The organism is Metabacillus idriensis (genome assembly GCF_050483325.1).
Taxonomy (GTDB): Bacteria; Bacillota; Bacilli; order Bacillales; family Bacillaceae; genus Bacillus_P; species Bacillus_P idriensis_A.
In genome coordinates this window covers 57672-115342 of record NZ_JBCMYF010000024.1, presented here as the reverse complement: position 1 = coordinate 115342, position 57671 = coordinate 57672, and the positions used below count along the sequence as shown (strand labels likewise).

Annotated in this window: 61 protein-coding genes (2 of these 61 cut by a window edge); 49 read left to right on the top strand and 12 right to left on the bottom strand. The window is 42.1% G+C overall.

Annotated elements, in window-relative coordinates:
- Positions 1-48 carry the 5' end (the start) of a hypothetical protein gene (locus ABEQ24_RS14330; RefSeq protein ID WP_430007411.1) on the bottom strand. Its footprint begins 342 nt before the window's first position, so only the first 48 of its 390 coding nucleotides appear in the window; its start codon is at positions 46-48; the stop codon falls past the left edge of the window.
- Between the two features lie 238 nt (positions 49-286).
- Here ABEQ24_RS14330 and ABEQ24_RS14325 point away from each other — a divergent pair, with 238 nt between their 5' ends.
- On the top strand, positions 287-541 hold the full coding sequence (locus ABEQ24_RS14325; RefSeq protein WP_430007410.1) for a hypothetical protein: 255 nt from the start codon (positions 287-289) through the stop codon (positions 539-541).
- Positions 542-840: 299 nt separating this feature from the next.
- On the opposite strand, the gene ABEQ24_RS14320 is transcribed toward ABEQ24_RS14325, so the two are convergent.
- Entirely contained in the window at positions 841-2367 is a 1527-nt protein-coding gene (locus ABEQ24_RS14320) for a glycine betaine uptake BCCT transporter (protein WP_430007409.1), read from the bottom strand.
- Positions 2368-2488: 121 nt separating this feature from the next.
- Here ABEQ24_RS14320 and ABEQ24_RS14315 point away from each other — a divergent pair, with 121 nt between their 5' ends.
- Complete coding sequence (locus ABEQ24_RS14315; RefSeq protein ID WP_430007408.1) at positions 2489-3322, top strand: polysaccharide deacetylase family protein; 834 nt, start codon at positions 2489-2491, stop codon at positions 3320-3322.
- Positions 3323-3947: 625 nt separating this feature from the next.
- Here the strand turns inward: ABEQ24_RS14315 and ABEQ24_RS14310 are convergent.
- Positions 3948-4346 carry a DUF1885 family protein gene (locus ABEQ24_RS14310; RefSeq protein ID WP_430007407.1) on the bottom strand — a complete coding sequence of 133 codons (399 nt, stop codon included), beginning with the start codon at positions 4344-4346 and terminating at the stop codon, positions 3948-3950.
- A gap of 149 nt (positions 4347-4495) precedes the next feature.
- On the opposite strand from ABEQ24_RS14310, the gene ABEQ24_RS14305 reads away from it, so the two are divergent.
- Entirely contained in the window at positions 4496-4795 is a 300-nt protein-coding gene (locus ABEQ24_RS14305) for a DUF3055 domain-containing protein (RefSeq protein WP_133311333.1), read from the top strand.
- A 201-nt stretch (positions 4796-4996) separates the two neighbouring features.
- Positions 4997-5137: a GapA-binding peptide SR1P gene (locus tag ABEQ24_RS14300; protein WP_083328358.1), complete on the top strand. Its 141-nt coding sequence runs from the start codon at positions 4997-4999 to the stop codon at positions 5135-5137.
- Between the two features lie 130 nt (positions 5138-5267).
- On the opposite strand, the gene ABEQ24_RS14295 is transcribed toward ABEQ24_RS14300, so the two are convergent.
- Positions 5268-6740 carry an aminotransferase class I/II-fold pyridoxal phosphate-dependent enzyme gene (locus tag ABEQ24_RS14295; protein ID WP_430007406.1) on the bottom strand — a complete coding sequence of 491 codons (1473 nt, stop codon included), beginning with the start codon at positions 6738-6740 and terminating at the stop codon, positions 5268-5270.
- A 258-nt stretch (positions 6741-6998) separates the two neighbouring features.
- Between ABEQ24_RS14295 and ABEQ24_RS14290 the strand changes: the two genes are divergently transcribed.
- The 23 genes from ABEQ24_RS14290 (at position 6999) to ABEQ24_RS14180 (ending at position 28882) form a co-directional block, all read left to right on the top strand.
- On the top strand, positions 6999-8225 hold the full coding sequence (locus tag ABEQ24_RS14290) for an acyl-CoA dehydrogenase (RefSeq protein WP_430007405.1): 1227 nt from the start codon (positions 6999-7001) through the stop codon (positions 8223-8225).
- 11 nt (positions 8226-8236) lie between these two features.
- Complete coding sequence (locus tag ABEQ24_RS14285) at positions 8237-9013, top strand: SDR family oxidoreductase (protein WP_430007404.1); 777 nt, start codon at positions 8237-8239, stop codon at positions 9011-9013.
- Positions 9014-9029: 16 nt separating this feature from the next.
- Positions 9030-10205 (top strand): thiolase family protein, encoded by a 1176-nt coding sequence (locus tag ABEQ24_RS14280; RefSeq protein ID WP_430007403.1) that lies wholly within the window; start codon positions 9030-9032, stop codon positions 10203-10205.
- Entirely contained in the window at positions 10205-10957 is a 753-nt protein-coding gene (locus ABEQ24_RS14275) for an SDR family NAD(P)-dependent oxidoreductase (RefSeq protein ID WP_430007444.1), read from the top strand. Before ABEQ24_RS14280 ends, ABEQ24_RS14275 begins: the two co-directional genes overlap by 1 nt.
- Positions 10958-11026: 69 nt before the next feature.
- Positions 11027-12637, top strand: a complete 1611-nt coding sequence (locus ABEQ24_RS14270; RefSeq protein ID WP_430007443.1) for a long-chain-fatty-acid--CoA ligase — start codon at positions 11027-11029, stop codon at positions 12635-12637.
- A gap of 82 nt (positions 12638-12719) precedes the next feature.
- On the top strand, positions 12720-13283 hold the full coding sequence (locus tag ABEQ24_RS14265; RefSeq protein ID WP_430007402.1) for a TetR/AcrR family transcriptional regulator: 564 nt from the start codon (positions 12720-12722) through the stop codon (positions 13281-13283).
- Positions 13284-13359: 76 nt separating this feature from the next.
- Positions 13360-14244 (top strand): 3-hydroxyacyl-CoA dehydrogenase family protein, encoded by an 885-nt coding sequence (locus ABEQ24_RS14260; RefSeq protein ID WP_430007401.1) that lies wholly within the window; start codon positions 13360-13362, stop codon positions 14242-14244.
- Positions 14241-15023 carry an enoyl-CoA hydratase gene (locus ABEQ24_RS14255; RefSeq protein WP_430007400.1) on the top strand — a complete coding sequence of 261 codons (783 nt, stop codon included), beginning with the start codon at positions 14241-14243 and terminating at the stop codon, positions 15021-15023. Before ABEQ24_RS14260 ends, ABEQ24_RS14255 begins: the two co-directional genes overlap by 4 nt.
- Positions 15024-15038: 15 nt before the next feature.
- Entirely contained in the window at positions 15039-15446 is a 408-nt protein-coding gene (locus ABEQ24_RS14250; RefSeq protein ID WP_430007399.1) for an acyl-CoA thioesterase, read from the top strand.
- Between the two features lie 25 nt (positions 15447-15471).
- The gene (locus tag ABEQ24_RS14245) at positions 15472-16527 is read left to right on the top strand and encodes a phosphotransferase family protein (protein WP_430007398.1); all 1056 of its coding nucleotides are present in this window, start codon (positions 15472-15474) and stop codon (positions 16525-16527) included.
- Positions 16528-16529: 2 nt separating this feature from the next.
- Positions 16530-17273 carry a 2-phosphosulfolactate phosphatase gene (locus ABEQ24_RS14240; protein WP_430007397.1) on the top strand — a complete coding sequence of 248 codons (744 nt, stop codon included), beginning with the start codon at positions 16530-16532 and terminating at the stop codon, positions 17271-17273.
- 14 nt (positions 17274-17287) lie between these two features.
- Positions 17288-18052: an SDR family NAD(P)-dependent oxidoreductase gene (locus tag ABEQ24_RS14235; protein WP_430007396.1), complete on the top strand. Its 765-nt coding sequence runs from the start codon at positions 17288-17290 to the stop codon at positions 18050-18052.
- Positions 18053-18065: 13 nt separating this feature from the next.
- Positions 18066-18845: an enoyl-CoA hydratase/isomerase family protein gene (locus ABEQ24_RS14230; RefSeq protein WP_430007395.1), complete on the top strand. Its 780-nt coding sequence runs from the start codon at positions 18066-18068 to the stop codon at positions 18843-18845.
- A 5-nt stretch (positions 18846-18850) separates the two neighbouring features.
- The gene (locus tag ABEQ24_RS14225; RefSeq protein ID WP_430007442.1) at positions 18851-19834 is read left to right on the top strand and encodes a quinone oxidoreductase family protein; all 984 of its coding nucleotides are present in this window, start codon (positions 18851-18853) and stop codon (positions 19832-19834) included.
- Positions 19835-20132: 298 nt separating this feature from the next.
- Positions 20133-20999, top strand: a complete 867-nt coding sequence (locus ABEQ24_RS14220; protein ID WP_430007394.1) for a branched-chain amino acid ABC transporter permease — start codon at positions 20133-20135, stop codon at positions 20997-20999.
- A complete protein-coding gene (locus tag ABEQ24_RS14215) occupies positions 20996-21976 on the top strand; it encodes a branched-chain amino acid ABC transporter permease (protein ID WP_430007393.1) in 981 nt (326 codons plus the stop codon). Before ABEQ24_RS14220 ends, ABEQ24_RS14215 begins: the two co-directional genes overlap by 4 nt.
- Complete coding sequence (locus ABEQ24_RS14210; protein ID WP_430007392.1) at positions 21976-22755, top strand: ABC transporter ATP-binding protein; 780 nt, start codon at positions 21976-21978, stop codon at positions 22753-22755. Before ABEQ24_RS14215 ends, ABEQ24_RS14210 begins: the two co-directional genes overlap by 1 nt.
- The gene (locus ABEQ24_RS14205) at positions 22733-23440 is read left to right on the top strand and encodes an ABC transporter ATP-binding protein (protein ID WP_430007391.1); all 708 of its coding nucleotides are present in this window, start codon (positions 22733-22735) and stop codon (positions 23438-23440) included. Before ABEQ24_RS14210 ends, ABEQ24_RS14205 begins: the two co-directional genes overlap by 23 nt.
- Positions 23441-23513: 73 nt before the next feature.
- Positions 23514-24677: an ABC transporter substrate-binding protein gene (locus tag ABEQ24_RS14200; protein ID WP_430007441.1), complete on the top strand. Its 1164-nt coding sequence runs from the start codon at positions 23514-23516 to the stop codon at positions 24675-24677.
- Positions 24678-24830: 153 nt separating this feature from the next.
- Positions 24831-26498: a long-chain-fatty-acid--CoA ligase gene (locus ABEQ24_RS14195; RefSeq protein ID WP_430007390.1), complete on the top strand. Its 1668-nt coding sequence runs from the start codon at positions 24831-24833 to the stop codon at positions 26496-26498.
- A gap of 4 nt (positions 26499-26502) precedes the next feature.
- Complete coding sequence (locus ABEQ24_RS14190) at positions 26503-27504, top strand: phosphotriesterase family protein (protein ID WP_430007389.1); 1002 nt, start codon at positions 26503-26505, stop codon at positions 27502-27504.
- Between the two features lie 116 nt (positions 27505-27620).
- Positions 27621-28577, top strand: a complete 957-nt coding sequence (locus ABEQ24_RS14185) for an NAD(P)H-dependent flavin oxidoreductase (protein ID WP_430007388.1) — start codon at positions 27621-27623, stop codon at positions 28575-28577.
- Between the two features lie 35 nt (positions 28578-28612).
- The gene (locus ABEQ24_RS14180) at positions 28613-28882 is read left to right on the top strand and encodes a UPF0223 family protein (protein ID WP_430007387.1); all 270 of its coding nucleotides are present in this window, start codon (positions 28613-28615) and stop codon (positions 28880-28882) included.
- Between the two features lie 46 nt (positions 28883-28928).
- Here the strand turns inward: ABEQ24_RS14180 and ABEQ24_RS14175 are convergent, their stop codons facing one another.
- On the bottom strand, positions 28929-29567 hold the full coding sequence (locus ABEQ24_RS14175) for a YktB family protein (RefSeq protein WP_430007386.1): 639 nt from the start codon (positions 29565-29567) through the stop codon (positions 28929-28931).
- A 252-nt stretch (positions 29568-29819) separates the two neighbouring features.
- Here ABEQ24_RS14175 and ABEQ24_RS14170 point away from each other — a divergent pair, with 252 nt between their 5' ends.
- From ABEQ24_RS14170 to ABEQ24_RS14160, 3 genes are all read left to right on the top strand, one after another.
- Complete coding sequence (locus tag ABEQ24_RS14170) at positions 29820-30008, top strand: hypothetical protein (protein WP_070879022.1); 189 nt, start codon at positions 29820-29822, stop codon at positions 30006-30008.
- Between the two features lie 157 nt (positions 30009-30165).
- Positions 30166-30957 carry an inositol monophosphatase family protein gene (locus tag ABEQ24_RS14165; protein WP_430007385.1) on the top strand — a complete coding sequence of 264 codons (792 nt, stop codon included), beginning with the start codon at positions 30166-30168 and terminating at the stop codon, positions 30955-30957.
- Between the two features lie 42 nt (positions 30958-30999).
- Positions 31000-31413, top strand: coding sequence for a GNAT family N-acetyltransferase (locus ABEQ24_RS14160; protein ID WP_430007384.1), 414 nt, complete (start codon positions 31000-31002; stop codon positions 31411-31413).
- Between the two features lie 242 nt (positions 31414-31655).
- Here ABEQ24_RS14160 and ABEQ24_RS14155 read toward each other — a convergent pair whose 3' ends face one another.
- Positions 31656-31841 (bottom strand): YlaF family protein, encoded by a 186-nt coding sequence (locus ABEQ24_RS14155; RefSeq protein WP_430007383.1) that lies wholly within the window; start codon positions 31839-31841, stop codon positions 31656-31658.
- 140 nt (positions 31842-31981) lie between these two features.
- Between ABEQ24_RS14155 and typA the strand changes: the two genes are divergently transcribed.
- From typA to ABEQ24_RS14140, 3 genes are read left to right on the top strand one after another with little or no spacing between them, the layout of a single operon-like run.
- The gene (typA, locus tag ABEQ24_RS14150) at positions 31982-33826 is read left to right on the top strand and encodes a translational GTPase TypA (protein WP_070879026.1); all 1845 of its coding nucleotides are present in this window, start codon (positions 31982-31984) and stop codon (positions 33824-33826) included.
- A gap of 37 nt (positions 33827-33863) precedes the next feature.
- Entirely contained in the window at positions 33864-34187 is a 324-nt protein-coding gene (locus ABEQ24_RS14145) for a YlaH-like family protein (RefSeq protein ID WP_070879027.1), read from the top strand.
- Positions 34184-34468, top strand: a complete 285-nt coding sequence (locus tag ABEQ24_RS14140; RefSeq protein WP_430007382.1) for a hypothetical protein — start codon at positions 34184-34186, stop codon at positions 34466-34468. Before ABEQ24_RS14145 ends, ABEQ24_RS14140 begins: the two co-directional genes overlap by 4 nt.
- Before the next feature lie 8 nt (positions 34469-34476).
- Here ABEQ24_RS14140 and ABEQ24_RS14135 read toward each other — a convergent pair whose 3' ends face one another.
- Entirely contained in the window at positions 34477-34908 is a 432-nt protein-coding gene (locus ABEQ24_RS14135) for a hypothetical protein (RefSeq protein ID WP_430007381.1), read from the bottom strand.
- Positions 34908-35108, bottom strand: coding sequence for a YlaI family protein (locus ABEQ24_RS14130; protein WP_430007380.1), 201 nt, complete (start codon positions 35106-35108; stop codon positions 34908-34910). Before ABEQ24_RS14130 ends, ABEQ24_RS14135 begins: the two co-directional genes overlap by 1 nt.
- Before the next feature lie 179 nt (positions 35109-35287).
- Here ABEQ24_RS14130 and ABEQ24_RS14125 point away from each other — a divergent pair, with 179 nt between their 5' ends.
- On the top strand, positions 35288-35743 hold the full coding sequence (locus ABEQ24_RS14125; RefSeq protein ID WP_430007379.1) for a pyridoxamine 5'-phosphate oxidase family protein: 456 nt from the start codon (positions 35288-35290) through the stop codon (positions 35741-35743).
- A gap of 52 nt (positions 35744-35795) precedes the next feature.
- On the opposite strand, the gene ABEQ24_RS14120 is transcribed toward ABEQ24_RS14125, so the two are convergent.
- Positions 35796-36404, bottom strand: coding sequence for a YhcN/YlaJ family sporulation lipoprotein (locus tag ABEQ24_RS14120; protein WP_430007378.1), 609 nt, complete (start codon positions 36402-36404; stop codon positions 35796-35798).
- Between the two features lie 171 nt (positions 36405-36575).
- Between ABEQ24_RS14120 and ABEQ24_RS14115 the strand changes: the two genes are divergently transcribed.
- Positions 36576-37904 carry a PhoH family protein gene (locus ABEQ24_RS14115; RefSeq protein ID WP_430007377.1) on the top strand — a complete coding sequence of 443 codons (1329 nt, stop codon included), beginning with the start codon at positions 36576-36578 and terminating at the stop codon, positions 37902-37904.
- A gap of 35 nt (positions 37905-37939) precedes the next feature.
- Here ABEQ24_RS14115 and ABEQ24_RS14110 read toward each other — a convergent pair whose 3' ends face one another.
- Positions 37940-38434, bottom strand: a complete 495-nt coding sequence (locus ABEQ24_RS14110; protein WP_430007376.1) for a peptidyl-prolyl cis-trans isomerase — start codon at positions 38432-38434, stop codon at positions 37940-37942.
- Positions 38435-38553: 119 nt separating this feature from the next.
- On the opposite strand from ABEQ24_RS14110, the gene glsA reads away from it, so the two are divergent.
- From glsA to ABEQ24_RS14085, 5 genes are all read left to right on the top strand, one after another.
- Positions 38554-39483: a glutaminase A gene (gene glsA, locus ABEQ24_RS14105; RefSeq protein WP_430007375.1), complete on the top strand. Its 930-nt coding sequence runs from the start codon at positions 38554-38556 to the stop codon at positions 39481-39483.
- Positions 39484-39607: 124 nt separating this feature from the next.
- Positions 39608-39889: a YlaN family protein gene (locus ABEQ24_RS14100; protein WP_070879036.1), complete on the top strand. Its 282-nt coding sequence runs from the start codon at positions 39608-39610 to the stop codon at positions 39887-39889.
- 277 nt (positions 39890-40166) lie between these two features.
- Complete coding sequence (locus tag ABEQ24_RS14095; RefSeq protein WP_430007374.1) at positions 40167-41369, top strand: FtsW/RodA/SpoVE family cell cycle protein; 1203 nt, start codon at positions 40167-40169, stop codon at positions 41367-41369.
- 75 nt (positions 41370-41444) lie between these two features.
- Complete coding sequence (gene pyc / locus ABEQ24_RS14090) at positions 41445-44888, top strand: pyruvate carboxylase (RefSeq protein WP_430007373.1); 3444 nt, start codon at positions 41445-41447, stop codon at positions 44886-44888.
- Positions 44889-45006: 118 nt separating this feature from the next.
- Positions 45007-46428, top strand: coding sequence for a cryptochrome/photolyase family protein (locus ABEQ24_RS14085; RefSeq protein WP_430007372.1), 1422 nt, complete (start codon positions 45007-45009; stop codon positions 46426-46428).
- A gap of 295 nt (positions 46429-46723) precedes the next feature.
- Here the strand turns inward: ABEQ24_RS14085 and ABEQ24_RS14080 are convergent, their stop codons facing one another.
- The gene (locus ABEQ24_RS14080) at positions 46724-47665 is read right to left on the bottom strand and encodes a COX15/CtaA family protein (protein ID WP_430007371.1); all 942 of its coding nucleotides are present in this window, start codon (positions 47663-47665) and stop codon (positions 46724-46726) included.
- 571 nt (positions 47666-48236) lie between these two features.
- Between ABEQ24_RS14080 and cyoE the strand changes: the two genes are divergently transcribed.
- From cyoE to ABEQ24_RS14035, 9 genes are all read left to right on the top strand, one after another.
- On the top strand, positions 48237-49109 hold the full coding sequence (cyoE, locus tag ABEQ24_RS14075) for a heme o synthase (protein ID WP_430007440.1): 873 nt from the start codon (positions 48237-48239) through the stop codon (positions 49107-49109).
- A 97-nt stretch (positions 49110-49206) separates the two neighbouring features.
- The gene (gene coxB, locus ABEQ24_RS14070) at positions 49207-50286 is read left to right on the top strand and encodes a cytochrome c oxidase subunit II (RefSeq protein WP_430007370.1); all 1080 of its coding nucleotides are present in this window, start codon (positions 49207-49209) and stop codon (positions 50284-50286) included.
- Between the two features lie 33 nt (positions 50287-50319).
- Positions 50320-52191, top strand: a complete 1872-nt coding sequence (gene ctaD / locus ABEQ24_RS14065) for a cytochrome c oxidase subunit I (RefSeq protein WP_430007369.1) — start codon at positions 50320-50322, stop codon at positions 52189-52191.
- Complete coding sequence (ctaE, locus tag ABEQ24_RS14060; RefSeq protein ID WP_133311293.1) at positions 52191-52814, top strand: cytochrome c oxidase subunit III; 624 nt, start codon at positions 52191-52193, stop codon at positions 52812-52814. Before ctaD ends, ctaE begins: the two co-directional genes overlap by 1 nt.
- Before the next feature lie 4 nt (positions 52815-52818).
- Positions 52819-53151, top strand: a complete 333-nt coding sequence (ctaF, locus tag ABEQ24_RS14055) for a cytochrome c oxidase subunit IVB (protein ID WP_430007368.1) — start codon at positions 52819-52821, stop codon at positions 53149-53151.
- Between the two features lie 234 nt (positions 53152-53385).
- Entirely contained in the window at positions 53386-54276 is an 891-nt protein-coding gene (ctaG, locus tag ABEQ24_RS14050) for a cytochrome c oxidase assembly factor CtaG (RefSeq protein ID WP_430007439.1), read from the top strand.
- A 58-nt stretch (positions 54277-54334) separates the two neighbouring features.
- Positions 54335-54796, top strand: coding sequence for a DUF420 domain-containing protein (locus ABEQ24_RS14045; RefSeq protein ID WP_430007367.1), 462 nt, complete (start codon positions 54335-54337; stop codon positions 54794-54796).
- 137 nt (positions 54797-54933) lie between these two features.
- Entirely contained in the window at positions 54934-55443 is a 510-nt protein-coding gene (locus ABEQ24_RS14040) for a GNAT family N-acetyltransferase (RefSeq protein WP_430007366.1), read from the top strand.
- A gap of 16 nt (positions 55444-55459) precedes the next feature.
- Positions 55460-56620: a GNAT family N-acetyltransferase gene (locus tag ABEQ24_RS14035; RefSeq protein ID WP_430007365.1), complete on the top strand. Its 1161-nt coding sequence runs from the start codon at positions 55460-55462 to the stop codon at positions 56618-56620.
- 40 nt (positions 56621-56660) lie between these two features.
- On the opposite strand, the gene ytvI is transcribed toward ABEQ24_RS14035, so the two are convergent.
- Positions 56661-57671: the 3' portion of a sporulation integral membrane protein YtvI gene (ytvI, locus tag ABEQ24_RS14030; protein WP_430007364.1), read on the bottom strand. The gene runs 48 nt beyond the window's last position; only the last 1011 of its 1059 coding nucleotides appear in the window; the start codon falls outside the window, past its right edge; it ends in the stop codon at positions 56661-56663.

The following is a 57671-nucleotide window of genomic DNA, read 5'->3' as shown; positions in this document are numbered from 1 at the left end:
TAGAAGAAATACTGGCATGATGAAGGCGACAATAACCGACTTTGCCATATTGCCCACCTCTTTAAATTGAAATGGTCTTAACATATCGCTCTTTTTAGGATAAAAACCAATACTTACTACCTATTTTTATAATACCGTCATGCTAAATTAATGCTATTTTATCATGTTTTCCGAATATTCCCCTGAATGTTACCTATTTGTTACATAAATGAAAAATATACAGCATGTATGTCGCATAACTTAAATACAGGTGATATAACGAATAAGTTAAAGAAGGGGAGTAAAGATGAAATGGCCATTGATTATTTTTCTGCAATGTATGATTTGGGGCGGCTATTTGCTTGTGGAGCGTATTTCTGAAAAAGATTCTCTGCAGGCTAAAATGATCTTGCTCGGGGTCTTTTTGTATATAGCCTATATTATGGCAGCATCACTTTCACAAGCAAAAAAAACCTCTATAATTGTAACGGCAGCAACTGCCGCAGCGGCTTTTTTCTGCAAAGATGAATTTCTTCTTCTCATTAAGACGATTATCTATTAAAACTGACAGATAGCATAATAAAAAGAGGCTGGAAAAAAAGTTTTCAACCAAAGAAAAATCCGAACTATTTTGTGAAATTCCAACTTGAATTTCGTTTTAGTTCGGATTTTTTTCTTCAGCTCTTTCCATAAAGATTGTTGCTGCAGTACTAAATGTTAGAAAGATTAAGCGGATTGCTGCGGAAAGGAACGGACATTATTTATCAAAATATACGAAAATAGCCCTTTCTTTTAAGGGTCTTCGCCCTATTCAATGTTTGCCTTTAATTCAGGAGATAATCGTTACAGTCTTTTTTTTCATTATTTCTTTTGCGCAGGCTCATACATTGCAAGTCTTTCTTTACGCAAGGACTTTAATAGTGAAAAGACCATCAGGATCATGATGACGGCAAATGGAAGAGCTGCAATAATGGATGCTCTCTGCAATGCTTCAAGACCGCCAACCCATAGCAGAATGGCTGCTGCTGCTGACTGAATGATGCCCCAAATGAATTTCACCCTGCCGGACGGGTTTAAATCGCCATTCGTCGTCTGCATACCGAGCACAAACGTTGCGGAATCAGCTGACGTGATAAAAAAGGTGCTGATTAACAAGATGGCAAGCAAGGACATGAATGTACCGAGAGGAAATTGTTCCAGCACGGCAAACAGCGCTACTTCCATCCCTTTGTCATTAATGATATCCATAATCGGTTTCTTCATGAAGTGCTGAAGGTATAATGCAGAGCCGCCAAAGACAGAAAACCAAAGGGCGCCGAAGACAGTCGGAACAGCAAGCACACCAATCAAAAATTCTCTGATCGTCCGGCCTCTTGATATCCTTGCTATAAAGGTGCCGACAAATGGCGCCCAGGAGATCCACCATGCCCAGTAAAAAATGGTCCAGTCCTGTACCCAGGTGCTTCCCTCAGTAAATGGTGTAAGGCGAAAGCTCATATACGTCAGATTCTGAAGGTAGCCTCCGATGGTCGTTGTGAACAAATCCATGATGAAATTGGTTGGCCCTGTAAAAAGGAGAAAAATCAACAGTGATATTGCAATAATGATATTAGCGTTACTGAGAATTCTTATGCCCCTGTCTAACCCTGTCTGAGCGGAGAGCATAAAGAAAAAGGTAACAATAAAAATAATAATCAGTTGTGTGGTAAAGGAGTTGTTTATTCCGTCAAATAAATAGGAAAGGCCTCCTCCTATTTGAATCGCTCCAAGTCCTAGTGAAGTAGCAACACCGAAAACGGTAGCAAAAACAGCCAGAAAATCCACTAGGGTTCCAAGCTTTCCGTCGACCTTATCACCAAATAATGGTCTAAGAATGTTGCTGATGACTCCATTCTGCTCTTTTCTGAAAGTGAAATAGGCAAGAGCAAGGGCTATGACAGAATAGATTGCCCATGGATGCAGACCCCAATGAAAAAAAGAATAACGTAATGCAGCCCTGGCTGATTCATCGGTGAATCCTTCTCCAGATGGAGGTGCGCTGTAATGATTCATAGGCTCTGCAACTCCCCAAAAGACAAGCCCGATCCCCATCCCGGCACTGAATAACATGGCAAACCAGCTCAGATATGAATAACTTGGTTCGTCATCATCTTTTCCAAGTTTTATGTTTCCATATTTCGTGAAGATCAATCCTACAGCAAAAATTAAAAAGAAAGACGCTGTAAGCAGGTAAAACCAGCCAAACTTTTCAATGATAAATCCATGAATAAGCGTCGTAGCGTTAGATAAATTGGCATCTCCCATTAAACTATTAGGCAATGCGCCCCAGATAATAAAAAGAACAGAAACAATTACTGAAATGATGAAAACAGGTGTCATTCTTTTCATAAAAGAACTAGCTCCTTATACATAGTAAGTAGGTACCATTGTTAATTAATTCCTCCTTTTATATAGTGAAGCAATCAGCCTTATATTATACTAATAAAGGAGAAAGGACGGGGTATACATAATGAAGCATTTGTTTTTCATCCTTGCTGCAGGTTGTTTGCTTACGGCGTGCAGCTATAATCAGACCGGTAATGAAGCACCTGTCCCTGCTGAATCGGACAAGCAGAAGGAAGGTCAGGAAGTTGAAAAGCCGGCGGAAAAACCTGATGAGAAAGAAGCAAAAGAAACTGAGGAGGCAGCAGCTGAACCGGAAGCTCTGCCTAAATACAAAATAGATCCGGCGAATTGGAGCATTAAGCCCCTGAGCGCAGATATCAATTCAAAGGCTGTGTTAATTACAATTGATGATGCTCCTGATAAATACAGCCTTGAAATGGCCCGCACACTAAAAAACTTGGGAGCTGATGCCATCTTTTTTGTTAATGGCCACTTTTTGGATACGGACGAAGAAAAAAAGACGCTGAAAGACATTCATGACCTTGGATTTCCAATCGGCAACCATACAATGACACATGCAAATTTAAAAGATCTGACGGCAGAAGAGCAGGAACAAGAAATAGTTGAACTGAATAATCTTGTTGAATCAATTATTGGAGAAAGACCTCACTTTTTCAGAGCACCGTTCGGCAGCAACACAGATGAAAGCCGGCGAATTGCAGGAGAAGAAAAAATGGTTCTGATGAACTGGACATACGGGTATGATTGGGAGCAGGGCTATCAATCAAAAGATGCTCTTACAGACATTATGGTTAATTCGCCATTTCTCACAGATGGCGCCAACCTGTTAATGCATGACAGGGAATGGACAAATGAGGCACTTGGAGGAATTGTGGAAGGGCTGAAAGCAAAGGGATATGAAATAGCAGACCCAGATTCAATCGAAAAAATCTCATAAAGAGGCCGGGACAAAAGGTTTTCAGCCAACGAAAATCCGAACTATTATGTGAAATTCCAACTTGAATTTCGTTTTAGTTCGGATTTTTTCTTTGGTGAAATCAGCCGCATGTGATGATTCCACCATTTTGGTTTATGCAACGAAAAGTGGAAACAACCGCATGCTTTGATTCCACCATTTTGGTTTATGCAACGAAAAGTGGAATCAGCCGCATGCTTTGATTCCACGATTTTGGTTTATGCACGGAAGAGTGGAATCAGCCGGATGTGATGATTCCACCATTTTGGTTATTGCAACGAAAAGTGGAAACAACTGCATGCATTGATTCCACCATTTTGGTTTATGCAACGAAAAGTGGAATCAACCGACGCTATGATTCCACCATTTTGGTTTTTGCAACGAAAAGCGGAATCAACCTCACGCTATGATTCCCCCATTTAAGTTTTTGCACGGAAAAGTGGAATCAACCAATTCCCTCTATTCTCCAGAAGAAGTCAAATTCCTGGAACGGACATTTTTTATCTTGAAAAACAACAATATATGCTAAAATAGCCCTTTCTTTTAATGGTTTTCGCCTGATTCAATGTTCGGTTTTAATTCAGGAGAATATCGTTGTGTCTCAGTCTCATCTTTTATAAAAATACATTTTTCTGCCGTTGAATAAGGTTAATTCGCCTTTTAATTTTTTTGCAAGAAACTTGGAAAACTCATTTGCTTTATTCCTATCCCCGTATTTTGAATCAGAGGGGAGGGTGATTTGCAGAAAAGAAGGATGCTCATCTCCTGCTTCACCAATTCCAACATACATTTTTGCATATCCTCTTTCATCTGATGTTAAAGAAAGATACCCGTCCGTTTGTCTGCATTCATAAGGGAAAGCAGAACTTTCATATGCAAAATTTAATTGCTGGCCGGTTTTGTTCGTTATCTCCTTATAGTAGTGAAAAAGATTTTCTACTTCATCAACCGTAATGTGCTGCTGAATGGATCCGCCGACTAGTTTTATAAAGGCGTGAGAGGCCATCATGTCAACTCCTAAGTTTTCTGAATGATATTCTTAAATTTTACAAATATTTAAACAATCTGACAAGATAAAGGTTTAACGCATTGTGCTGTGTGGTAAATTAAGATATAATTAGTCTGAATAATCAGATAAAATTAAAGGAGGCCTTCATGAACGCTTTAGAAAAGTTTTATGATGACACCGAGCAGGCAAACGTCAGGTATGTTGGATTTGCTTCAAGTGATCTGAGGTATGATTTGGCCATAGTGTACTCAAGCATGTTTTTTGGGAAACCGCTCGTCGTATGTCTCCAAACAGGTAAAGCAGCTCTCCTTGACTCATTAGATATTGAAGACCTCGAACTCCTCAAGCAAACATTTCGCACGGATACCCTGCAGCAGGCATCCGAACTCTCTGAATTCTTCAAAGATGTGATCCCGGCCGTCCATTTGACAACACAATATGAATAAGGAAAAACTGGCGTATTTCAGCCAGTTTTTTAATATGCTTTAATAAGAATGAAAGGTAAATATATTAATAGAAAAAGATTAAATGTGTTATACAATTTAGGCTTGACGGATTAAATGTGTTATATTATTATAGAATTACAAAGTATTAAGCGCTTTCAATAATTTAAAAAGCGCTAATCCATTTAAAAAAGGGGTATGAAAATGGGAACAATCGTATGTCAAACATGCAATGGTACGATCGATCATTTTGAGGACGAAAAGGTCAGTGTTTTGTATGGGAAGTGCACAAGCTGCGATTGCCAGGTACTCGAAAGAGAAATCACAGTCATTCAAGGGGTTTAAATAGAGGATAGATAAGAGCATGCAGGAAATCCTGCATGCTTTTGCTTTCATTTTGTTGTCTGTTGAATACGATTCGCCACAGGCAAAGTATGCATAAAAAAAGACGATTCATAAATGAATCGCCTTTTTTTTATCTAATTGCTTTATGTTCTTTAATCACTCTCAAGTAATTAAGTTCAGGATCTTCTGGTCCTTGAACAGGGAGTCCTACCTCCAGATTTTTTCGCACATAAGCAAGATTTTCTTCTGAGATGATTTCTCCAGGGATGAAAATGGGAATTCCCGGCGGATATACCATGATAAACTCTGCAATGATCCGTCCTGCTGATTCACTGAACGGCACAACTTCTGTTTCTGCGTAAAATGCATCTCGGGGGGTAAGGGCTAAAACAGGAATATCAGGGAGCATGACGGCCGGTTTCACCAAGTCTGCCGATGCATTCATGAATTCTGAAGACAGCGCGTGCAGTGCTTCAACCAAAATGCCTGTTTCTCTTTCAGTATCCCCAGGTGTAATGATGCAGAGGATGTTATATAAATCTGACATTTCAACTTCAATATTATAGTTTTTACGCAGCCATTTTTCTACATCATAGCCATTTAAGCCGAGCTCTTTAATCGAAATGATCAGCTTCGTCGGATCATAATCAAATGCCGCTTTAGTTCCGACAATCTCCTCGCCGATGCACTCAATTTTATCGATTTCATTAATCTTCTTGCGTGTATCTTCTGCAAGACGGATTGCCCGTTCGACTAATTCGCGTCCTTCTGTAGCCAGACGTTTTCTGGCAACATCGAGAGAAGCTAATAGCAGGTATGAAGTGGATGTTGTCGTCAGCATGCTGAGGATGGTCTGAACTCTTTGAACAGATACCAATCCTTCGCGCACATTCAGCACAGAGCTTTGCGTCATTGAGCCTCCAAGTTTGTGAACACTTGTTGCTGCCATATCCGCTCCTGCCTGCATCGCAGACATCGGCAGGTCTTCGTGGAAATGAATATGCACACCGTGCGCCTCATCAACAAGAACAGGCACATTGTAAGAGTGGGCAATTTCAACAATTTTCTTTAAGTCAGCAGAGACGCCGAAATAAGTAGGGTTGATGACAAGCAGTCCTTTTGCATCAGGATGCTGTTCTAAAGCATGTTCAACAGAGTCCGTTGTGATTCCGTGTGAAATTCCGAGCTCTTTGTCAATTTCAGGGTGAATAAAGATTGGTGTAGCACCCGAGAAAACCACAGCTGACATCACCGATTTATGAACATTGCGGGGAACAAGGATTTTGTCTCCAGGGCCGCATACAGCCATCACCATTGTCATAATTGCACCGCTTGTTCCCTGCACGGAGAAAAACGTATAATCTGCTCCAAATGCTTCAGCTGCAAGGTCCTGAGCTTTTTTGATCATGCCTTTTGGAGAATGAAGATCGTCAAGGGGTCCGATGTTGATTAAATCTATTGAAAGTGCAGGATCTCCGATAAATGAACGGAATTCAGGATCGATGCCTGCGCCTTTTTTATGTCCTGGGATATGGAACTGAACAGGATCTTTTTTCGCGTGCTCTTTTAATCCTGTAAATAAGGGTGTTTCATATTGCGACAATTTATTTTCCCACCTTCTTTAATTAAAAATAGTATCTATTTTCATGGTTTCATTTTCGATATTTACACATAAAACAAATGAATTATATCACTTTCCTTTTAGATTGAAAAGGTATTTTTCAAAGGAGGAAAAAACGGTAAAAGATTTAATTTGGCAGAATTTTTAGAATAATAGTTGTCTTTTTTGGCAGTTACATATTATGATAGAAGTAGATTTACATACCAACCGGTTAGTAAGTTAAAAGAAAGGGTGATTTTGTTGAACTTTACTTACTCTAATAAGGTGATTGACTTACAAAAACAAGTGACAGCTTTTATGGAAGAATTCGTTTATCCGAATGAAAAGAAGTATGAAGAACAATTAAATGCGCAGGAATCCAGATGGTCTGAAATTCCATCTATTATGGAAGAGCTGAAAATGAAAGCAAGGGAAAAAGGATTATGGAATTTATTTTTGCCACAAAGCGAATACGGTGCAGGCCTGACAAATTTGGAATATGCGCCGCTTTGTGAGATTATGGGCCGCTCATTGCTGGCACCAGAAGTGTTTAACTGTGCAGCACCTGATACGGGAAACATGGAGGTCCTAGTCCGCTACGGCACAGATGAACAAAAAGACAAATGGCTGAAGCCGCTTCTTGCGGGAGAAATCCGATCATGTTTTTCAATGACTGAACCGGATGTCGCCTCAGCCGATGCAACGAATATCGGAGCAAGCATTATACGTGATGGGGATGAGTATGTTATTAACGGAAGAAAATGGTGGTCTTCAGGAGCGGGAGACCCGCGCTGCAAGATTGCTATTGTGATGGGGAAATCCGATTTTAACGCATCAAAGTATGAACAGCAGTCGATGATTTTAGTTCCTCTTGATGCTGAAGGGGTCAAGATTGAAAGAGTGCTGCCTGTTTTTGGCTATGATCACGCTCCGCACGGCCATGCTGAAATCACTTTTACTAATGTAAGGGTGCCTGTTTCAAATATGCTGCTTGGGGAAGGAAGAGGTTTCGAAATTGCACAGGGCCGCCTTGGACCGGGAAGAATTCATCACTGTATGAGATTGATCGGGGCAGCAGAACGTGCACTTGAAGAATTATGTAAGCGTGTTCAAACGAGAGAGGCGTTTGGCAAACCGATTTCAAGCCAGGGTGTCATCAGAGAATGGATTGCCGACTCACGCATTGAAATTGAGCAGGCGCGCTTACTTACATTAAAAGCGGCTTATATGATGGATACTGTCGGGAATAAAGCAGCTAAAACGGAAATCGCGATGATTAAAGTCATTGCGCCGAATATGGCTCTGAAAGTAATTGACCGGGCTATTCAGGCATTTGGTGCGGCTGGAGTCAGCGAGGACACACCGCTTGCCGCTCAGTGGGCAAGTGCCAGAACACTTAGAATTGCTGATGGTCCGGATGAAGTGCATCGCGCACAGCTTGCAAGGCTTGAGCTGAAAAAATACGACGTAAATCTTCAGACAGTATAAGGAGGGGCAGCATGCACATTAAAGAAATGTTTGATCTGACAGACAAAGTGGCCATTATCACCGGCGGAGGACGCGGGCTCGGCGAGCAGATGGCAGAAGGATTTGCACAGGCGGGTGCATCACTTGTCCTCTGTTCGAGAAAAGCAGCGGCATGTGAAGATGTAGCCTCGCGATTAAGGAGCGAATATGGAGTAAAAGCCATCGCATTATCTTGTGATGTGACAAATAGCGAAGATGTGAAAAATGCTGTAAAAACGGCACTTGAAGAGTTTGGGAAAATTGATATTTTAGTAAACAACAGCGGGGCAACATGGGGCGCTCCTGTTCAGGATATGCCGCTTGAAGCCTGGAATAAGGTTATGAATGTGAATGTGACCGGAACCTTCCTCATGTCACAGGAAGCAGGCAAACATATGATGAAACAAAAGAGCGGGAAAATCATTAATATCGCTTCTGTAGCAGGGCTTGGCGGAACAGACCCGCGTTATATGGATACGATTGCCTACAATACAAGTAAGGGTGCTGTCATTACTTTTACGAAAGATCTTGCCGTGAAATGGGGACAGTACAATATTAATGTAAATGCTATTGCACCAGGATTCTTCCCTACTAAAATGTCACAGGTGATCATTGAAAACGGGAAAGATCATTTCCTGAATATCACTCCTCTTAAACGTTTTGGAACGGATCAGGATTTAAAAGGCGCTGCCCTGTTTTTGGCGGCAAGGGCTTCTGATTTTATCACAGGTGATGTTCTCGTCGTAGACGGCGGAACACATGCCATGTAAGGAAGGGGAATGTTAAATGAACCGTGATCCAGTCATCGTGGCTGCTGTCAGAACTCCAATTGGAAGACAAGGCGGAGCACTTTCATCAATGGAAGCGAGTGAATTTGGAGCCATTGTAATAAAAGAAGCAATGAACAGAGCAAATGTATCTGCAGATATGATTGATGATGTCATTTTTGGTAATGTCCTCTCAGGCGGCGGAAATATTGCGAGGTTAACAGCCCTGTCTACCGGTCTTTCTCTTGATATACCTGGCCTTACTGTGGACCGTCAATGCGGATCAGGCATCAATGCTGTCAATCTTGCAGCGCAGGCGATTAAAGCGGGCGACGGAGACGTTTATATTGCAGGCGGCACAGAAAGCATGTCTCTTGCTCCTTATTTAATGGAGAAACCGAAAAAACCATTCAGTCCGGCACCGCCGAGATTTAAGTCAGCTGTGCTGTCGCCAAAAGAAATCGGCAATCCTCCTATGGGAATTACAGCTGAGAATCTGGTTTCCAAATATGAGATCAGCCGCGCGGAACAAGATGAATATGCTCTCCGCAGCCAGCAGAGAATGGCAGCTGCTGTATCAGAAGGAAGATTTGACGAGCAGATTGTTCCTGTAGAAATACGTCAGCGAAAAGGAGACCCTTTCTTGTTCAATGCGGATGAACATCCCCGTCCAAATACAACGCTCGAAGGTTTAAAAGCATTGGGTCCTGCTTTTAAAGAAGGAGGAACAGTAACCGCAGGAAGCAGTTCCGGGCTGAATGATGCTGCATCGGCAGTTGTGGTCATGTCACGTGAAAAAGCTTCGGAACTTGGCTTGACGCCGCTTTGCACAGTAAAACAGTATGCTGTTGCAGGTGTCGATCCGAATATTATGGGAATCGGTCCTGTTCCAGCAGTAATAAAAGTGCTTGAAAGAGCAAAGTTAACACTCGGCGACATGGACATCGTTGAGCTGAATGAAGCATTTGCCGCACAAGTCCTGGCTTGCGACCGGGAACTGAATTTTGATCACAGCAAGCTGAATGTAAACGGGGGTGCAATTGCCCACGGCCACCCGCTTGGAGCAACTGGAGCCATTTTGATGACTAAGGCAATCTATGAGCTGAAGCGCTCAGGCGGACGATATGCCTTGATCACGGCGTGTATTGGAGGCGGCCAGGGAATTGCGACGATTATAGAAAGAGAGATTGATTGATGAGACTTGCCGGAAAAGTTGCGGTTGTAACTGGGGGAGCGGGCGGCATTGGCAAAGCAACAGCCATGCTGTTTGCAGAACAGGGAGCAAAGGTAGTAATCGGCGATTCCAACTGCGAAGCAGGAGAAATAACGGCTCATGAAATCAGGGAGAAAAACTTGACATGCCTTTTTGTTAAAACGGATGTGACAGACTCTGATGATGTTCAGGCATTGCTGAAAACGGCTGAAGTGGAATATGGCGGACTTGATATTCTCTTTAACAATGCCGGTGTGTCTAATCAGAGCGTGAAAATCGGCGATATGGAAACAGAGGAATGGGACCGGGTCGTTGACATCAATTTAAAAGGTGTTTTCTTGGGAATCAAACATGCCGTCCCATACATGCGGCAAAGAGGCGGAGGTTCAATTATCAATACGTCAAGCGTCCTCGGAATGAAAGGGAAAAAGCGGATGGCTCCATATAATGCATCAAAAGCAGGTGTAATTGCTCTGACAAAGAATGCCGCTCTTGATTATGGCAAAGAAAATATCCGTGTAAATGCGATTGCTCCTGGAGTGATCGATACTTCTATCATCGATGAGTGGCGCAATGATGAAAGAAGATGGGAAATCTATACAAAATCGAATGCTCTTGCACGAATTGGACAGCCTGAGGAAATCGCAAAGGCCGTCTTGTTTCTGGCAAGTGATGATGCTTCTTATGTGACAGCAGCCACGCTGCTTGTAGATGGGGGAACAATTACCTTTTAATCATCGGCTCTTTTTCGCGAGAGCTGTATGAAATGACAGCAAAAAAGAGCCTAACCATAAAGGAGGAACCTGCAATTGGATAAATGGTTTGCAAAGTACCCGGAGCATGTGCATCATGATTTTGACATACCTTACAAGTCGATTCCCCAAATGTTTGAGGAAACCGTACATAAGTATGGTGAAAAAGAAGCAATTTCATTTTACGGGAAATCTATTTCTTATCAGCAAGCTGCTGGAATGGTTAATGCTTTTGCATCTGCCCTTCAGAAAAAAGGCATTCAAAAAGGCGACCGGGTGGCGATTATGCTTCCAAATTGCCCGCAGTATGTTGTTGCTTATTATGGTGCATTAAAAGCTGGGGCCATCATCACACAAGTAAATCCAATGCTTGTGGAAAGAGAACTGAACCATATCCTGAATGACTCTGGGGCAGAAACAATCGTCGTTTTTGATGCTCTTTATCCAAGGGTAAATGCAATTAGGGAAAATACTAAATTAAAGCAAGTGATAACAGTGAGTCTTCAGAAAGAATTCACACCAGATCCAGGTGATTATTCGTTTCAGCAGTTTTTGGGAATGAGTTCAGGAGAAGTGCTGCCAATTCAGATTGAACCGGAGCATGATATTGCGGTCCTGCAATATACAGGCGGAACGACCGGACGATCAAAAGGGGCCATGCTCACACACCGGAATTTAATGGCAAACATTTATCAGTCGTATGAATTTTTTAAAAATGAAGTGAAATCAGGCTCAGAGCGCTGCTTAACTGTTATTCCATTGTTTCATGTATTTGGGATGACATCCTGCATGAACTTAACGGTTCTTCGGGGCAACTCCATGATCATGCTGCCGCGTTTTGATCTTGAAGAAGTGATGCAGACGATTAAACGCGAGCAGCCGACGATTTTTCCGGGAGTTCCGACCATGTATGTAGCAATCACAAACCATCCAAAAGCAGAAGAATACGGAATCAGCAGCGTCCGTATTTGCAACAGCGGAAGCGCTCCAATGCCTGTTGAACTGATTAAAGAATTTGAACGGAAAACAGGTGCGAAAATTTTAGAAGGATACGGCTTATCCGAAGCAGCCCCTACGACACACTGCAATCCTCCGTTTGGAAAGCGGAAGCCGGGCAGTGTCGGCATCGGGGTGCCTGGAACAGCATATAAAATTGTCGATGTAGCAACCGGACTGGAAGAGACTGCAGCAGGGACTCTCGGAGAAGTGATTATAAAAGGTCCTCAGGTAATGAAAGGATACTGGAATATGCCCGAGGAAACAGCCAATACCATTCGGGATGGCTGGCTCTATACAGGGGATATCGCAAAAGTCGATGAGGATGGATATTTATATATTGTCGACAGGAAAAAAGATATGATCATTGCCAGCGGATACAATGTTTATCCCCGCGATATTGAAGAAGTTTTATATGAGCATGAAGCGATACAGGAAGCAGTAGTCATAGGCGTGCCTGATCCTTACCGCGGTGAGACAGTTAAAGCCTTTGCTGTATTAAAACCAGGGAAAACGGCAACAGAAGAAGAAATTATTTCATTTTGCCGCAGTCAATTGGCATCCTATAAAGTGCCTGCCATTATTGAGTTCCGCGAACAGCTGCCAAAGACAAGCGTCGGGAAAATATTGCGGAGGGCTCTCAGAGAAGAAGGTGTAAAAAGCTGAATAGAAAGCAGATAAACTATGAATCTCATGATAAGGCTTATGGTATAATCTCTTTAATCTAGGCTAGAGAGGATTAGGCATAATGAAAGAAAAAATCATCCAGCAAAGCATTCAGCTATTCGGAGAAAAAGGGTTTAAAGAAACATCAATCCAGGATATTGTAGACGCCCTGAGTGTCACAAAAGGCACGTTTTATTATTACTATAAAAGCAAAACTGAGCTGTTAATGGCCATACACTTAAAGTACATTGACGATCTTCTGCGCAAACAGGAAGAAATCATCCAGGATGATGAGAAAATGTACAAAGATAAATTGCATGAGATGGTTTATATGCTCATTCATGATATTGAAAAAGAGGGATTAAGCGCAAAGGTCTTCTTCAGGGAAATGAGAAATTTGAGTGAAGAAGATATGGCAGAGGTAGTTGCAAAAAGGGATCTATTCAGAGTGAAGATTCAGCAGGTGCTTGAAGCGGGAATTGCTGCAGGCGAATTCCGCTCAGATCTGCCGATGGATATTGTCACATTCGGGATTTTGGGCATGACGAACTGGAGTTATTTCTGGTTTGATCCAAATGGCCGCGTATCGGATCGGGAAGTATCGGACATTTTTCTGAAAATGGTGCTTGAAGGATTAAATAAATAGAGGGGTTTTCGGGGAACCGGGAATTTCTTTGTCTATAACATACCGACTGGTTAGTAGTCGTTAGGGGAGGATTCTGATGAAAAAAGAGGATATTCAGCAAATTTCGGTCATTGGAGCAGGACAGATGGGACATCAAATTGCAATGCTGTCTGCGCTTGGAGGCTATGAAACCATTTTACAGGATGTACAAGAAAGCGCTTTAGAAAAAGCGGAGTCAACCTTGCATTCCATCATGGATAAATGGGTGAAAAAATCTAAACTGACAGAAGAAGCGAAGCAGGCTGCTTTTTCAAGACTGAAATTCACATCGTCACTTGAGCAAGCAGCAAGTCATGCAGATTTCATTATTGAAGCTGTAGTAGAGAAGCTTGATGTGAAACGGGATCTCTTTGCAAAACTGGATCTGCTTGCAAAGCCGCATGCTATTTTGGCCTCCAACAGCTCAACGATTGTGAATTCTCTGATCGCATCTGCAACAGATCGGGAAGACAAAGTCGTGAACATGCATTTCTTTTTCCCGCCTCTTGTCATGGATTGTGTAGAAGTCGTCATGAGTGAGAAGACCTCAAACGAAACAGCTGAATTAACAATGGATGTTTGTAAAACAATCAACCGCACAGCTGTGCTTTTGAAGAAAGAAATCTCAGGTTTTATTGCCAATCGCATTTTAGGAGCACTTCAGAGAGAAGCTGTTTTCCTTTATGAAGAGGGCTATGCAAGCTATGAAGATATCGATATTATATGCCGCAAAGCCTTAAATCATCCAATCGGCCCGTTTGAATTAATGGACTTATCAGGAATTGACGTTGGATATTACGTCATGCAGCAGCGGTACGCTGAGTCAGGAGATCCAGCTGATAAACCGTTCGCTTGCATTGAGCAGAAAGTAAGACAAGGTGATCTTGGCCGAAAAACAGGCAAAGGCTGGTACACATATCAAAAAGAAGAGGTGAAAAAATGACAGAGCGCGCCGTTTCATATGAAAAAAAAGGAGCAATTGCCGTCGTAACGATCAATAATCCTCCGCTTAACGTCATGAACCAGCAGGTGACAAGGGAGCTGAAAGAAGCTTTTGCAGCACTTAAAGAAGACAATGAAACCGTTGCCGTGATCCTTACTGGTGCTGGAGACAGGGCGTTTATGGCCGGAGCTGACATTAAAGAGTTTCCTGATCTGATCGGCAGAAAAGGAATCAAAGCAAATTTCCTTGAAGGCCATGCATTCCTGAATGGGATTGATCAGTTTCCAAAGCCGACCATCGCCGTTTTAAACGGGCTGACTTTTGGCGGAGGCTGTGAACTCGCTTTAACATGCGATCTCAGGATTGCTGAGGAGCATGCTCAGGTCGGACTTCCGGAAATTAAGCTCGGATTGTTCCCTGGAGGAGGAGGCACACAAAGACTGCCTCGCACAGTAGGAGATGCAAAGGCAAAAGAACTCATGTTTACTGGTGATCCAATCGATGCAGAGGAAGCCAAAAATATTGGACTTGTATCCTATGTCGTTCCTAAAGGGGAAGGCATCCAAAAAGCGCTGGAACTTGCAGGCCGTATGACGCGCCATTCACTTCCTGCCCTATCCAAAATCAAAAAAGCAGTTGATCAGGGACTCAGCAGCTCACTTGAAGAAGGACTCGATCTTGAAGCAGAATTGTTTGAAGAAGTATTCCAGACAGAAGATATCAAAGAAGGCGTACAGGCATTTATAGAAAAAAGAAAGCCTGCTTTCAGCCATAAATAAAGGGATGTGGGCTCTATGCATGAAGCACGGGTGAGAGTAAGGTTTTGCGAAACAGATGCGCTCGGACATGTGAACAATACGAGTTACTTTATTTATCTGGAAGATGCAAGAGTACAGTTTTTTGAAGCATTGGGCTACTCTATGTCTTCAGGGGACTGGCCGTTTATCCTTGCAAGAGCGACATGTGATTTTCGCGGCCAGGCTTATTTCAACGAGCATCTGATCATTAAAACCGCCGTTTTGAAAATCGGTTCAAAAAGCTTTACCGTTCTTCATGAAATAACGGAGCAGGAGACCGGAAGGCTGATTGCCGAAGGTGAAGCAGTCATTGTCACATTTAATTTTAAGACTCAGGCGACAGAAGCCATGCCGGAACATCTTAGGGTGAAGCTGAAGCGGTTTGCTGCAGGGATAAAAATCTGAATCTTCAAACAAAAGAGGTGATTCAATGTCGCAAATCATTCCAGTACGTACAGGGGAAGAACTGAATACAAAGATCCTTGAAAACTGCTTAAGAACGGAAATTCATGATATTCCCGGAGGTTCCCTCCAAATTGAACAATTTGGCACCGGCGCTTCAAATTTAACGTACGCTTTGAAAATAGGGGATTGGGAAGCGGTATTGAGACGGCCTCCGCTCGGTCCAGTTGCCCCTAAAGCTCATGATATGGAAAGAGAGTATACCATTTTGAAAGACTTGCATCCTCTTTTTCCGCTTTCACCCAAGCCCTATTTTTTCAGCAGCGACGAGTCCATTGCAGGCAGTCCGTTCTTCGTCATGGAAAGACGGCACGGTGTACTGGTGGATACAGAGCTCCCAGCGGGAATGGAGGCATCAAAGAAGCTCGGCCACTCCCTTTCTGAGCTGATGGTGGATACGCTTGTCAGTCTTCATGACGTTACATATAAAGGAACAGCGCTTGAAAAGCTGAGCAAGCCTGATGGCTTTATGGAGAGACAGGTGAACGGCTGGATTGGCCGCTATCACAGGGCAAAAACCGATGATATTCCTGAAGTGAAACTGCTGACAAAATGGCTGGAAGAAAAACTGCCGTCATCCCCGGAACCGACTGTGATTCACTATGATTTTAAATTGAATAATTCATTGTTTTCAAAAGACTTGAAAACAATGACTGGTTTATTTGACTGGGAAATGACCACAATAGGAGATCCGCTTGCAGATTTAGGCGCCGCCATGAGCTACTGGATGGAGGAGGGGGATCCTGAATCGCTGAAAAAGGGAATGGGCAAGCCGTCGATTACAACAAATGGGACCTTCTATTCAAGAGATGAGTTTATTGAAAGTTATGCGAGAAAAAGCGGAAGAGATGTCACAAATATTCATTATTACACGACATTTGCCACATTTAAGCTGGCTGTCATTTGCCAGCAGATTTACTACCGCTATAAAAAAGGTCAGACAAGTGACCAGCGCTTTGCAAGGTTTGGGCCTTTTACAGAAACACTGATCCAGCATGCTCTGCGCCTGGCACAAAAGGACTGACTATGGGGAAAATACATGTCGTGACAAGAAAAGAAGAAATTGATGAAGTCAAAATGGAGAATAAAATAGCGGTTGTTTTTGATGTATTGCTCGCAACATCCACCATTGCAGCCGTTATTCATCATGGGGCAGTTTCCGTTATCCCGGTGCTGAATGAGGATCAGGCAAGGAAATGTGCAGCTGGGATATCCAATGATGAGTACATTCTGGTCGGCGAATACGAAGGCAGAACGATTGAAGGATTTCTCGATCCCAACCCTTCCGCTCTTAAAGACACAGCATGCGGCAAAAAAGTCATTTTATCCACTACTAACGGAACGGTTGCGGTTCATAAGAGCAGCCCGGCTAAAAAAGTTTATGCCTGCTCGCTTTTAAATTCCAGGGCCGTCGCAGATGCTCTTTTAGCTGCACATGAAGATGAAACAATCATCATCGTGTGTTCAGGTTCATCCGGAGAGTTTAGTCTGGAAGACTTCTATGGTGCAGGATATTTAATTCATCAGCTGACAGCTCAGGACGGCTGGAACCTCAGTGATTCTGCCTTGACGGCAAAATTATTTTACGAAGGCAGCATTCATGAGCCAGCAATGATTCTTGGACAGTCAAGAGTTGGGAAGATGCTTGAAGAATATGGATTTAGAGAAGAAATCACTTTTATCAGCAATCGGGATTGTTTCAGCGCAGTGCCGGTATTGATAGGAAATGAACTGGTTGATTCCCGCCGGATAAAGGCAAGTTCCAACTGAAAGGAAGAGTGCGCATGAGATTTAAGCATCAAGTGGCTGTCGTTACTGGAGCCGGAAGCGGCATTGGATTTGAAACGGCGAAACGATTGATTGCAGAAGGAGCAAAAGTCATTCTTGTCGGCAGAAATGAAGAAAAGCTGACAGCAGCGGCTGAACAGCTGAACACTGCTGATACTGCAGCTTATCCATTCTCTGCGGATGTGACAAAGGAAGAGGATATCAGTGCTTTGCTGACTTATGTAAAAGAAGAGTTTGGAGACCTGCATATTCTTGTAAACAATGCAGGAGGATCCGTGCATTCAAGAATCATGGAAACAACTGCAGAACAATGGGATTTTGTTCAGGATGTCAATTTAAAAAGTGTCTTTCTTGTCTCAAAAGCACTGGGGGGCTATATGGCAGAGCGAAGCGATGTAAGGAACGAAAATAGAGCAATTGTCAATGTTGCTTCGCTTTCAGGACATAAAGCAGGTGCTGAAATACCTCATTACAGCTCAGCTAAAGCAGCGGTCATTAATTTCACCAAAGCCTTAGCTTATGAGTTTGCACGTAGTGGGATCAGAGTCAATTCTGTATCACCGGGCTTTATTGAAACTCCGCTTACTGAACCTGGTCTTCAGAACGCGAGATTTCAAGAAGCGATTAAGCGGAATACCGCATTAAAGCGGGTTGGTAAACCTGAAGAAATTGCAAACATTATTGCATTTGCCGCTTCACACGAAGCGTCATATATGACCGGTTCCGATCTGCTTGCAGACGGCGGCTGGCTGATTACATAAATCAAGGAGGAGATTGTTAATGAGCGATTTACTTGTAGAAAAAAGCGGGAATGTACTGTTTTTAACATTGAACCGTCCTGAAAGGCTGAATGCATTCAGCGCAGAAATGATTTTAGCATTAACAAATGAGGTAAATCAGGCAAAAGCAGATGACAGTATAAGAGCTGTGGTTCTAAGCGGTTCAGGCAGATCTTTCAGTGCCGGCGGTGACGTGAAAACAATGGGTGAAGCAGACGGGCAGCAAGTATACGACCACATCGGACGCTTGAACGAATGCATAAAAGCATTCAAGGACCTCGACAAGCCGATTATTGCAGCTGTACACGGATTCGCTGCTGGCGCAGCCTTTAATCTTGCCCTTGCATGCGACCAAATTCTTGCAGCAGAAGACAGCAAGTTTGTGATGAGTTTTTCACAGGTGGGACTGATCTCTGATGGCGGCGGCCTCTATTTCCTTCCGCGCATCATCGGTCCTTATAAAGCGAAGCAATTGTTCTTCAATGCTGAACCAATTACATCAGCTCAGGCAGAGGAGTATGGGATTGTAAACAAAGTGGTTCCGTTAGAGCAGCTGAAGGATGAAGCTGTTTCCTATGCCCATAAGCTTTCACAGGGACCTGTAAAGGCTTATGGAATGATGAAAAAAATCATTAATGCTTCTGCGGTCAGTACACTAGAAGAAATTTTGGAGCAGGAACGGATTGCCCAGACCCTGATGATTTCGACACAAGATCATCAAGAAGGCATTCATGCATTTAAAGAAAAACGCAAGCCAGTCTTTCAGGGGAAGTGATGATGATGAGAGCGGTTCAATTAGAAGAATACGGCGGTCCTGAAGTATTGAAAATGGTTGAAATGGACGTCCCAACGCCTGCAGAAAAGGAAGTTTTAATCAAAATAGAAGCAATCGGCGTGAACTATGCAGATACAGCGAGAAGAGAAGGCCAGTATGTCATTGATACACCTCTTCCGTTTGTACCCGGTGCAGAGGTGGCGGGAACGGTTGAAGAAATCGGCAGTAATGTTACCCGCTTTAAAAAAGGCGATAAAGTCGTCACGCTCCTTGGTTCCAGCAGAGCAACCGGCTATGCGGAATATACAGTAGCGGAAGAAAGAGGGTTAATACCTGTACCTGCCGGAGTGGATGTCAAACAAGCGGTATCGCTTCCTCTTCAAGGGCTCAGTGCTTATCACATATTAAAAACAATGGGGCGGATTGAACAGGGTGAAACGGTTCTGATTCATGCGGCTGCAGGCGGAGTAGGGACAATTGCTGTTCAGCTTGCCAAGCTGTTTGGCGCGTCAACTGTCATTGCAACCGCTAGTACTCCGGAAAAAAGAAGTCTTGCTGTAGAAATGGGAGCAGATGAAGCGGTGGATTATACCAAAGAAGGCTGGGAGAAGGAAGTGCTGCAGCTGACAGGAGGAAAAGGTGTAGATGTAGCGCTTGAAATGGCTGGAGGTGATGTGTTCCGTAAGACACTATCCTGCATGGCGCCGTTTGGCCGTCTTGTTGTCTATGGCGTGGCGAGCGGTGAACAATCACGGCTTAATCCGTCATCACTTATGGCACAAAATCTGTCGGTCATCGGTTTTTTCCTGCCGCAGATTATGAGAAAGAAAGAGTTATATTTACAAAGTCTGTCAGATCTGCTCGGTTATCTTCAAAGCGGGGAGTTAAAGCTTACAATCGGGGGCGTCTATCCTTTAGAAAGTGCGCAGGAAGTCCATCAGTTGCTGCAGGGAAGACAAACAAAAGGAAAACTCATTTTAGTGCCTTAAATGATAATAGCGGAATCGGCTTTCAAGTTCCGGCAGAAATGTCTAAGCATAACTAAGAATTTGTTTGTTTCCGCTTGTAGGAAATGAGTGATATTCATTCATTTTCTCTATAAAAATGCGGCCCGTCCGGGTATGAAAAGGGCCGCATAATATTCTCTAACATTCTGCAGATTCTTCTACTAATTCCGCCTATATGCTGAAAAATACACTTCATATTTATACAGACTTCTTAATTACGGACACAGCGTATTCAACTATTTATTCATTTTCAGATACAAAAAAAGTAAGGGGGCCCGCTATGGAACTATTACTTCAGCAATTATTCAACGGCATCACAATTGGAAGCGTTTACAGTCTGGTTGCCTTAGGTTTGACGCTCGTTTTTGGCATTCTTCATATCCCTAATTTCGCACACGGATCCTTTTATACAATTGGAGCTTATGTAAGCCTGCTGTTTATGACACAGTACGGCATCAATTATTGGATTGCCATGATTCTGTCCATTTTCATTGTGGCTGTTTTAGGGATTTTGTGCGAACAGTTTGTATTCAAATTCTTAGGGAATGTGAATCCGATGAGAGTAATGGTGGCCGCCATTGGGCTCATGCTCTTTTTCGAAGCACTGGCTCACTTAATATGGGGCACAGATTATAAACAAATGCCTACGCCTTTTTCAGGAGTGGTGGAGATTTTTGGCTTGACTCTGACCCAGCAGCGGATATTGATTGTTGTTTCTTCGGTTCTATTAATGCTTGCTCTTCATTTTTTCCTGACAAAAACGATGACAGGCGCCTCAATTGTGGCCATGTCGCAAAACAGGGAAGGGGCGTTTTTAGTAGGAATAAATGCAAACATGGTTGCCATGCTTACATTCGCCATTGCAGCAGGTCTTGCTTCTGCAGCGGCAACACTTGCATCCCCTATTAATCTCGTCTTTCCGACGATGGGGAGTCTAGTTATTATGAAAGCTTTTGTCATTATTATTATCGGTGGCATGGGGAGCATACCAGGGGCGATTGTCGGAGGCTTTCTCCTTGGTTTAACAGAAAGCCTTGGTGCTACCTATTTATCAAATGATTATAAAGATATGATAGCCTTTCTTCTCTTAGTGGCTATTCTAACGATTAAACCAACAGGATTATTTTCAAAGGGGGCGCGCACATGAAGGTTCAAAAACTTGTGCTGCTTGGTATCCTGCTGATCACCGTCTTATTTCCGCTGATGTCTCAAAATCACTATCATAAGCAAATTATCATTCTCGTCATGATTTGGTCGATTGCGGTTTACGGATTAAATATCATCTCTGGTTTTACAGGGCAGCTCTCACTTGCACACGCCGGTTTTTTTGCCTGCGGGGCATATACCCTCGGGATATTGACGGCAACCTATCAGCTGAATTTCTGGCTTGCTTTTCTTGCTGCTCTGGCAGTTACAGTAGCCTTGAGTTTCTTAATTGGTTTAATCGCGCTCAGGACGAGACATCACTTTTTTGCGATTTACACGATGTGTGTCGGTTTCATTATTTATTTGACCATTGATAAATGGGATGAGGTCACAGGGGGAGTCAGAGGTCTTATTGGCATTCCTGTTCCGTCGCCAATCGGGCCGATCACGTTTGAGACAATCGAATCTCAATATTACTTCATTCTGCTTTTCCTGCTTGGAACGATTTTTGTGGTGAAAAGAATAAAAGATTCTCTTTTGGGAAGAACACTGCTTGCGATTCGCGGGAGTGAAGATCTTTCAAAAACGATCGGCATCAATATTATGAAAAATCAGCTGCTGTCATTTGTCCTGTCTGCCTTTTTTGCTGGGCTCTCCGGCGTGCTTTATGCAGGGTTTATCCGTTTTCTCGGCCCGGACATATCTGCTATCACAGTGACGTTTGAAATGCTGATGTATTTGCTTGTCGGAGGGATTGGAACAATGACAGGGCCAATTCTGGGAACATTTTTAATCGTTTCGGTCACACAATCTCTTCAATTTTTAGAAGAGTACAGAATGCTGATTTTCGGTCCGATTGTTGTGCTGATCATGCTTTTTTATCCGAAAGGGCTTGTCGGCAGTTATCATTCTGTGAAAACATATCTTGCCAGCCGCAGGACAGCACCGGTAAAAGAGAAAGTAAAGGAGGCAGGCTGATGCTGATCGAGATTAAGCAATTGACGAAATCATTTGGCGGTCTAACGGCTGTGAATCACGTTGACCTTGGAATTGAACAAGGCAAGATTACCGCCATTATCGGACCTAATGGAGCAGGGAAGTCCACATTTCTGAACTTGATCAGCGGCTTTCATTCACCTACGTCCGGCAGCATTCACTTTGAAGGAAATGATGTGACTAAAGCCAAACCGGCAAAAATGGCAAAGCTCGGAATCGGCAGAACGTTTCAAACGACAAACTTGTTTTCGGATTCAACCGTTATTGACAATGTTCTGATCGGCTACCGTCTCCGGACAAAAGCCCATCTGTTTGACGGCATTTTCAACAGCAAAAGGGAAAGAGCGGAACAAAAAGCGTGTTATGACAAAGCAATGGAGGCTCTGTCTTTCTGCGGCATTGAGCATTTGGCAGGAGAGGTAGCATCCTCCATTACCCAGGAATCGCAAAAAAGGGTTGCCATTGCGCTTGCGCTTGCAACTGAACCGAAGATCGTGCTCCTCGATGAGCCGGCGGCTGGTGTAAACCCTGATGAAACAGATGGGTTGTCAGAGCTCATACTCAAGCTGAAAAACCGCGGCTATACCGTCTGCTTCATCGAACACAAGATGAAGATGGTCATGAGTCTCGCAGATAAAGTCATGGTACTGAATCACGGCAAAAAAATTGCTGAAGGTCTGCCGCGGGATATTCAGTCGGATCCAAATGTCATCGAAGCCTATTTAGGAGGACATGCCTATGCTGAAGCTGCAACATATTGATGTCTATTACGGCCGCTATCAGGCGCTTAAAAATGTTTCGATGGAGATCGGACAGGGCGAGCTGGTTACGATCCTTGGTGCAAATGGAGCAGGGAAAAGCACTTTATTCAATACAATCTCCGGGCTGAATAAAGTATCAGGGGGACAAATCATATTTGATGAAGCAGAAATCCATAACAAACCTCCCCACAAGCTTGTCAGGTCCGGGATTGTCCAGTGTGCAGAAGGAAGAAAGCTGTTCCCGGAAATGTCCGTTTACGAAAACTTGAAAATGGGAAGCTACAGTCACCGCAAGGAAAAAGAGATGGTCAAACAGAGGCTGGATGAAATTTATGCTCTCTTCCCGATTTTATTTGATAAAAGAAAAGATGCAGCAGGCTCATTAAGCGGTGGACAGCAGCAGATGCTTGCGATTGGCCGGGCGCTCATGTCCCACCCGAAAATTCTCCTTTTGGACGAACCGTCGCTTGGACTTGCACCGCTTATCGTTGACCAGATGTTCAAGGTCATCCAGGAAATCCATAAAAATGGCACCACGATAATGCTCGCGGAACAAAATGCACATGCAGCTCTCTCCATTTCTTCAAGGGGATATGTCATGGAGAGCGGACAGCTTGTTATGGAAGGCTCAAGGGATGAACTGTTTGATAACGAAGAGATTAAGCGGGCTTACATAGGCGCATGATCATAGCTTTTTAGTTTCATGAAAGAAAACAAATGAAAAAATAGGGGGAATCAATGTGATATCGCTGAAAAAAATGGGTCTTGTTCTTGGATTGTCTATTTCTTTATTCGGACTCACAGCCTGCAATTCAAGTGAATCGTCAACTGCTGCGGGAGACTCAGGTTCAAAAGACGGAACCGTCAATATCGGTTTTAGCGGTCCTCTATCAGGCCCTGCGGCATTTTACGGGGAAAATACGCTAAGAGGTTTAACGATGGCTGCAGATGAGATCAATAAAGAGGGATTTGAAGTAGACGGGAAAAAATACAAAGTGAAAATTGTTTCCCTTGATGATAAATATCTCCCGAATGAAACAGGTACAAACGCACGGAGACTTGTGCAGGAAAACAAAACTCCAATCGTTTTTGTTCCGCACAGCGGAGGTGTTTTCGCCACTCAAGTCTTTAATCAGCAGGAAAATTTCATTATCGGGGCCTACACAAGTGAGCCTAAAATACAGGAGCAGGGCAATAAACTCACCTTGAGCATTCCTTCATCTTATGATGCTTATCCGGAACCATATGCGGATTATCAAATGGAGCGGTTTGGGAAAAAGCTCGCTTTAATTCCAACGGCAACCCAATACGGCAAAGACTGGACGGCGACAATTAAACCGGTTTGGGAGAAAAAAGGCGGAGAGATTGTCTTTGACGGCTCTGTCGATTTCAGCAAAGAAACTGACTTCTTTACAATCATGACAAATGCCTTAAAAGAAAAGCCGGATGTGCTTTTTGTCGGAGGACCCTCCCAGCCGACAGCTCTTTTGATTAAGCAGGCGCGGGAGCTTGGTTTTAAAGGCGGAATCATGATAATGGATCAGGCAAAATTTGAAGAAATGGAAGTCGTGCTTGGAGGATATGAAATGCTTGAAGGCGGAATTGGCACCCTTCCTATTAAACAAAGTGATGCACCTGGGGGACCGGCATTTGTTGAAAAATATGCAGAAGTAAGTGATGGCGTGCCTACAGCCGAAAGTGCCTTTAACTATCAGGCTCTGCATGTTGCAGTAAAGGCCATGCAGGCAGCAGGCACAGTGTCCGATCCGGCTAAAATTATGGAAAACATGGAGGAGGGAATTAAGAACCTCGAAGACGAGCAGATGGTCTGGCATTTAACGGGCATCGAAAACAATGGATTTGACTGGGAAACTTCCATATACGCTGTAGAAGACGGAAAGCTAGTAAATATCAAAAAATAACAATATGGAGTTTCCCGGCTGCTGTGCCGGGAAACTCTCTTTCATTATCATGAACAAGGTTTTCAAAAATATTTTATTTAGAAAAAGGTATTTTTCAGAAAAGTTAGAAATTAAATTGTAAGCGTTACCTTAAATATGGAGAGGTGTGAAATTTTGATTCAAACACATTTTGAACATTGGCCGGTAAGAGTTCCCTATACGTTAACAGTTCCCGAGACAACACTTTATGACAATCTTGAAATATCAGCGGGGAGATATCCTGATAAAACAGCGATTTATTATTATGGTGCCGAAATTACATACAGGCAGCTTCTGCGCGAAGTTGATGCACTCGCAGGATTCCTGGAAAAGAAATTATCCGTTACGCGCGGTGAAAAAGTTCTTTTGTTCGTCCAAAATTCCCCTCAGTTTGTCATCGGCTATTATGCCATTCTTAGAGCGGGCGCAGTTGTTGTTCCGATTAATCCGATGAATACGGCTGAGGAGCTGAGGTTTTATATTCATGACTGTCAGATGAAGACAGGCATCATCGGAAGTGAGCTGTACGAACGGGTAAAGCCTGCTGTTGATTCAACAACACTTAAAAATGTCATTATAGCTGTTTACGCTGATTATCTTTCACCTAAATCGTTTGAAGATGATATACCGGAAGAAGTCAAAAGAGGTGCTGAAGAAGTTTTAGATCATTATCCTTGGAAAGATGCTGTGCAGGGATTATGGTGTCCATCTGAAATGACAGTCCTAGCAGATGATTTGGCTGTATTGCCTTATACTTCCGGCACAACCGGCTTGCCAAAAGGATGCATGCATACACATCGGACTGTTCAGGCCAATACCTTTGGGGGCTATCACTGGCTGAATGCCACGTCTGATGCCATCTGCTTAGCAACCTTGCCTCTTTTTCATGTAACAGGAATGGTGCACAGCATGCATATCCCGATTCTTTCGGGAGCAACTGTCGTGATGATGACGAGGTGGGACAGGGAATATGCAAGGAAAGTCATTCGCGAACTAAATGTGACACACTGGATCAACATCAGCACGATGCTGATTGACTTTTTAGCAAACCCTGCGCTTGTAAAGGAAGAGATGTCATCCTTAATGAACTTAGCAGGAGGGGGGGCAGCTCTGCCTGCTGCTGTAGGGGAAAAGCTGTATAAAATGACAGGTCTCAAATTTATTGAAGGATATGGACTGTCTGAAACCATTGCCCAGACACATTTCAATCCGCCGGACCGTTCGAAGCTGCAGTGTCTTGGCATTCCTTCTTTTGATGTGGACGCAAGAGTCATCGATCCTGTTCATCTGACTGAGCTAGGAACTGGGCAGGAAGGCGAGATCGTTGTTTCCGGTCCGCAGATTTTCCTTGGCTATTTTAATCGAGATGAGGATAATGAAAAATCTTTTATTACTATTCAGGGCAAGAAGTTTTTCAGAACAGGAGATATCGGCAAACGTGATGAGGAGGGGTACTACTTTATTGTGGACCGTGTCAAACGGATGATCAACGCATCAGGATTTAAAGTGTGGCCGACGGAAATTGAAGGTGTTCTGTATCAGCATCCAGCCGTGCAGCAGGCATGCGTCGTCGGGATTCCTGATGAAAGACGCGGTGAAACCGTTAAAGCGTTCATTATCTTAAATAAAGACTTTGAAGGGAAAATAGATGCAGAAGAAATTGTGAACTGGTCAAAAGAAAGAATGGCCGCTTATAAATATCCGCGGCATGTTGAATTCAGAGATAGCCTGCCAATGACGTCAAGCGGCAAACTGCTTTGGAGAAAGCTTCAGGAAGAAGAAAAACAAAAGGTGGTGGGGTGAGAGAATGAAGCATTCTGTTGAAACAGTAACTGGACCTATAGAAGCGGATCAGCTTGGCAAAACGTTAATACATGAACACTTTGTGTTTGGCTATCCAGGCTTCCACGGCGATGACTCCCTGGGAGGCTTTGATGAACAGGATGCCCTTGAGACAGGGATTACGATTGCGCTGGAGCTCATGAGTCTCGGGGTTGACACAGTAGTCGATCCAACACCGAACGAATGTGGCAGAAACCCTGAGCTATTAAAGGAAATATCTGAGCGGACAGGACTTCAGATTGTGTGCGCAACAGGTTTTTATTTCGAAGGAGAAGGTGCAGCGCCGTATTTTAAATTCAGGCAGGGACTCGGTACAGCTGAAGAAGAAATTTATGAGATGTTTAAAAAAGAGATTACAGAAGGAATCAGGAATACCGGAATAAAACCAGGCATTATCAAGCTTGCTTCAAGTAAAGGAGTGATTACTGAGTATGAGCGAATGTTCTTTAAAGCTGCTGCACGGGTCCAGCGAGAGGAAGGCACGGTCATCCTTACTCATACACAAGAAGGGACAATGGGACCGGAACAAGTTGAATTACTGATTGAGCTTGGCTGTGATCCTAATAAAATTGTGATTGGCCATATGTGCGGCAATACAGATATAGAGTATCACTTGAAAGTTTTGGAAAAAGGGGCATTCATTGCCTTAGACCGCTTTGGCATTCAGGGCATGGCAGGGGCTCCAAATGATGACGAACGGATTAAAACGCTGCTGAAATTAGTATCCCTCGGCTATACAGATCAAATCATGCTGTCGCATGACACGGTTAATCATTGGATGGGAAGGCCGTTAGTTCTGCCTGAGGTGATTCAGGAAAAAATGAAAAACTGGCATCCTGCCCACCTATTTGAAAATATTATCCCGGAGCTTCGGAAACAGGGGATGCCTGAAGAAAACATCCGGACGATGCTTTATATCAATCCTTCGAAACTGTTTTTTCATCAGGAAGCAAAAATCAATTCTTGAAGATTTGAGGCAGCTTCTGCTGCCTTTTTTCATTCTCTTTAAAGGAGATAAATCACAAATAGAGAATGTGAGTAGATGAGGATTGTTTCAATTGTAAGAATGAAAGGGGAATTTTTATGAAATGGGAGACAAGAGTGACTGAGCTATTGAATATTCAATACCCAATCGTTCAGGGCGGACTCGCATACCTTGCCTATTCAGATTTGGCAGCTGCTGTATCAAACGCAGGGGGACTCGGCCAAATAACTGCCATGTCTCTTGGGGAACCTGAACTGCTTCGGGAAGAGATTGCAAAAGTCCGCAGAAAAACAAATAAGCCTTTTGGGGTGAATTTTGCGGTCGGTCAGCACGGCAGACCCTACTCAGATTTGCTGGATGTGGCAATTGAAGAAAAAGTGCCGGTGATTTCAATGACAGGAGGCAATCCTTCCGCTATATTTGATCAATTAAAAGGGGTAAACGTAAAAAAACTTGTTCTGGTCGCTGCCAGAAGACAGGCTGAGAAAGCGGAAGAGCTTGGAGCTGACGCCGTCATGGTTGTTGGACAAGAAGGAGGAGGCCACCTGGGGAGAGATGATACCGGGACGTTCGTATTAATTCCGCAAGTAGTTGATTCTGTGTCGATTCCTGTTATTGCATCAGGAGGGATTGGCGATGGCAGGGGTCTTATGGCTGCTCTTAGTCTTGGAGCAGAAGGTATCGAAATGGGAACGCGGTTTATTGCAACAAAGGAGTGTGTTCATGCTCATTCGGAATACAAACATGCTCTAGTAAACAGTTCAGAACGCGATACCGTTGTCATTAAACGCAGTATCGGTGCCCCGGCAAGAGCTCTTTCTGGACCTTGGACAGCCAAAATATTGGAGATGGAGCAAAAACAGGCAGATTATGAAGAGCTTAAAGATTATATTAGCGGACATGCTAACAAAAGATACATATATGATGGTATGATAGACAATGGTTTTGCCTGGGCCGGTCAAGTAACAGGCTTAATCCGCGATGTGCCAAGCGTCGAACAGCTTATGTCGAGGATGATCACTGAGGCCTCCGAGATAAGACAAAAGTGGAGTTAACTTACCACTCAACAGGAAAAGGCAGGTGAGGAACAATGGATTATCAATACCCGATTCAGCCTGATTGGAGCACAAATGAAATTATTGATGTGATTGCATTTTTCCAATCGATTGAAAAAGCATATGAAAAAGGAATCAGCCGGGAAGATTTAATGAAAGCGTACCGGAGATTCAAGGAGATTGTCCCGAGCAAAGCAGAAGAGAAAAATCTTTGCGATGATTTTGAAGAAATGAGCGGGTATTCTTCCTACCGCGCGATTAAAAAGAGCAGGGAAAGCAGCGATTCTGACCAGATCAAAATGTAAAAGGACGGGTTTATCCCGTCCTTTTGTGTAATTAAAAGAAGAAATTTTATGACACGGCAGCCTTTTGAGCAATAGTATAAAGAGGCAGGAGCGTTTTGAATGTTTCTTCTATTTTATCTGTAAATTCTTTTCCGTTCATTTTAACGGCATCCTCGCGCTCAATTTTAATACCGCATAATAGTTCCGCTTTTTTGACGGTTTGAAGGCGTTCAAACATTTTCTTGAAATCATCCTCGCTCAAGTTTTTTTGAACAGATACATCGGGTTTTGTATGGTCACCCGACCAGACGAAATGATCCGGGATCCCTGATCGCATTTTACTCCAGTTTTTTGCAAGCTCAGCACCGTACTGGTCTTTTACAGGCGATTCATAAATAACCGCAAACCAGGCAAAAGCATGGGTTTCCCATAAGCCGATTTGAAAATGGGGCAGCATTTTATATCCGCGTTTATTGCTTGCAAAAGCTACCCATGTATCTTTAGGCGGGTTAACTGAACGGCGGGCATGCTTTGCAACGTGTGCATACATTTCATCCCCGGTCATTCCTGAGAGATCAGATGCAAATCTTTCACCTAACTGCTCAAGCTTTGGTCTAATTATTTGAATTAAAGCTTCCATTCGCTCATCTAATCCGGCTATTTTAAAAACATCAAAATCTTCATTTGTAAAACCTTTAAAGTCCATCTCTCCAACCTCCTGATCACAGTGCATGCGAACATTTTAGCACACCAGCACGCATATTCGAAAGAAACTTGCACGTTTCGACACTTTGAGAATGTGGTATTAAATAAGTAATAGGTAAATACACAATTTTCAGTTCCAAGTTGCATCCTATTTTCAAGTTTCATATCATATATAAAAATATCAGAAAATTTCGTTAAAAGAAAAGTCGCTGGATAACTATTATAGACAATATTTGAAAGGGGCGGTAGAAAGATGAAGCAAATTGTAAAAACTACTGGACAAAAGGAATCGGATAATCGTATTGGGGTGCTGAAACTTGAATTAGATTATGAATTGGCCACCCTTTATGACGCCATGAGCGAAAATGATGAAACAAAGAAGAATGAATGCAAACGAAAGCTTGAAAGATTAAGAAAAGAATGGCTAAGACTGCAGGCTTAAATGCTTCAAACAAAGCGAACCTCGCTACAGGGTTCGTTTTTATCTGAGCAAATAATTTTTGAGGACCAGGAGGCGCCCTTTGCTTGCTTTCCATAATTTCCTTGCGTTATTCTTAATTTATATAAGCAGCTTATCTACATAGAAAGAAGGTTTATACATGGCAAATTGGTCTAAGATCGAAAGTGATGCAAAATCATGGATATATACAGCAGGAGAAACAATCCGCCAGTCCTTTCAGAATGTGCTCCAAATCCAGTCTAAATCGAATCCGGATGATCTTGTTACCAATATGGATAAAGAAACCGAGCAATATTTGATTTCAAAAATTAATGAAACCTATCCAGAGCATCGAATTCTTGGGGAAGAAGGTTTTGGCCACGACATTCAGTCTTTAGAGGGAATCGTCTGGATTGTGGACCCGATTGACGGGACAATGAACTTTGTTCATCAGCAAAGGAATTTCGCCATCTCAATTGGTATTTATGAAGATGGGGTTGGACAAGTTGGTCTTATCTATGACGTTGTACATGATGAGCTGTACCATGCTGTCAGGGGCAATGGTGCATTTATGAATGATTATAAACTTCCTGAACTTAAGGATGTCCCGTTAAACCAGGCTGTGATTGCTTTGAATGCAACATGGGTCATGGAAAATAAACGATTTGATCATAACTTATTAGTTCCTGTCGCAAAAGCGGTGAGAGGGACAAGGTCATATGGGTCGGCAACACTTGAATTTGCTTACGTTGCATCTGGCAGGCTTGACGCGTATATTACGCTCAGACTCGCACCCTGGGATTTTGCTGCCGGTCTGATTTTACTTGAAGAAGTTGGGGCAAAAGCAACAACTTTAGATGGAGAAAAAATAAATCTGCTTGGACAAAACAGTATTTTCGTTGGGAAAAAAGGAATTCATTCGACCATTCTAAAGGATTATCTGCACAAGTAAATGCTGAAATCCCGTCCATTTGAAGATTCGGACTATCCCTTTTTGGCAGAACTGATATGTTCAAGCGAAACGTGGCAAAAAGAAGAGTGCAGACCAGATGAAGCAGAAGAGTATAGGACATCTTATAAAATGTATAACGGCAACTGGCTTGTCTGGATGAAGTCAAATGAAATGATAGGCATCTCGTTTCATCTTGATTGGGCTCCCTCTAATGAGAAACCGTGGATTGGAACGGTCCTGATCGATCATCAGCACCGGAAACAAGGCATGGGCAAAGAAATAATCGGCCAGATATCCGCTGTATTAAAACAGGATGGGCACAAAGCAATCTTTGCCGGCTGTCCGGCATCCAGGCTTGACTGGCTGCAATTTCTCGGAATCTGCGGATTTGAACAGCTTAAATCTGAAAAAGATACACATGGAAAAGAGTATATAATCTCAGTAAAACCTGTATAGCCCCTTTTAAAGGGGTTTTTATGCGGATAAGAACAAAAGCGCAAGCGCCTTGGTCAGATCCGACAGGCAGATAAGAATCCGACAGAAAAGTCCGGGTTTGACTTTATTGGCGGATTCGTTCTGACCGAGGATCTAGGCGCTTCCGCTTGCCGTGGATAACTTTATTTTATTATCCACAACCTATTCCCTTTTATAATTTCTTAAACAAATAAAAAAAATCGGAGACATAGCTCCGATTTTTATTAAAGAATACCTTTATCGCGCATTTTCTTTTTTGCTGAAAATCCAAAGCCCATTGCTGCAATAAGGGCAAGAATAGAGATCACGATGCCTAATATACTTCTTTCACCAACTGCAATGCCGACGCTAACCATCGATCCGGCTGCAATGAATGCTAAAAGAAAGAAGATCCATTTTCCAGATTTCATCTGATTTTTCATCCCCTTCCATAACCGTTTGGACAGCAATTTTTGCCCCATTTATCAGTTTACATAAAATGATTCCTTTTTTCTATAAAAGTTTGTGGTATAATACATAAGGTTATTTTAATTTTTTAGGAGATGAAAATGTGAAACTTCGAAATGATATTCGAAACATTGCTATTATTGCCCACGTAGACCACGGAAAAACGACTCTTGTCGACAAAATGCTTCATCAGGCAGGTACGTTCCGTGCGAACGAACAAGTTGCTGAAAGAGCGATGGATTCCAATGATTTAGAGCGCGAGCGCGGAATTACGATCTTAGCAAAAAATACGGCAATTAATTATAAAGATACACGCATCAACATCATGGATACACCAGGACATGCCGACTTCGGCGGCGAAGTTGAGCGCATCATGAAAATGGTTGACGGCGTATTGCTTGTTGTTGACGCTTATGAAGGATGTATGCCTCAAACACGCTTTGTTCTTAAAAAAGCGCTTGAGCAAAACTTAACGCCAATCGTTGTTGTAAACAAAATCGACCGTGATTTTGCCCGTCCAGAAGAAGTAGTAGACGAAGTTCTTGATTTATTTATTGAACTTGATGCCTCAGAAGAGCAGCTTGAGTTCCCGGTTATCTTTGCTTCAGCTATGAACGGAACAGCAAGCACAAGCCCGGATCCGGCTGATCAGGAAGAGAACATGGTTTCATTGTTTGATTCAATTGTTGAGCACATTCCAGCTCCTGTTGATAACACAGATGAGCCTCTTCAATTCCAGGTAGCATTGCTTGATTACAATGACTACGTTGGACGTATTGGAATCGGACGCGTATTCCGCGGAACAATGGAAGTAGGACAGCAGGTTTCATTAATGAAAATCGACGGTTCTTTCAAAAACTTCCGTGTAACAAAATTATTCGGTTTCCAGGGCTTAAAACGCGTAGAAATTGAAAGCGCAAAAGCGGGAGATCTAGTGGCGGTTTCCGGAATGGAAGATATCAACGTCGGGGAAACAGTTTGCCCTGTTGAGCATCAGGAAGCATTGCCGATCCTTCGCATTGATGAGCCTACTCTTCAAATGACATTTGTTGTAAACAACAGTCCATTTGCAGGCCGTGAAGGAAAATATGTGACTTCACGTAAAATTGAAGAGCGTTTAATGTCTCAATTGCAGACTGATGTTAGTTTGCGCGTAGAAAACACAGAATCTCCGGATGCATGGATCGTTTCAGGCCGCGGAGAGCTTCATCTTTCAATTTTAATCGAGAACATGCGCCGCGAAGGCTATGAGCTTCAAGTATCTAAACCTGAAGTTATCGTAAAAGAAATTGATGGTGTAAGATGTGAGCCTGTTGAGCGCGTTCAAATTGATGTTCCTGAGGAGCATACTGGTTCTGTTATGGAATCAATCGGTGCCCGCAAAGGTGAAATGCTTGATATGATCAACAACGGCAACGGTCAAGTCCGTTTAATTTTCAACGTGCCTGCACGCGGATTAATCGGCTACTCTACAGAATTCATGTCAATCACTCGCGGATTCGGGATCATTAACCATACCTTTGACAGCTACCAGCCAATGCAGCCTGGTCAAGTTGGAGGACGCCGTCAAGGTGTGTTAATCTCTATGGAAAACGGAAAATCAACAACTTATGGTATTCAAGGTGTTGAAGACCGCGGAATCATTTTCCTTGATGCTGGTAAAGACGTGTATGAAGGCATGATCGTCGGAGAACACAACCGTGAAAATGATCTTGTTGTCAACATCTGCAGAATGAAGCAGCAAACAAATATCCGTTCTGCAAATAAAGACCAAACAAGCACAATGAAAAAACCCCGCATCATGTCTCTTGAAGAGTCTCTTGAATACTTGAACGATGATGAGTACTGTGAGCTTACACCGACTTCTATTCGTTTAAGAAAGAAAATTCTTGATAAAAATGAGCGCGAAAAACAAGCTAAGAAGAAAAAATTAGCTGGCTTGCTGTAAGAGATAACCCTAGACATGCAATGGAGGGGAACACGGGATGAACGTTTACGAAAGTATGTGGCCGGTTGCGTATGCCATTTATACGGCAACTGAACCTGATACTCAAATGGGGGCAAATATTTTATACTTGGTCATTCTCGGATTATCAATTGTCGTATTTAAGCTGGGGTTTGCTAAAAAGCTGCCTCTCTTAAAGGCAATTGTTATCTATTTGTTCTTAATGTTCGGGTGTACAGTTTTAACCTTTTTAGGTGCATTTCTTCCTGTGGCAGAAGGACTTATTGTTGCAGCACTCATCTTAATCATCTATAAGATTCGTCTGCACCAGTCCAAAAAAGCTGAGCGGAATGCTGCAACATGAGATCTCTCCAGGACTCGCTTTATAATTGGCTCTCCATTAAAGTTGTAGCGGATGCCCGTCCTGAAGATACTGCAGCAGTTGATACATTCAGGCTGTTTGATGAATTGCTTAAAGAAAACCATGATCTTGCCGATGTTCACGTTCACAAAGATGATGTCATGTATCTTGTCAGCTTCACACTGAATGGCGAGACAAAATCATTCAGGTTTCCGGTGGAATTAATCGACAGTATGATTGATCAGATTGAGGCAGAACCTGAAAAGTATCAGAACTACAAATAAAACACCTCTTAATGAGGTGTTTTTTTGTGCATAATATGAGCTGATGCAGCCATTGCAGCCGCAAAAAGAATGTGCCCGGATGTCCACCATGTAAGTGCTGCAAAGTCGTCTATAGCCGGAGTCTCTCTTACAGCAAGGATCGTTAAAGGGAAATATAATAAAACAGCAGGCAGAGTCAGCACAAATGCTGTCAGCCATCTATTCGTCTGTGATGTGACAGAAAAAAAGGTTAATGTGAAAACATATAGAACTCCAATTACGACAGCTACAGTCAAATGGAGGACAAATTCAATAAATTCAGGGAGGGGCTCTTTGTAAATAAAATCAATGTTAAGCAAAAGCACGTAGACTTTTTCTCCGCTGACTAATTCAGCAGATTTTAAAAAAAGACCAAGAACAGTCCCGCTGATCAGGCCAATAAGAGCTCCCCTCTTAACCACTACCAGCTATCCTCTGTTTTTTTATCTCTGTACAATCTGAAATTACCGGTATTTGCACGTTCAATTGTCCGGTTTTCAATTCTTAAATCGCACTCATTGCACATATACGTATGAATCGGGCGGTTTCTCAGCCTCTTCGCCTGAAGCGTTTCGTCATTTATGGTTTCTACTTTATCGCATAAAACACATTTTACTCTCATGGTACACCTCATCATTCTTTTTCTGAAAATTGTTTTTAAAATTAGCTGTTAAATGTTTATAATAGGTGATAAACCTTTTTATAAGGCTCTTTTCTTAAACTTTGTTCCGCTTTTCGTTGTGGTAAGCTATTTAAAAAAAAGGTATGATAGCATTATACAACTTTAATGGAGGGAAGAAAATGGCTAATAAGGTAGAAACAAAATTGATTCAGCCTTTGTTTGACAATCTCCAAAAAGAAAGATTTGCTGTTTTTGCAACTCTTGATCATGAAACAGGGTCACCGAACGTATCAGCCGTATCATGGGTGTATGCCCCTGATTTAGAACGAGTTTACCTGGCTGTCGATAATCGGTCCAGAATTGTTGAAAACGTAAAAAAACATCCTGCTGCGGTTATTACGCTGCTTGCAAATGAGTCTACATATTCTATAAATGGCCATGCCCATATCAAAATTGAAAAACTCGAGGGTGTCCCATTAAAACTTGCATTAATTGAAATTAAGATATCTGAAGTCCGTGATGTCATGTTTTACGGGTCGAAAATATCTGCCGAACCTGCATATGAAAAAACATATGATGAAAAAGCAGCAGCAAAGCTTGACAGTCAGGTGTTAGAAGCAATGAAAAAAGCTTAGATTTGGAAATCTAAGCTTTTTTTCAATCTGATTTTAGACGGAACGGAAGCTGTCAGTTCTGATTTAAATGATTTTCTGACTGATCTTCCTGTTCCCGGTCAAGCTCTTTTTGCTCTTTCTTGTTCAGCTGGTCATTATCTTGCTCTGTTGGTCTGTTTCTTTGATTATTCAGCATATCACTTGGAATTTCAGGCATGACGCGGCCGACGATTGCGGCAAGCTCGTCAAGGATGCCTCCAACCGGCTGTCCCTGCTGAAGATCTTTGCCCATTTCGCGCAGACGGACTGTAGTATCCGCATCAGCGATAATGACAGCATTTGCCCCGTAAGGATCATGCTGAATGCTTTCTGCCACCGCGTATTTAATTGACTCAACTTTGTTGCGGTCAAGTTTTGAATTTACATCTATGCCGACAACTGCATATTTGCCCAGTACAACGGCGCTGACATCATTTACACCAGGTACACGTCCTGCAAGGTTGACAAGGCGCTTTGAAATTTGTTCGCCTGATTTTTTTTCTACAGGTTCATTTACTGTGTTTCTTACATTAATTGGTTTTCCATTGTGATCTTCCGGTGTGTCGCCTTGTGAACCCTGATTTGCTTGGCATCCTGATAGCGCGAGCAGAATAAACAGTGCTGAAAAAACAAAGCTGCGCATGAAATCACTCCTTTTTTGACCATGCTTTTTAATTTTATTGTCTAATAAATCTTCTATCTTTATGCACCAATTCATATATTTTAGCAACGCTTCAATTACAGCTTGATTATCTTCGTCTGACTTTTACATGCAAAACACTATAAAAACCTGAACTGGGTAGGAGGCGGAAGGTTGAGTAAAATCTATGTTTTGGATACGAATGTCTTACTGCAAGATCCGAATTCCATTTTTTCTTTTGAAGAAAATGAAGTAGTGATTCCGGCAGTCGTTCTTGAAGAAGTCGATTCAAAAAAGCGTTACATGGATGAAATAGGACGAAATGCAAGACATGTTTCCAAACTGATTGATAGCCTGCGGCTGATTGGAAAGCTTCATGAAAAAATTCCTTTGCCAAGCGGCGGATTTTTGAGGATTGAGCTGAATCATCGCTCATTTCATGAACTTCAGGAGATTTTTATAGAAAAAACAAACGATAATCGTATTCTTGCAGTGGCGAAAAATCTTTCAATTGAAGAGGAAACAACAGAGAACGGTCGGCCGGTCATCCTTGTGAGCAAGGACACATTGGTCAGGGTAAAAGCGGATGCGATCGGACTGCTGGCTGAGGATTTTCTAAGCGACAGGGTAGTTGAAATTGACAGAATCTATACAGGCTATCTTGATTTGTATATAAGCGGTGAAGATTTAAACAGATTTTATGAGAAAAATGAATTGATTTTGTCTGAAGTGACAAATCATCCATTCTACCCTAATCAATTTGTCATCATGAAAAATGCGCTAGGCGGATCTGCTTCTGCAATCGGATGTGTTGATAAAACAGGAAAAAAGGTAAAGAGGCTCGTATTTGATCACGATCACATTTGGGGAATACGTCCAAGAAATGTTCAGCAGACGATGGCGATGGAGCTGCTTCTCAGAAATGACATGCCTCTGGTCACATTAATCGGAAAAGCAGGCACCGGGAAAACGCTGCTCGCTTTAGCTGCAGGTCTGATGCAGACAGAGGATTTAGGGACGTTCAAAAAATTGCTTGTTGCAAGACCAATCGTTCCCGTCGGCAAGGATATTGGCTATCTTCCTGGTGAAAAACAGGAAAAACTAAGACCGTGGATGCAGCCGATTTATGATAATTTAGAATATCTTTTCAATGCGAAAAAACCTGGTGAGCTCGATGCTATTTTAGCAGGCATGGGATCAATAGAAGTTGAAGCGCTGACGTATATTCGCGGCAGAAGTATTCCTGAGCAGTTCATTATCATTGATGAAGCTCAGAACTTAACGAAACACGAAGTAAAAACGATTTTGACAAGAGTAGGGGAAAAAAGCAAAATTGTCCTAATGGGAGATCCTGAGCAAATCGATCATCCTTATCTTGATGAATACAATAATGGCTTAACCTATGTTGTGGAGAAGTTTAAGGATCAGTATATTGCGGGGCATGTCAGATTAGTAAAAGGGGAGCGCTCCGGCCTTGCTCAGCTTGCAGCAGATTTATTGTGATAGATGGGAAAAGCCGCTGTCATCAGCGGCTTTTTTTACTCAATAATAATTTCTTTTATGTTTGTTACAGGATTATCGCGGTTCCTGCCATCTCCGTAATAGAGAGTAACGGGTCCTTCGTCAGTAAGAGGTTTACCATTCTTGCTGAATCCAAGGATAAGGGCTGAAGCTTCCTCAAGCGGCATTCTTACGTCGCCTTGCCGGGTTTTAAATACAGCATATTGTGCTGAGTCAGCAGGCTCCGCATTTTTTAGGAATGGAAGAAACGGTATACCAAACGTTCCATTCAAGATTTTTTCTTTTTCAGTTCGCTTATGATTTTTGTTTTCTGGGAGCTTTGCTCCTTCGCGGATTTCCTGGTCCCAGTGTTTTGAGACTGCTTTAGTGTACTCTTCCAGTTCGTTCCGTTCTATTTTGAATTCATCAAAATAAACGGTCAGATCGACTTTTCTGTCATCAAATATCCATACGCCTGGGTCCAGTGTAATTGGAAAGGCAATATTTCCTTTTATCAAAATGATAGAATCCATTGCTGCACGTCCTTTCATTAAAAGTATAAGCGCTTTCTGTGAATTTGTCATGGGGGACATTGGCGTGGCGGTTTTTGGGCAAACTAACACCTCATACTGAATGAAGAGGTGAACAGACCATGCCATGTCAAACCAGCGAAGAATTGGCTGAGCTTGTCAGCATTGCAAGGGAAGTGACGAAGGAAGGCAAGATTGCCGACTATATTCCTGCACTGGGTGAAGCGGATCAAGGTGATTTATCCGTTGCGATTTATCATGTTGAAAATACTTGCATGTCAGCGGGGGATATTGAAAAAAGCTTTACCCTGCAAAGCATATCAAAAGTGCTGACGCTTGCTCTAGTACTGATGGATCACGGGGAATCCTATGTATTTGATAAAGTGGGCATGGAACCGACTGGAGATCCGTTTAATTCGATCGTCAAGCTTGAAACTCATGAAAATCAGCGGCCGCTGAACCCGATGATTAATGCAGGCGCACTTGCTGTTACAAATATGATTAAGGGGTCTGACAAGGAAGAAAAACTATCCCGCTTTTTAACTTTTACAAAAGAATTAACCTTCAATCAGGATATTAAAGTCTGTTCAGAGATCGCTTCTTCTGAATTTGAAAACGCCTGGCTGAACAGATCTCTCTGTTATTATATGAAAAAAGACGGCATCGTTGATGGTGATGTAGAGGATTTAATTGATTTATATTCAAAGCAGTGTGCAGTACAAATGCACAGTCTCGATCTGGCGAAAATCGGGGCAGTTTTCGCCCTTGACGGCAAACACCCTCAAACAGAAAAACAAATCATACCCAAAGATATTGCGAGGATCTGCAAAACGTTTATGGTGACATGCGGCATGTACAATGCTTCTGGAGAGTTTGCAATAAAAGTTGGAATCCCTGCTAAAAGCGGAGTGTCCGGCGGTATTATGGGAATCGTGCCCTATCATTTTGGAATCGGAATTTTCGGTCCTTCTCTTGATAAAAAAGGGAACAGCATTGCGGGTATAAAACTGCTCCACCTTTTGTCTGAAAAATATGAATTAAGCATTTTCTGATGCAGCTTTGTGCGGGAACAAGTTCAGTTATGAATACCACCTTGTTTTTTCTTGATTTTTTACTGCTTTCCCTATAATATTAATAGATAGATTAGGGTAATCGCTCGGGAACGGAGGGGTTCAATTGGCGTCTGAGATTGCGATTGATCATCGAGAAAAAGCACTTGCGCTCTTAAAGGCAGATGCTGATAAAATTACGAAGCTGATTCAAGTCCAAATGGACAATTTGACGATGCCTCAATGTCCTCTTTATGAAGAGGTTTTAGATACACAAATGTTTGGACTATCAAGAGAAATTGATTTTGCTGTAAGGCTTAATCTGATTGATGAGCGTGAAGGCAAAGCCATCCTAGACACACTCGAAAGAGAAATGTCGGCATTGCACGAGGCGTTCACAAAGAAATAACCATAAAACTCAAACTGTTTAATTAGACAGTTTGAGTTTTTTTATAAAGCTCACTAGTCATTAAAAACGGCAAAAAACAACAGCCTTGTATAGATACCAGAACAAAAGACCTACATACTTTTATAACTTGTTTACGCACGTTTGCCGGGTTACCATAAGGCGTGCGTCCGGAAGATGAAAACAAAATGGAAGGAATTTGCGCTTTAATCTAGAATTTCTAACTAGGAAAATAAAATCATCCAGAATGCAGCAACAAGTCACGATAGGAAGCGATAAAATGATAAAAAAAATTCTCAAATCATATGATTATTCACTCATACTTGCTGTTATTCTCTTATGCGGGTTTGGTCTTGTCATGGTGTACAGCTCAAGTATGATTTCTGCGGTTGCCAGGTGGGGCTATACAAGCGATTACTTTTTTCAAAGGCAGGCAATCTTTATTGCAATTGGGTTTGTAGTCTTAGCGGCAACTATGTTCTTTCCTTACAGAGCTTATTTAAGTCCTTTTATTATCAGGGGAGTAGTTATGCTTTCCATCCTGATGCTCCTTGCTATTTTCGTATTTGGTTCCGTTGCAGGCGGCGCAAGAAGCTGGTTTTCCCTGTTCGGCTTTAAAGTGCAGCCGGCAGAATTCGTGAAACTGAGCGTTATCTTGTACCTTGCAGCCGTGTACGAAAAAAAACAATCATATATTGATCATTTTGGAAGAGGCGTGCTGCCTCCGATTATTTTTACAGGTTTTATCTGTGTATTGATTATTCTCCAGCCGGACATAGGCTCGGCATCAATCATTGGGATGATCGCTCTTTCGATGGTCTTATGTTCAGGTCTCGGCATGAAAAACATCTTTAAGCTCATTATCTTGGGTATTGCAGGTCTTGCTGCAATCAGTCCGCTTCTTTTGCTGAAATGGGACAAGATTTTTACAACGGAGCGCATCAGCCGGTTTGTCGGATTTATGGATCCATTCGGAGATGCGAAAGACTCAGGGTTTCACTTGATCAATTCTTATTACGCCATTGGTTCAGGTGGCCTGACGGGGCTTGGTCTCGGGGAAAGCGTACAAAAATACGGTTATTTGCCTGAATCGCACACAGATTTTATTCTGGCGATCATCTCTGAAGAACTGGGGATTTTTGGAGTGGCTTTTGTCCTGATCCTTCTTGCTTTTATCGTGCTGAAAGGTTTTCACATTGCAAGAAACTGTGAAGATGCATTTGGCACGCTGCTTGCCATTGGCATTTCAAGCATGATTGGAATCCAGACAGCTATTAACGTTGGCGGTTTAACAGGTCTTCTGCCAATTACAGGAGTTACTCTTCCATTTATTAGCTACGGAGGCTCCTCCATGATTCTATTGATGCTATCAATGGGGCTTCTCATTAATATATCAATGTTTATCAAATACCGGGCGAGTTATCAGAAGACTGAACAGAAGCCGGTAAGTGAAACACACAGCAATACGGTTCCATTTCAATAGAATAAAAGTGTTATACTAATTATAAATGTGTTATACTTTTAGTAGTGTAATTGATGAAGCTTAAGGGGGATTCCTATGTCGCAGAAAAACATTCAGAAAATACTTGTAGCAAACCGGGGTGAAATTGCCATCCGTGTATTCCGTGCCTGCACGGAGCTTAATATCAGGACGGTAGCCATCTATTCTAAAGAAGATTCAGGCTCGTTTCACCGTTACAAAGCAGATGAAGCATACATAGTAGGCGAAGGGAAAAAACCGATAGATGCTTATTTAGATATCGATGGCATTATTGAAATTGCTAAAGCCAATCATGTGGATGCCATTCATCCCGGCTATGGATTTTTATCAGAGAATATTCATTTTGCTAGAAGGTGTGAAGAAGAGGGAATTATTTTCATTGGTCCTAAATCTAAGCACCTTGACATGTTTGGGGACAAAGTGAAAGCAAGAAAGCAGGCAGAGCTTGCAGATATTCCTGTCATTCCAGGCAGCAGCGGTCCTGTGCAAAGCTTAGAGGATGTTGTCGATTTTGGCCGCGAAAATGGTTATCCTTTCATTATTAAGGCTTCACTTGGAGGCGGCGGACGCGGCATGAGAATTGTGCGCAGCGCTGCAGCTGTTAAAGAATCCTATGAACGGGCCAAATCAGAAGCAAAAGCTGCATTTGGCAGTGATGAAGTATACGTTGAAAAGCTTATTGAAAATCCTAAGCACATTGAAGTCCAGATTATTGGTGATGAACACGGCAATATTATTCATTTGTATGAGCGGGATTGTTCTGTGCAAAGACGTCATCAAAAAGTGGTTGAGGTCGCTCCAAGTGTCTCTGTAGATGAAAAATTAAGACAGGACATTTGTGATGCGGCTGTTAAGCTGATGAACAAAGTTGAATATGTGAATGCAGGCACAGTGGAATTCTTAGTTGCGGGTGGAGAGTTTTACTTCATTGAAGTTAACCCCCGTGTTCAAGTAGAGCATACGATTACCGAAATGGTTACAGGAATTGATATCGTTCAGACTCAAATTATGGTTGCAGAAGGCTATCCTCTCCATGGCAAAAAAATTGGCATACCGGAACAGGATCAAATCAGAGTAACGGGCTATGCCATTCAATCAAGGGTTACAACAGAAGATCCATTGAATAATTTTATGCCTGATACCGGCAAAATTATGGCATACCGCTCAGGAGGAGGTTTCGGAGTAAGGCTAGATGCCGGAAACGGATTCCAGGGAGCTGTTATTACGCCGCATTATGATTCATTGCTGGTTAAGCTTTCAACACAGGCGCTGACATTTGAGCAGGCTGCCGCAAAAATGATCCGGAACTTAAGAGAATTCAGGATCAGAGGGATTAAAACCAATATTCCTTTTTTAGAAAATGTGATTAAACATGAGAAATTCATGTCCGGTGAATACGATACATCTTTCATTGATTCATCACCAGAGCTGTTCGTATTTTCAAAGAAAAAAGACCGCGGAACAAAAATGCTTTCCTACATTGGAAATGTAACAGTTAATGGCTTCCCGGGCATTGAAAAGAAAAAGAAGCCGGTTTTCGATAAGCTCTACATTCCAAAAGTAAAACTTTCCGAACCGGTTCCAAACGGAACAAAGCAGATTCTTGATGAACAGGGTCCCGAAGGTCTTGTGAGATGGCTGAAAGAACAAAATGAAGTGCTGTTAACAGATACAACATTCCGTGACGCACATCAGTCCCTGCTTGCAACACGTTTAAGAACGAATGACATTAAGCATATCGCTGAACCTACAGCAAGGCTTCTTCCTAATTTATTTTCACTGGAAATGTGGGGCGGAGCAACATTTGATGTAGCATACCGCTTCTTAAAAGAAGATCCGTGGGACAGACTGCTCACAGTCAGAAAGCAAGTTCCAAATATCCTCCTGCAAATGCTTCTTCGTGCATCTAACGCAGTGGGTTATAAAAATTATCCGGATAATGTCATTGAAGAATTTGTTGAAAAGTCCGCATATGCAGGAATAGATGTTTTCCGTATTTTCGACAGCCTGAACTGGGTTGAAGGAATGCGCCCTGCAATTGAAGCGGTCAGAAAATCAAATAAAATTGCCGAGGCTGCGATTTGCTATACAGGAGATATTTTAGACCCTTCCCGCCGGAAATATGATCTTGAATATTATAAAAATCTGGCTAAAGAACTGGAAGAATCAGGATCTCATATATTGGGTATTAAGGATATGGCAGGTTTGCTTAAGCCTCAGGCCGCTTATGATCTGATTTCTGCTTTAAAAGAAACGATTTCCATTCCAATTCATCTTCACACACATGATACGAGCGGAAATGGCATTTTCACATACGCCAAAGCAATTGAAGCCGGTGTCGATGTGGTGGATGTAGCTTTGAGTTCTATGTCCGGATTAACTTCACAGCCGAGCGCCAATTCTCTCTACCATGCCCTGCAAGGAATGGAGCACCGGCCAAAAGCCGATATTGAAGCATTAGAAGAACTGTCTCAATACTGGGAAGGCGTGCGCCATTATTATCAGGATTTTGAGAGCGGTATGAATTCGCCTCATTCAGAAGTGTACATGCATGAAATGCCAGGCGGACAATACAGCAATCTTCAGCAGCAGGCAAAAGCTGTTGGACTTGATGACCGCTGGAACGAAGTAAAAGAGATGTATCGCCGCGTAAATGATATGTTTGGAGATTTAGTCAAGGTAACGCCTTCTTCGAAAGTAGTCGGCGACATGGCCCTCTTCATGGTCCAAAATCATTTAAGCGAAGATGATATTTATGAGCGCGGAGAAACACTTGATTTCCCGGATTCTGTTGTTGAATTATTTGAAGGATATCTCGGACAGCCTCACGGCGGTTTTCCAAAAGAACTTCAGCGCATTATATTAAAAGGACGCGAGCCGATTTCGGTCAGACCTGGTGAACTGCTTGAGCCGGTCAATTTTGGTGCATTAAAAGAAGAGCTGTTCCATAGCTTAAACCGACAAGTAACAAGCTTTGATGCGATTGCTCATGCCCTTTATCCAAAAGTGTTTATGGACTATGCAAAGACATTTGAACAGTTCGGGGATATTTCCGTTCTTGATACACCGACATTCTTATATGGAATGAGACTTGGCGAAGAAATTGAAGTTGAAATCGAACAGGGAAAAACGCTGATCGTAAAACTTGTATCTATCGGTGAGCCTCAGCCTGACGGAACACGCGTCGTCTACTTTGAATTAAACGGCCAGCCCCGCGAGGTTATTATCCGTGATGAAAACATTAAAGCGACGATTACTGCGAAAATGAAAGCAGATAAAGGCAATAAAGATCATATTGGTGCGACAATGCCTGGCACGGTCATCAAGGTTTTGGTTGAAAAAGGCGAAAAAGTCAGCAAGGGCGATCATTTGCTCCTGACTGAAGCAATGAAAATGGAAACAACCGTTCAGGCACCTTTCTCAGGAACAATCAAGGATATTCATGTATCAAACGGCGAAGCCATTCAAACTGGAGATTTATTAATTGAAATCAGTCATTAAAAGACAGCCTCCGGGCTGTCTTTTTGTTTTGGTTTAACATGCATTTGCAGCATACAAAAACCCATCCATTCTTTCATAATTGACTTGAACTCGCTATGATTTAGAATGAGGTGAAAAAATGAAAACAGCGGCAGTTTGGTTTCGCAGGGATTTAAGACTTCAGGATCATACAGCTCTTTCAAATGCGCTGAAGTGGGCAGAAAAGAATGATGCAAGATTGTTATTGTTTTTTCAGCTGAATCCTCACTTTTTGAGTGACAGCTTAGATAAGCGGCATCAGTATTTTTTCCAGACATTATCTTTATTCATGAAAGAATGTGAGAGGAAAAACATTGCCTTTCACCTTTTATCAGGAGAGACAGATAAGGTCTTTGCTTTTTTACTAGATAACATTCCCGAGATTGAGATGTTTTTTTTCAATGAAGATGAAACGGGCTACGGAAAAAAACGCGATGATAAGGTCATAAAGTTAATTCATGGTAAAAATAGAAAAGCCTATACGTTCCAGGATCATTTTCTTCACGGTGCACATGAAGTGAAAAAGCAGAATGGAGAGTTTTATAAAGTTTTTACTCCTTATTACAGGGCGTGGAGAAAGCTTGATAAGAGCAGGCCTCTCCAAATAAATGTAAAGACACTTGCTGAACACGCTGTCAGGTTTGAAAAATTAATTGCAGAGGGAAGCCGCGAGCTTGAAGAAATAGCTGGAGATTTTAAAATACGGGAGGACATAGGAGAGGCAGCTGCTTTAATATCGTTAAAACATTTCACTGCCGATCGATTAGTGGATTATCATAAAAAAAGGGATTTTCCCGCTTTAAACGGGACAAGCAAGCTTTCCAGGTATTTAAAAACGGGAGCCATTTCTATTAGAACGGCTTATCATTATATTTCTCAGATTGAGGGAAATCAGGACAGCGGCAAGGAAACCTTTCTAAAAGAACTTGCCTGGAGAGATTTTTATAATATGGTCTATGTCCAATTTCCAGACAGTGCGGTTGAAGAAGCAGATGAACGATACCGCAATATAAACTGGAGCAGAAATAACGAGCGGTTAAAAGCCTGGTGCGACGGTAAGACTGGTTTTCCAATTGTAGATGCGGGAATGCGGCAGCTGAACGCTGAAGGCTGGATGCATAACCGGTTAAGAATGATTACTGCCTCTTTTTTAACGAAGGATTATCTGCTCGACTGGCGCCTGGGGGAAGAATTTTTTGCGGAAAAGCTAGTAGATTATGAGCCTGCATCCAACATCGGCGGCTGGCAGTGGGCCGCTTCAGTCGGTACAGATGCAGTGCCTTATTTCAGAGTGTTTAATCCAGTCACACAGTCAAAAAGATTCGACCATGATGGAGAATACATCCGGAAATATGTACCGGAACTAAAAGATGTCGATGCCAAATTCATTCACGAACCTTGGAAAATGAATGAAGATCAGCAGAAACAGGCGAACTGCAGGATTGGTGAGGACTATCCTGCGCCTGCAGTTGATCACAGCGAGCAAAGGAAAAAAGCGATTGAAATGTTTAAGGGGATGTAAACAAAAGACGCGAGCTGAAAGTTTAATAAATAATAACAGTAATTTAGCATACCGTTTGGTGTGCTTTTTTATTTTGAGAAAACAAAGCAGGGCTAGGAAGGAAGTCACTTCATTGGAAAAAGAGGAGGAAAGTGGAATCAAATCATCTCTTTTAAAATCAAAAACCAGCGGAGATGCGTTTTATGGAAGTCATAAACTTTTGATAAGGCTGGAGATAACAATTAATCGCAAAAAAGCCAGCCGATAGGAGTTGGCTGGCTTCGTCATACTATTTAAGGAAAAGAAAAACCCCAATTTAGATTACTTTTTTATTCTCTTTGTTCATTTGTGCTTCTCGGTTTATTTTGTTTCTGCTGATAAGCAGGATGAAGTAGCTCAGAACACCGAAAAGACAAGAGATAATTAATGCATGGGCAAGTGCAACAGCTAAATTTAAACCTGTCAGCACTACAAGCGCACCGGAGATTACTTGCAAGGAAATAAGGGCAAATGCAATCATCCAGCCGTAATAAACGATTTTTTGATGTTTATAGTATTTAAAGGCTTTGTAGGCAGCTATTGCCACCCAGATAAAGATTAACGCGGCAGCAAATCTGTGGCCCATCTGAATCCATTCATGCAGTGTAGCCGGAAGACCATAGGGCCTGTTGCTGCACATTGGCCAGTTCGGACATGCAAGACTTGCTTCTTTATGTCTAACAAAAGCTCCTGTATAAACAACTAGATAGCAGTAAGAGATAATGCCGATCATATGAAACTTCATTCTTTTATCAATAATCAAGGATTCTGTATCGAACTTCTTATCTACTTCAAAGATAAGCAAAGTAAGAAGCAGAACAGACGCAAATGATATGAGCGATATGCCGAAATGCAGTGCAAGAACGGCATCAGACTGTCCCCACTTAACTGCAGCAGCGCCAATTAATGCCTGCAGAATCAGGAAAAAGAAAGATAACCCTGCAAGAAATTTTGTCTCGCGTTTATGTCCAATCATAATCCATGAAGAAACAGCTAAAAGAAGGACGAGAATACCGGCTAGTCCGCTGACAACCCGGTGACTGAGCTCAATTACAAGCTCCGGGGTAATCTCAGACGGAATCAGTTCACCGTGGCAAAGCGGCCAGGAATCACCGCATCCTGCTCCAGATTCTGTTTTTGTAACTAAAGCTCCTCCTAATAGTACGAGAAGCATAACGATAGTTGTGAGCACGCCTATACCTTTTAATGCTCGCTGCAAGATGTTCACCTTCTTATTCGTAAGTATGAGTATGATCTTAATCGACAAAAAATGAGCTAGTGCGCGTAAAATATTGGCGGCTGTCTCTGCCGATCAGGCAACAAAAATATGACGGATATCATTTCTGTTTATTATTGTAAGAAAACAGGCACATTAAAAAGGAATTATATGGGTGGCTCTTTCACGCATGTTTTTTCGCAAAAGATTCCATAATCTATAAAAAATTCCTAATAGTTATGATAGAATGTTATCGTGGTCAAAAAGTTATGCCATCATTTTTTAGAGTATCAGTGAATGGACAGCATTTCAATTAATTAACCTGCGCTGCTCATCTGCTTCACAATTTCGACATAACTTCTTCATAATTTGTTCACAAAAATTTTGCTGATTATGGTTTAATATCAAGAAGGAAGCATTTTGTAAATATTGTTTTATTTAGTATGATATAGAAAGTCTCCATCATACAGCCGATTCTTTTTATTAGAAGCAGAATGGAAAAGGAGGTCTATATAACGTGCCTGATTCAAGGACCTTATCAGAAACACATCTAAGCGGAACCCGGCCTGAAGAAATCCGCGAGACGACAGCTCTAAAAGACTTTCTTAGTCTTATAAAGATGGGCATTGTCAATTCGAACATGATTACTACCTTCACGGGACTGTGGCTGGCCTTGCATTTTACAGGACAAAGCTTCCTGCAGAATATAGATAGTGTTTTATTTGTATTACTTGGTTCTGCATTAATTATTGCTGGTTCTTGTGCAATCAATAATTTTTATGACCGTGATATTGATCATATCATGGAAAGAACGAAAATGAGACCGACAGTTACTGGGAAAATGAACCCAATTCAAGCTTTATGGATTGGTATTTTATTGCTTACGTTCGGCTTTATTCTTTTGCTGATGACAACTGTAACGGCTACGTTAATCGGGTTGATCGGCGTAATTACATACGTCTTTTTATATACAATGTGGACAAAACGCCACTATACACTGAACACTGTTGTAGGCAGTGTATCGGGAGCCGTTCCTCCTCTTATCGGCTGGGCTGCAATCGATGCAGACCTGAGTGTGACAGCTTGGGTATTGTTTATGATCATGTTCATATGGCAGCCGCCGCATTTTCTTGCACTTGCAATGAAAAGAGTGGAAGAATACCGGGCTGCAGGCATTCCGATGCTTCCGGTGGTTCATGGTTTTGCCATTACAAAAAGGCAAATGATGGTTTGGGTGATCTGTCTTCTGCCTTTGCCGTTTTACTTATTTCAGCTTGGGGTTTCTTTCATTATTCTTTCAACCGCTTTAAATATCGGCTGGCTGGTGCTTGCTTTGTCAGGCATGAAAATGAAGGATGATCTGAAATGGGCAAAGTGGATGTTTATTTATTCACTGAATTACTTAACGATCCTTTTTGTGGCGATGGTACTTTTCACGATCAACTAGGTTAGGAATTCTTTCTTTTAGGAATTTACATAGAAGGAATTATCAATTCCTGTGATTTGCGGGAATTAATTTACTGAAAGAGGGGTTTGATTTAGCTATGGAAAAGAGGCTGACAAAATTACGTCTCGTTGCCATTTTTGCAATGTTGACACTTGTCTTAGCCGGCTGTGGTGAACCATATCTTTCCGCTCTTCAACCAGCTGGTGAAGTTGCGGATATGCAGTACTCATTAATGGTGCTGAGTACGCTCATCATGGTCATTGTAATCGCAGTCGTAACTGTGATCTTCATTTATGTAGTTCTGAAATTCAGACAGCGCAAAGGTGAGGAAAATAAAATTCCTGAGCAAGTAGAGGGAAGTCATAAACTTGAAATCATTTGGACTGTTATTCCTATTCTTTTACTACTTGTGTTAGCGGTTCCAGTAGTATCTGCTACATTTGAACTTGCAGATGTGAAACCAATGGAGAAAAAGGACCGCAAGCCTGAAGATGCGGTTGTAGTTAATGTCAGAGCGAATCTTTACTGGTGGGAATTCGAATATCCTGATCATGGGGTTATCACGAGCCAGGATTTAGTTGTTCCAACAGATGAAAGGGTTTACTTTAATCTGATTGCCTCTGATGTTAAACATTCATTCTGGATTCCTTCAGCAGGCGGCAAAATGGATACAAACACAGAGAACATAAATCAGTTCTGGCTTAATTTTGACAGCAAACGTTCAGAAGAAGCTGGTGAATATTTTTACGGGAAATGTGCTGAGCTTTGCGGCCCTTCACATGCTTTAATGGATTTTAAAGTGAAAACAAAATCCCGCGAAGAGTTTGATCAGTGGGCTGAAGAAATGAAAAATGCCAAAGCAGTTGCATCTTCAGATTTAGCTAAACAGGGTGAAAAGTTATTCCAGGAAAAAAGCTGCATCGGCTGTCATGCTGTGACACCTGTTGATGAGCGTCCTGAACAGGCAAGAACAGCTCCAAACTTAGCTAACTTCGGAGAGCGCACGAGAGTAGCTGGCATTTTGCCTCATGATAAAGAAAATATCAGAAACTGGCTGAAAGATCCTGAACAGTACAAACCGGGAAACAAGATGACAAAAACGTATCCTGAGCTGAATGATAAGGAACTTGATGCACTTACTGAATACTTAAGCGGCTTAAAAGTCGAAACGAAGTAAGATGTCTCAGCAGATTAAAAGGGAGGTAACACTGTGAGTACGTTAACTCAGAAAAAAGGGTTCGGCGCTGTTCTTTGGGACTATTTAACAACAGTAGACCATAAAAAAATCGCCATCCTTTACCTGATTTCCGGCGGCTTCTTCTTCCTCGTAGGTGGATTAGAAGCGATGCTTATAAGAATTCAGCTCGCTGTGCCAAATAACGATTTTATCGCAGCCGGCCTTTACAACGAGATTTTAACCATGCATGGCACGACCATGATTTTCCTTGCAGCCATGCCGCTCATCTTCGGTTTTATGAATGCGGTCGTACCGATTCAGATCGGAGCTCGTGACGTTGCATTTCCATTTTTAAACTCACTTGGTTTTTGGCTGTTCTTCTTTGGAGGACTTTTCCTGAACCTGAGCTGGTTTTTAAATGGAGCGCCTGATGCAGGCTGGACGAATTACGCTTCACTTGCACTGAACTCTCCTGGCCATGGAGTAGATTTCTATTTGCTTGGACTTCAGATATCAGGATTTGGTACACTGATTGCGGGTATTAACTTCCTTGCAACAATCATTAACATGCGTGCTCCTGGTATGACTTACATGCGCATGCCGTTGTTCACTTGGACAACATTTGTAGCTTCAGCACTTATCCTATTTGCTTTTCCGCCGCTTACAGTTGGTTTAGCAATTATGATGTTTGACCGTGTATTCGGCACTGGATTCTTTGTTCCGGAGCTTGGAGGAAATACGATTATCTGGGAGCATTTATTCTGGATTTTCGGACATCCTGAGGTATACATCTTAATTCTTCCGGCTTTCGGGATTTTCTCGGATGTATTGCCGCATTTCTCGAAAAAGCGTTTATTCGGATACTCTTCAATGGTATTCGCTACTGTATTAATCGGATTTTTAGGGTTCATGGTGTGGGCGCATCACATGTTCACAACGGGACTTGGACCAATTGCAAATGCAATCTTCGCAGTAGCAACAATGGCGATTGCCGTTCCAACTGGTATTAAAATTTTCAACTGGATGTTTACAATGTGGGGCGGAAGCATCCGCTTTACAGTGCCGATGATCTGGTCAGTTGCTTTCATTCCTACGTTCGTTATGGGCGGAGTAACAGGAATCATGCTTGCAGCTGCACCGACAGATTATCAGTATCATGATACCTATTTCGTTGTTGCCCATTTCCACTATGTTATTGTAGGCGGAGTTGTTATGGGATTATTCGCTGGCCTGCACTACTGGTGGCCGAAAATGTTCGGCAGAATGCTCGGCGAAAAACTTGGTGTTGTCACTTTTGTATTGTTCTTTACGGGCTTCCATTTAACGTTCTTTATCCAGCATTTCCTTGGATTGATGGGAATGCCAAGACGTATTTTTACTTTCCTGCCTGGACAGGGACTTGAAACGGGTAACCTGATCAGTACGGCTGGTGCATTTTTGATGGCTGCAGGAACAATCGTATTGCTTTACAATATCGTTATTTCTTCTATTAAAGGAGAAAAAGCAGCAGGAGATGCCTGGGGAGATGGACGCAACCTTGAATGGGCTGTATCATCACCTGCACCGGAATATAACTTTAAACAAACACCGCTTGTCCGCGGTCTTGACGCTTTGTGGGTTGAAAGAATGGAAGGAAACAAAGGCATGACTCCTGCTGAACCGCTTGGAGACATCCATATGCCTAACGGTTCCATCCTGCCGCTGATCATGTCATTTGGATTGTTTGTTGCAGCATTCGGATTATTGTATCATGCGGATTATGCATGGGGAGTACCGGTTATCATTGTCGGATTCTTAATTACACTTGGATGTATGTTCCTTCGTTCAATCATTGATGATCACGGTTATCATATTCACAAAGAAGATTTAATGAATGATGATAACGATAAGGGGGTTAAGGCATAATGCATGTTGAGGAAAAATTAACAGCTGAAACGTTCCCTGCCTCACCTGAAAAGGCGACCCTTGAAGGCAAAAATAAATTTTTAGGCTTCTGGCTTTTCCTTGGGGGAGAGACGGTCCTGTTTGCTTCTCTGTTTGCTACGTTTTTAGCTTTAAGAGATTCAAATAACGGCGGAGCGACTACTCAGGAAATGTTTGAACTTCCGCTTGTATTTGCAGCAACCATGCTTCTTTTAACAAGTTCGCTTACAAGTGTATACGCCATGTATCACATGAAGAACTTTCAGTTTAAAAAGATGCAGCTTTGGATGGGAATCACTGTCCTTTTAGGAGCAGGCTTCCTTGCCCTTGAAATTTATGAGTTTAATCACTATATTCATGAATTTCATTTCACAATGACTAGCAGTGCACTTGGTTCGGCTTTTTACACGCTTGTTGGAACACACGGTGCCCACGTGGCATTCGGTCTTCTGTGGATTACGACATTGATGGTCCGCAATGCAAAAAGAGGACTCAACTTATACAACGCACCAAAATACTACGTTGCAAGTTTATACTGGCATTTCATTGACGTTGTATGGGTGTTCATTTTCACGGTTGTATACTTAATGGGAATGGTGGGATAAACTGATGGCAGCTAATCAAAACTCAGGAAACCCAAAAGTAGATCTTGCATATCGCCGCAAGAAAAATAAAGAAGATATGAAATTTCAGGTTGTTACATTTGCGTTAATGATTTTCCTTACAGTCATTGCATTTGTAGCAATTGGCTATGATGGCATTGCAGAATGGTTCAAAATTCCGTTTATCCTTTTGCTTGCTGTTGTACAGGTTATTTTCCAGCTTTACTACTTTATGCATATGAGCCATAAAGGCCACGAAGTTCCTGCGCTTTTCCTTTACTCAGGAATTGGTGTAGCATTCTTGACAGTTCTGACATTTGTTACAATCATTTGGTGGTAAACCTAAAACCGGCTGAATCCTCAGCCGGTTTTTTTATTTGCTGAAAAAGGAAAATGCAGCAGATTGCTAATCAAATGAGAGGCAGTTTCCTGTCCTGTTCGGGAATATCCAGTTTATCATCCCGGGCATTTCTAATGTCATAGAACGTTCATTGATAGCGCTTCATTGAAGGTGTATAATAGTTTGCAGGAGTTATAGCAGAAATAGGAGATGAACTCATTGTTAAATTTAGAAATGTTTGGTTTTAGAGCAATGTGGAGCCCTTATTTTTTCCTGTTTGTTGCGGTCATTCTTGGCATTTATTTTCTATTAATCGGACCTCTTCGAAATCGATTTCACGATAGCCAGCCTGTCCCGTTCAAACAGAAAGCGCTTTTTGCTGGGAGCATGATTCTTTTATATGCAGTAAAAGGCAGTCCGCTGGATTTAATGGGACATTTAATGTTCAGTGCACATATGACACAAATGGCCCTATTATATTTGCTGATACCGCCTCTGATGATCTATGGCATCCCGGTCTGGATGTGGAGAGCGATGATTTACAGACGGGGAGTGAAGCAAATCGTTTCATTTCTGTCAAAACCGCTGATAGCTTTAATTGTCTTTAATGGGGTTTTTTCAATTTATCATATTCCGCTTGTATTTGATGTTGTGAAAACTGATCATATCCTGCACGCATCAGTAACGATTTTAATTTTCATTACTGCGATGCTGATGTGGTGGCCATTGCTGAATGAATTGCCTGAATGGAGGGAGCTTGGCGGAATTAAGAAAATTGGATACATATTCGCCAATGGAATGCTCCTCACGCCAGCTTGTGCTCTTATCATATTTGCTGATATTTCGCTCTATTCTACGTATTCTGATCCAAGCGCATGGGCGAGCGCCCTAGCACTGTGCGTCCCGGCAAGCATGCTGTCAGGCCTGAATTTGACTGGTCCGGAAATGTTCAATACATTGCCGCTTGTTGAAGATCAGCAGCTTGGGGGCATCATGATGAAAATTATCCAGGAATTTGTTTATGGAACCCTTCTTGGGATTATTTTCTTCAAATGGGCCCGTCAGGAGAGAGAGCGTGATGATCTAGAGGAAAGTAAAAGATTTACTCCGCAGCCGATTAAGTAACGTCCGCTCTAATTTTCTGCTTATCAATCTATAATTTATATTCTTAGGAGCTGCAAAAATGAATGTACCTATTTTACCTACTATTAGTACAGCCTTTATTGTTTTAAGTGCAGTTTCTGTTGCTGTTGGCTGGTATTTCATTAAGCAGCGCAAAATAGAAGCGCATCAAAAGGCCATGCTAACCGCAGCTGTTTTTGCTGTTATCTTCTTTATCGTATATGCCTCGAGAACGGTCTTTGTAGGGAACACAGCTTTCGGCGGACCAGACAGCATTAAAGTCTATTATACTGTTTTCCTGATTTTTCATATTACTCTAGCTACCATTGGTGCGGTATTTGGAATTATCACCTTGATTTCAGGCTATAAAAACAATCTGTCAAAGCATAGAAAATCTGGTCCGGTTACAAGCATTATTTGGTTTTTTACTGCCATTACCGGCGTGGCTGTCTATTATCTGCTGTATATTCAGTATAAAGGCGGAGAGACCACCTCTGTATTCAAAGCCATTTTAGGGTTTTAGTTAAACGTGAAAGGTGTTATGGAATGGATCATTCTATAACATCTTTTTTTTGTTTCTTTTTTTCTTTAAGTATAGGACGCACAGAATGGCCATAAAATGAAAGTATCAGGTGGTTTACGAAAGGGAGTGACTGTAAGATGATTGAAATTGTAACAGATCGGCTGCTGATTATCCCATGTTCTTTAGATATTGCAAAATCTTTAGTCTTTCACAGAAAAGAACTGGAAAGCCGCTCCCCGATTGGAATACCTGTTACTTGGCCTTCAACTGCTGTCAAAGGATTGCTCCCGCTCTATATTGAAAGACTCGAGAGGAATGATAAAGAATACGGCTGGGGACTCTGGCTCATTATTTTATATCATGAAAAGAGAATTGTAGGAGACTTGTTTCTGCAGGGTATGCCGGATGAGCATGGCTGTGTGGAACTATGCTACAACATCCAGGAGATCGATGATGAAGAAAGTTTAACATTTGAAGCAATTGAAGCTGTCATTGAATGGCTGACAAGTGAGAAATCGGTCATTCAAATCAGCATGGAATGCATCGATCATAATAAAAAATCCATTCGCCTTTTTGAAAAACTCGGCATGATCTGTACAAAAAAAGAGGACGTTTTTTTATCCTGGGAACTTAAAAAGAAAGCCTAGATGAGAGGAATACCATATGATCCGCAAAGCAGAAAAGAGTGATTTTGAAGAGGTTGTCCGTTTATCACAATATTCATTAAAGAACGATTGCAAAGAAATAAACTGCTTCCAGAGAGAGAGTATACTCGGTGACTTTGAAAGCGGGAGCCTGATAGCTAAAGTAGACATCCTGAATCTTACTATCTATTCTTCTGGGAGAAAAATGAATGTTGGAGGACTGTCGTCAATTTCTGTTTTGCCGGAAATGCGGCGCAAGCATAAGATGTACAAGCTCCTTTTTGAAGCTTTAGTATGGATGAAACACCGCGGCTATTCCATTTCTTATCTCCAGCCTATCTCCATACCTTATTACAGGAAATACGGCTGGGAACTCATTTCAAATGAAAAGCAGTGGACGATAAAGAAAGAAGATCTTTGTCTTTGGCCCTTTAGCGGGAGCTGCAATGTCAAAGAGCTCAGCGGAATTCTTGCATTGCCGTTCCTGCAAGAAGTGTATGATTGTTTCAGCAAACAGAATAATGGTTTGTTAGTCAGATCGGAAGAATGGTGGGAAAAGGGGATAGTAAAAGAAAATCATTTTGTTTTTGTTCACTTTAAAAAGGATGAAAATGCAGATGGCTACTTGATTTGCAGGCTCGAACATCAAAAGCTTTATATCGACGAATGCATAGCCCTTAATGATACAGCAAAAAAATCACTTTGGACTTTTATCTGCCAGAAAGGATTGAAATTTGAAGAACTGATTTGGCGTACATATGAACAGGATCATTTTTCATTTTTATTGAAAAACCCTTTTATTCTATCAAAGGTTAAACCTTCCATTATGGGGAGAATCATTGATGTCAAATCTTTTTTAGAGCAATATATGTCAGTCCCTCCTGAAAAGCCGCTTTTTCTGCACATCGATGACTCTTTTGCAGACTGGAACGGCGGGACTTATCTTATAAATGATGGCGAAATCACCCACTTTCAGAAGGCGTCTGAAGGAAGTGCCTGTTCTCATCCTCCAAAACGAGGTCTGCAGATGGATATATCCGTTTTAACCGCAGTTTTTTTCAGGTATTTGAAAGCTTCTTCTCTCTATAACGCAGGCCTGATTCAGGGACCGAAAGATGATCTGGATTTGCTTGAGCAAATCATTCAATCGAAAAAAACGATTTGCATGGATCGCATATAAAAAGGGCTGAACTTTAAGCGTTCAGCCCTTTCATTTTTGTTCAAAATTTAAAATTAAAACGGATTATGCCCGCTTCTCTTGCGGAATTATACACAATCAAAATCATAGGGCCAATGAAAAAACCGAGAACACCAAACAGCTTTAACCCAAGATACATTGAGATGAGCGTCGCAAGAGGAGATAATCCAATATGGCTGCCCATTACTTTAGGTTCTATCGTTCGTCTGATAATCAAAAGAACAGCCGTCAGAATTCCTAGCTTAGTCGCAAGTACTGGATCACCTGAAATAAGATGATACAGGGTCCATGGACCCATAATAATGATAGATCCTATGATAGGGATTACATCAATAACCCAAATGATAATGGACATAACAAGCGCGATTTCGGGGGCTATCAGCAGCAATCCGATAAAGGATGCAACGAAAATAATTATGCTGACTAAAAACTGTGCTTTTGCAAAGCCGAAAATGACATAGGACATGCGGGTAATCATAAAGTTCACTTTTTGAGCAGTATTTTCAGTCATGTGACCATACATTCGGATTTTCAGGTTTGGCAGCTCGAGCATAAACAGGAATAAGGCAATCAAGTAAACAAGCATGTTTACCATGTAATTAGGAATGTTTGTAATGATACTTTTGACATTGTCTATATTTACAGAGCTTGCGAGATCGCCTTTTGTTTTTTCGAGAAATTCTTCAACCTGATTGCTGATTTCATTTACAAACTCAGGCGGAAGATCTTTTGCTGAGTTTGTAATCCGTTGTTCAATATTGTTCCAGGCTATCGTAATTTCGTTTATGTAGCTTGGTGCATTTTCAATTGTCCGAATGGCTTCGCCAACTACTTTAGTTGTAATAAAGTAGCCGCTTAAGGTAATGGTGAACAGAAAGATCAAAAAAGTCACGAGCACAGCCATTTTTCGTTTTAGGTTTACACGGTTTTGGAAAATCCTAATAAGAGGTTCCAATAATAACGCAGTAATAAATGCCGTAATCAAGGGAATCGATATGGGCAGAAGAAAATAGATGATCAGTCCAATCACAAT

Excerpts from the sequence above, each read along its gene's own strand:
- ABEQ24_RS14325 (WP_430007410.1), top strand. The coding sequence starts at position 287 with ATGAAATGGCCATTGATTATTTTTCTGCAATGTATGATTTGGGGCGGC.
- ABEQ24_RS14320 (WP_430007409.1), bottom strand. The coding sequence starts at position 2,367 with ATGAAAAGAATGACACCTGTTTTCATCATTTCAGTAATTGTTTCTGTT.
- ABEQ24_RS14315 (WP_430007408.1), top strand. The coding sequence starts at position 2,489 with ATGAAGCATTTGTTTTTCATCCTTGCTGCAGGTTGTTTGCTTACGGCG.
- ABEQ24_RS14310 (WP_430007407.1), bottom strand. The coding sequence starts at position 4,346 with ATGGCCTCTCACGCCTTTATAAAACTAGTCGGCGGATCCATTCAGCAG.
- ABEQ24_RS14305 (WP_133311333.1), top strand. The coding sequence starts at position 4,496 with ATGAACGCTTTAGAAAAGTTTTATGATGACACCGAGCAGGCAAACGTC.
- ABEQ24_RS14300 (WP_083328358.1), top strand. The coding sequence starts at position 4,997 with ATGGGAACAATCGTATGTCAAACATGCAATGGTACGATCGATCATTTT.
- ABEQ24_RS14285 (WP_430007404.1), top strand. The coding sequence starts at position 8,237 with ATGCACATTAAAGAAATGTTTGATCTGACAGACAAAGTGGCCATTATC.
- ABEQ24_RS14280 (WP_430007403.1), top strand. The coding sequence starts at position 9,030 with ATGAACCGTGATCCAGTCATCGTGGCTGCTGTCAGAACTCCAATTGGA.
- ABEQ24_RS14275 (WP_430007444.1), top strand. The coding sequence starts at position 10,205 with ATGAGACTTGCCGGAAAAGTTGCGGTTGTAACTGGGGGAGCGGGCGGC.
- ABEQ24_RS14265 (WP_430007402.1), top strand. The coding sequence starts at position 12,720 with ATGAAAGAAAAAATCATCCAGCAAAGCATTCAGCTATTCGGAGAAAAA.
- ABEQ24_RS14260 (WP_430007401.1), top strand. The coding sequence starts at position 13,360 with ATGAAAAAAGAGGATATTCAGCAAATTTCGGTCATTGGAGCAGGACAG.
- ABEQ24_RS14255 (WP_430007400.1), top strand. The coding sequence starts at position 14,241 with ATGACAGAGCGCGCCGTTTCATATGAAAAAAAAGGAGCAATTGCCGTC.
- ABEQ24_RS14250 (WP_430007399.1), top strand. The coding sequence starts at position 15,039 with ATGCATGAAGCACGGGTGAGAGTAAGGTTTTGCGAAACAGATGCGCTC.
- ABEQ24_RS14245 (WP_430007398.1), top strand. The coding sequence starts at position 15,472 with ATGTCGCAAATCATTCCAGTACGTACAGGGGAAGAACTGAATACAAAG.
- ABEQ24_RS14240 (WP_430007397.1), top strand. The coding sequence starts at position 16,530 with ATGGGGAAAATACATGTCGTGACAAGAAAAGAAGAAATTGATGAAGTC.
- ABEQ24_RS14235 (WP_430007396.1), top strand. The coding sequence starts at position 17,288 with ATGAGATTTAAGCATCAAGTGGCTGTCGTTACTGGAGCCGGAAGCGGC.
- ABEQ24_RS14225 (WP_430007442.1), top strand. The coding sequence starts at position 18,851 with ATGAGAGCGGTTCAATTAGAAGAATACGGCGGTCCTGAAGTATTGAAA.
- ABEQ24_RS14220 (WP_430007394.1), top strand. The coding sequence starts at position 20,133 with ATGGAACTATTACTTCAGCAATTATTCAACGGCATCACAATTGGAAGC.
- ABEQ24_RS14215 (WP_430007393.1), top strand. The coding sequence starts at position 20,996 with ATGAAGGTTCAAAAACTTGTGCTGCTTGGTATCCTGCTGATCACCGTC.
- ABEQ24_RS14210 (WP_430007392.1), top strand. The coding sequence starts at position 21,976 with ATGCTGATCGAGATTAAGCAATTGACGAAATCATTTGGCGGTCTAACG.
- ABEQ24_RS14205 (WP_430007391.1), top strand. The coding sequence starts at position 22,733 with ATGCTGAAGCTGCAACATATTGATGTCTATTACGGCCGCTATCAGGCG.
- ABEQ24_RS14200 (WP_430007441.1), top strand. The coding sequence starts at position 23,514 with ATGGGTCTTGTTCTTGGATTGTCTATTTCTTTATTCGGACTCACAGCC.
- ABEQ24_RS14190 (WP_430007389.1), top strand. The coding sequence starts at position 26,503 with ATGAAGCATTCTGTTGAAACAGTAACTGGACCTATAGAAGCGGATCAG.
- ABEQ24_RS14185 (WP_430007388.1), top strand. The coding sequence starts at position 27,621 with ATGAAATGGGAGACAAGAGTGACTGAGCTATTGAATATTCAATACCCA.
- ABEQ24_RS14180 (WP_430007387.1), top strand. The coding sequence starts at position 28,613 with ATGGATTATCAATACCCGATTCAGCCTGATTGGAGCACAAATGAAATT.
- ABEQ24_RS14175 (WP_430007386.1), bottom strand. The coding sequence starts at position 29,567 with ATGGACTTTAAAGGTTTTACAAATGAAGATTTTGATGTTTTTAAAATA.
- ABEQ24_RS14170 (WP_070879022.1), top strand. The coding sequence starts at position 29,820 with ATGAAGCAAATTGTAAAAACTACTGGACAAAAGGAATCGGATAATCGT.
- ABEQ24_RS14165 (WP_430007385.1), top strand. The coding sequence starts at position 30,166 with ATGGCAAATTGGTCTAAGATCGAAAGTGATGCAAAATCATGGATATAT.
- ABEQ24_RS14155 (WP_430007383.1), bottom strand. The coding sequence starts at position 31,841 with ATGAAATCTGGAAAATGGATCTTCTTTCTTTTAGCATTCATTGCAGCC.
- ABEQ24_RS14145 (WP_070879027.1), top strand. The coding sequence starts at position 33,864 with ATGAACGTTTACGAAAGTATGTGGCCGGTTGCGTATGCCATTTATACG.
- ABEQ24_RS14140 (WP_430007382.1), top strand. The coding sequence starts at position 34,184 with ATGAGATCTCTCCAGGACTCGCTTTATAATTGGCTCTCCATTAAAGTT.
- ABEQ24_RS14130 (WP_430007380.1), bottom strand. The coding sequence starts at position 35,108 with ATGAGAGTAAAATGTGTTTTATGCGATAAAGTAGAAACCATAAATGAC.
- ABEQ24_RS14125 (WP_430007379.1), top strand. The coding sequence starts at position 35,288 with ATGGCTAATAAGGTAGAAACAAAATTGATTCAGCCTTTGTTTGACAAT.
- ABEQ24_RS14120 (WP_430007378.1), bottom strand. The coding sequence starts at position 36,404 with ATGCGCAGCTTTGTTTTTTCAGCACTGTTTATTCTGCTCGCGCTATCA.
- ABEQ24_RS14110 (WP_430007376.1), bottom strand. The coding sequence starts at position 38,434 with ATGGATTCTATCATTTTGATAAAAGGAAATATTGCCTTTCCAATTACA.
- glsA (WP_430007375.1), top strand. The coding sequence starts at position 38,554 with ATGCCATGTCAAACCAGCGAAGAATTGGCTGAGCTTGTCAGCATTGCA.
- ABEQ24_RS14095 (WP_430007374.1), top strand. The coding sequence starts at position 40,167 with ATGATAAAAAAAATTCTCAAATCATATGATTATTCACTCATACTTGCT.
- pyc (WP_430007373.1), top strand. The coding sequence starts at position 41,445 with ATGTCGCAGAAAAACATTCAGAAAATACTTGTAGCAAACCGGGGTGAA.
- ABEQ24_RS14085 (WP_430007372.1), top strand. The coding sequence starts at position 45,007 with ATGAAAACAGCGGCAGTTTGGTTTCGCAGGGATTTAAGACTTCAGGAT.
- coxB (WP_430007370.1), top strand. The coding sequence starts at position 49,207 with ATGGAAAAGAGGCTGACAAAATTACGTCTCGTTGCCATTTTTGCAATG.
- ctaE (WP_133311293.1), top strand. The coding sequence starts at position 52,191 with ATGCATGTTGAGGAAAAATTAACAGCTGAAACGTTCCCTGCCTCACCT.
- ctaF (WP_430007368.1), top strand. The coding sequence starts at position 52,819 with ATGGCAGCTAATCAAAACTCAGGAAACCCAAAAGTAGATCTTGCATAT.
- ctaG (WP_430007439.1), top strand. The coding sequence starts at position 53,386 with ATGTTTGGTTTTAGAGCAATGTGGAGCCCTTATTTTTTCCTGTTTGTT.
- ABEQ24_RS14045 (WP_430007367.1), top strand. The coding sequence starts at position 54,335 with ATGAATGTACCTATTTTACCTACTATTAGTACAGCCTTTATTGTTTTA.
- ABEQ24_RS14040 (WP_430007366.1), top strand. The coding sequence starts at position 54,934 with ATGATTGAAATTGTAACAGATCGGCTGCTGATTATCCCATGTTCTTTA.
- ABEQ24_RS14035 (WP_430007365.1), top strand. The coding sequence starts at position 55,460 with ATGATCCGCAAAGCAGAAAAGAGTGATTTTGAAGAGGTTGTCCGTTTA.